Below are 57,537 nucleotides of genomic sequence, written 5' to 3'. Positions count from 1 at the left end.
CAACCGCACGGCACGGGTGGCCTTCGAGAGCGTCGAGGAGCGAAGCAGCGGCCACTTTCCGCTCAGCCCGGGCGGGCTCGTGCGCGCAGGCGTGAACCTGCGGGGGCTGCCTGGAACGCCGGTGCGCGCGCCCGTGCGGGGCACGATCGTGGCGGCGCGCTTTGGGCGGCACGGGCGCTCGTCCACGTCCTTCGTGCTCATCAAGCACGAGCTGCAGATGCCGCGTGGCCCGATGACGTTTTTTTCATTGCTGGCGCATCTCGAGCCTGGATTGATGGAAGATCCTGAGCGTTCGGGCGTGCCCTGGCTCGAGACGCTGGTTCGGGAGCGCAACCGGCGGGCGCTGTCGACCCTGAAGCTGGGCAACGTGGCGCTGCTCGAAGAGCCGGTGGAGTCGGGCGAGATCGTGGGGACGGTGGGCTTCGTCAAGCGGGGCTCCGAGGTGGGTCCCGAAACCCGGTTCGACATCTTCAGCGCCGAGCGGTTGCCGGTCGATACGGGACGCTTCCTCAAGCACGTGGACGCCGTGCAGGACGGACCTTGGGTGCGGCGGGGCATGGTGCTCGACTTGCTCACGCGGACCGGGGCCAAGCGGCTCGACCCGGCGGCGCTGGCGAACTTCTTCCGCAGCGACAACCTGGACGCTCGGCAGGCGCTGCGCCGCATGGTGCTGCACCACGCGCACGAGTGGGGGGACAAGCTCGGCCCCGCCGCGTTCTTGGCGTCACCCGAACTCGAAGGCCTTTCCGAGGCCGACAAGCGGCACGTCTTCGACGAAGCCATCAGGCCCTACGTTTTCTGGAACGCCGCGCTCTCGGAGCACGCCGACCTGCCCGCGGATCAGGTGGTGTACTCCTATAACCCGATCACCTTTTTGGCCCTGCTTGCAGCACAACAGGCCAACACGCGCCTGCGTTGGCCGGCGGCCGACATCGCCGATCGCGACGTGGTGCCTTTGGCCCGGGCGGCGGACCTTGCGGTGTGGACGACCCCCCCAGCCTTCATCCCGCTCGAGGCGCCCCTCTTCGGGCCGCTGGTCGAGCTCGAGATCGTGCCGCGCAAGCGCGAGGAGATCCCCCTCATCGAGCTGCCGACCCTCGAGCGGTAGACGAGGGCCGCGGGGTCCCGTGGTCGACGCCCGAGGCGTGCGGAGAGTAAAGTCCCCGGGGCATGGTCCCTCGCCTGGCGACTTGGTCAATCCTCGGTTCGTTGCTCCTTGGCTGTGAGGACACGCGCCTGGTCGCCGAGCGGGGGGGGGCGCTGCCGCTCCGTTGCGATCCTGGCCCCGTGGACGACGTGGTCGCGCGCTACAGCTTCGATGAGGCCCCGGGTGCCGAGGGCTTTGCGGACGAAACCGGAGCACACCCCGCGCAAGTCACCGGTAACGCCGCGCGGGTGGAGGGCCCCGAGGGGTGCGGGCAGGCGGTGGTCTTTCCCCAGGGCGATCCCCGCGGTTACCTCGTGGTGGCGCCCTCGTCCGCCTTCGCGTTGCCGAGCGGCTCACTTTCGTTCTGGGTGTGGCTGCCGCCTCCCCCGGGGCCCGTGTTCCGGGTGGGGATCTTGTCCCGCGACGCCACGCTGGAGAGGACGAAGGGGCACTTCACCGTGTACTGGACGGGGCCCGGGTATCTCTCCGTGCGCCTGCAAGGCGCCAACGCCGCGGGATCGCGGTGCACCGCCCGGGTGATGCCCACCGAGACCTGGACGCACGTGGGCATCAACTTTGGAAGCGGCCCGCTCGAGCTCTACATCAACGGTATCGAAGAGAACAGCCGCAACGAGGCGATCTTCGTGCCCACCGCACCGTGCGGCGCGGACACGAACGATGGGCTCGAGGGCAACGCCAATCCCTGGGTGTTCGGCGCCAACAACGATGGTTCCATGGATGGGCTCGCGGACGCGCCCTCTGACTTCGCGGCCTCCGTGCGCCTCGACGAGATCCTGTTGTCGAGCCAGCGGCGCGTGTTTCGACGCCAGGCCGTCGTCACAACGCAAAGCCCACGCTGAACTCGGGCCGGACGGTGGCGGCATCCACTACGGTGCGCTGGGCACCGTCCTCGCGGAGCGCCAGCGCAAGGTCGGACAGCTCGAGCCCGAGCCCCGCCTCTGCAAAGACGTTCAGGTCCCGAAAGACCGCCCAGGTGGCCCGCAGGCGGGGCCGCAGCAGAAACGAGGGGCCAAAGCGCGCATCGCGGGCCGTGTAGGGGGAGCCGGGTGAGAGCCTGGCCGACGCCCGCACGAGGTCGGCGCCCAGATCCACACCCAGCTCCGCCCGCCACCCGGAAAAGCGTCGTGCCAGGGCAGGCCCCACGCGCAGGGACCAGATGTCGACGCGGGCGTCGAGGGTGGGGGCCAGCGCCACCGCAGGCGGCAGGGTGTAGGCGCCGCTGGCCCGTACACCCCATCGCCAGGCGCCTTCGCCTCGCAAGAGGGCGGCCCCGAGGCCGAAGCCGTGTTGCAAGGGAAAGGGCGTGCCAAGCCACGCCGTGCCGTAGTGGGCCGCCAGCTCGGCGTCCCACCTGGGGGGCCCGCCCGACGTGAGGCGCGGGGCGGAGACTGAGGTCGCGATGACCGGGGCGCTCCTGGGCACGGGCGCCGGAGCCGGCGGGGGTGCCTGCGCGGCGGGTAGGCCCAGGTCCCTTCGGACAAGGTCGGCGTCGTCGCCGATGTCGCCGCCGGCCTCGAGGGCGTCGAGCACCGTGCGAAAGGCCTGGGCCAGCTGTTCGACCCGATAGGTCGCAGAATCAGGGGCCAAGAAGCTTCGGGTGACGGCACGTGCGTTCGCGACGTCGAGAACGTGAAGGCGGCTGGTCGTGGCATCCCGCAGGTCGAACCAGGCCACGGCCGCAAAGCCCTTTGCCAGGGAGGGGGCGAGCACGTCTTCATCCGCGAAGGGCTCGAGGCGAGCGACGACTCTAAAGGCGCTGTCCCGGGTGAGCGCCTGCAGCGTGGTCATCAGGGCCTCGGCCGTGGCTTCGTCGGCGGCGGCCAGCAAGGCCAGGGCGCTCGGGCGGGGGGCCGGGGGGGCGGCCAGCGTGGCGGCGGCGAGCAACGTGAGCAGCGCGAGCGGCATGAGCGAGGCGTCAGGGGCTGGGCGCGAGCACGCGCAACCGCGCCTTGGCCCTGGCCTGGAACAAAGACTCGGGGTGGCTCTCGAGCAGTGTGCGCCACGCCCGGGCTTCGTCCTCGGGGCGCGCGAGCTTTTCGAGCGCGAGCGCCCGACCGGCCAGCGCTTCGTGCTGCATGGGGCCCGCAGCCGCCCGGGCCAGATAGGCGTCGAAGGCCGCGAGGGCCTGCAGGGGGCGCCCCGCATCCAGCCGCAACCGTCCCAGGCTGACGAGCGACAGCTCTGCCTCGGACGAGCGTGGAAACCGGGTTTGCAGGCGCAGGTAGAGGCGCTCGGCCTGGTCCGTGAGCCTTTGATCCCGGGCCCGGTTGGCCGTGCCGAAGAGTTCCGCGGCCAGGGCGGGGCGCGCGTCCTCCTCGGGCATGGTCATGGGACGCGGCACGGGGGCGGGGGGCACGGCCAGCGCCATGTCGGGCCTTCTTGGCACGGCAGGGGGCGGTGCGAGCCAGATGGCTTTGGCGGGAGGGGCCAGCTCGACCGGCTCGAGATCGTTCATCGAGTCGATGATGCGGGCCGACGCAAAGCCCGTGGCCACGAGGCAAGCGGAGGCGGCCGCGGCCCACGTGAGCGGCAGCGGCACCCGGCGGCGGCTCGTTCGCGACGGGCTCACCTCTGCCAAGAAGGCGGTGCCTGCGAGCAGCTTGGCCGCCATCACCCGGTCCGCGGCCGACACCCGGGAATCCTTGCGCAGGGCCTGCTCGAAACGTGTGCTCGTCACGAGCGGCGTGACCTTGCCTCCCCAAAACTCGGATGAGTCACTCATGCTCTCCCCCAAAAAGCTCTTTGCTAGCAGGATCGGATTCTATCTTCAGGCGGACTGCCCGGCGGGCCAAACGGAGCCGCGAACGAACGGTTTCGGTAGGAACGCTCATGACCTGGGCGATCTCCTGCACCGAGTGGCCAAGCGCCACGTAGAGCAGCGTTTCCGCCTGGGCTTCGGACAGCGTTTCCAGGAGAAAGCGCAGGCGGGAGCGGTGCGCGAGCGACTCGCCCGGGCGCGGCATCTCCTGCAGATCGTCTTGCCGGGGCGCCGCTGCCGCCTCGTACTTGCGCCGGGCGATCTTGCGCCGAAGGAAATCGGTCGTGGTGTTCACCGCCACGCGGGTCGCGAAATACATCACGGAGCACTCGCCGCGGTAGTTCGGTAGCGCCCGGTTGAGGCGGATCAAGGCTTCCTGGGCCACGTCCTCCACGTCGGAGGTTCCCCCCGGCGCCAGCGTGCTTCGCACCACGGCGACGACCCTCGGGGCCACGGCCGCGAACAGCTCGTTTCTGGCATCCGACGACCCACGCAGGGCGCGTTCGAGGAGCCGGCGCAGGGGCGCGTCCGGGGCCCCCTCGGCCGGATCCCCGTCGTCCTCCGGCCCGGCGAGCGAGAGCCAACTGTTGTCGTCGATTGCCAACTCCACGTCCCCTGGGTCGTTTGTCGAACGCCGGGTGGGTCATTCGGGGGACCGTCTCGATGACGATTCCGGCGCGCGGGCACAAAAGTACCCCGTACGAGCTCATCGGCAGATCTTTCCCAGCACGTAAAGGGCGGCCCACACCTTCGGCGCGTCCGACGGCACGCGCCGTTCGCGGCGGGCGAAGACGCCTTCGCGTGTGGCGCGGATCCGAAACTCACGGACCCTCGCCGTTGTTGCTTTCGACGGGCCCTACCGAGATCGTCGCCTGAGGGTCGCGCATGTTCGCGAACACTGCTTTCAGATACGCGTCGCTGCGCATGACCCGCGACAGACGGATCTCGTCGAGCACACCGTCGAAATAGCCGTACTGTCCTCCGGCACTGGCGCCGATGTGGGTCGACTTCGCCTTGTGATCGGCTGGGAAGGCGTCGAGTTCGAGATCGCCCATCGACAACCAGGCGCTGGCGGCTTCGCCATTGATGAAGAGGCGCCCCTGTTTGCTCTTCATGTCGACCACCCCTGCGACGTGCGTCCACTGGTTTTGGGGTACGGCGCCTTCCGAGGTCACGGTTTCCATGTCTCCCCTGGGCCGAGCACCCACGACCACCTTGCCGCCGGCGTCGTTGCTCTTGGCGAGCCCGATGGCCAGTACGCCCGAGGCATGGTTGTAGTTCGAGTCGGTGGCGTCGGTGCCCACCGAGAGGATTGCGCGGTCGAATGGTTTGTCGCCCAGCAACGCGAGGTCGGTCGCCTTCACCCAGGCCGAGATCGTAAAGCCCTTGACCCCCGAGAGCAGGCGCCCATCGGCGGCCTCGCCGCGCGCGAGGCCGAGGTTGGCTTTCTTTGACGAATCTCCGACGAAGCCGTTTCCGATGAAGCCTTCGGCGAACGCAACACCCGGTCCCTCGGGATCGGCAAGGCCGTCATGCGCACGAGGTCCCGACTCGAGCCCGGACGCCTCGAGGTGCCACACGCTGTCTTCGTCGCCCCAGACGTCCGCCGGGTCGGGCGCCGCGGGCGCCGCCGCGGTGGGGGCCGTGTAAATCCACACCGCAGTGTCCGGGGTCGGGAAGCGAATCCAGACCAGAGCCTTGCCGTTTCTCACGCTGTCGAGCTCGTAGGGGACGGGCTGTCCGTTTTTGTCGAGCACGCGGAGCTTGCCCGCATCCGCCGGCGCTTGAATGCCCTCGGAGCCTTCGACGGCAACACTGACGAGCAGCGGCAATCCGCCCTCCCAGGCGTTCGCCAGGGCGTCGAGGGTGGGCTTTGCGCTGCGCCGCTTCGACCACCCCGTGGGCCACGCCCCGGCGGAGACAGGGGCGCTTCCTGCGTTCCCGCCCGAACCGGTGCCCGCGCTGCCGCCGGTGGTGCCCCCGGACGAGGCACCGCCCGAAGATGCGCCGGTGGCACCCCCGGCGCGACCGCCTGAGGAGGTCCCGCCCCCCGCCCCGGCCTGCGCGTCCCCGGGTCCGCCTTCGTCGCTCCCCTCGCTTGTCGAGGTGCAGGCCGCAGGCGGCAGCAGCCCCCCCAGCACCAAGGCCGCTGCAAGCGGGAGCGAACTCGTGAATGAAGAACCACGCGTGCCGTACACGGATGACATCGCTCGTGAGGTCGCACGGGGCGGGCACAAGGGGTCAATTCGGTGATTCTTGGGTCGGCCCGCGGTAGGGTGCCGCGATGCCCGGTTTGCCCCCACCCGCGTACGAAGACATCGCCCAGCTCATCGATCACGCGTTGCTCACGCCCACTCTGTCCCGCGGGGCGCTGGTCGAGGGGTGCGAAAGCGCGCGCGCCTATGGCGTGGCCAGCGTGTGCATCCTGCCCTATGCCGTAAAACTGGCTGCCGGTGTTTTGGCGGGCAGCCCCACGCGCGTCAGCACCACGGTGGGCTTTCCTCACGGCGGCCATTGCACCTCCACCAAAGTGGCGGAGGCCGCGCGGGCCCTCGAGGACGGCGCCGTGGAGCTGGACATGGTGGTGAACCTGAGCGCCGTCAAAGGGGGCGACTTCGCCACCGTGAGCGCTGACGTTGGGGCCGTGCTGCAGGTGTGCCGCGCCCACCGAGCCAAGCTGAAGGTGATCTTCGAGACCGCTTCCCTGACCGAATCCGAGACGCGGATCCTTTGCGAACTATGCGGGACCCTGGGTGTGGACTGGGTGAAGACGTCCACCGGCTTCGGGCCGGCGGGGGCCAGCGACGCCGCGCTCGTGCTGATGCGCACCCACAGCCCGCCCTCCGTCCAGGTGAAGGCCAGCGGCGGCATCCGCGACTACGACCGCGTCCTGGCCGTGCGTGCCCTGGGCGTCACCCGCGTGGGCACGAGCCACACGGCCGTGATCTTGGACGAGTGTCGCAGGCGCATGGGCCTTCCGCCGATCGGGGCAGGGATCGCGTCCCCGTCGGCGGGCTACTGAGACCCGCTGTGCGGGCGCGGGCCCTCACAGCGGCTTGCCGCCGGTCACCCCGATGATGGCGCCGCTCACGAAGCGGGCGTCGTCGCTGGCCAAGAAGACGAAGACGGGCGCCACCTCGGCCGGCTGGCCCGCCCGGCCAAGCGGCGTGTTCTCGCCGAACGACGCCACCCGGTCCGCGTCGAACGATTGCACGACGAGTGGGGTCCACACCGGCCCCGGGGCCACCGCGTTGACCCGTATGCCCTTCGGGCCAAGCTCTTGCGCCAGAGCCAGGGTGAAGTTCGTGATGGCGCCCTTGGTGGCCGCGTAATCGATGAGGGCGGGCGATGGATTCGTGGCTTGAATCGAGCTCACGTTGATGACGGACGCCCCGGGTTTGAGGTGAGGGAGAGCCGCCCGCACGATGTGAAACATCGCCAAAATGTTCGTGCGGAACGTGCGTTCGAGGCGCGCGGGCTCGATTTCGGACACGCTCTGGACGCTTTCGCCCTGAAAGGCAGCGTTGTTGATCACCACGTCGAGGCGCCCGAAGGTCTGGGCGACCTTCGCCACGATCCGCTCGCAGTGCTCGGGATCCCCTACATCACCGGGGTAAAGCTCGGCTTTTCGCCCCTCGGCTTCCACCAGGGCGCGGGTCTTTTGGGCGTCGTCGTGGTTTTGTAGATATGCGATCGCCACGTGTGCTCCTTCCCGGGCGAACGCGAGCGCCACGGCGCGACCGATGCCGCTGTCTCCGCCTGTGATGAGCGCCACACGATCCGTGAGCCGTCCGTGGCCCTTGTAGGAGCGCGCGCCGTAGTCGGGCGCGGGCGTCATCTCGTGTTCCTTGCCGGTCGCCGCCTGCTCCTGGGCGGTGAACCCATGTGGGCCCGCCGTGCGCGGGTCTTGATTCTGTGTGTCTTGGCTCGCCATGGTTTATCGCTCCTTTGGTGCGTGTGGTGAGCAAGCGTGTGCAGATCCGGGGCCAACGGTACCTGCGTTCGGGCACGGACGTTGCACGCGTTCTGGCGAGGAGGTGCACGTGGCGGGATCGCTCGATTGGATCGTCTTTGGTGCGGTGTTGTCCGTCTTGTTGATCCTGGATCTGTTCGCACACCGCAAAGGGCGTGAACAGACGCGACGGGCGGCGATCGCGTGGAGCGTGGTGTGGATTGGCGCGGGGCTGCTGTTTTCCTTCTACGTGTTCGCGCAGCTTGGCGGTCGGGCCACGGAGGAGTACCTCGCCGCTTACCTCATCGAAAAGAGCTTGAGCGTGGACAACCTGTTCGTGTTCCTGCTCGTGTTTCAAAGCCTTCAGGTGCCGGACGAGCAGCAACATACGGTTTTGCTGTGGGGCATTTTGGGAGCCCTCGTGTTCCGGGGCATCGCCATCTTTGCCGGCATCGCGGCCATCGAACGTTTTTCGTGGGTGGTCTACGTGTTCGGCGGCATTTTGATCTTGGCGGCGCTTCACGCCTTTCGGGAGGACCTGACCGAGAAAGAAGAAAGCGCTCTGGTGACCTGGCTCTCCCGACGTTTACCGCTCACGAACGGCATCCGCGGCGGCAAGTTCATCGTCAACGAAAACGGCAGACGGATGGTGACACCCTTGCTGCTGGCGCTGCTCACGATTGAACTGTCCGACATCGTGTTCGCCATCGATTCGGTGCCGGCGGCGTTGTCGGTGACGCGGCAGGAATACATCGTTTACAGCTCGAACGCGTTTGCGATCCTGGGGCTTCGCTCGCTTTACCTCGTGCTCGCGCGCACCATTGCGAGCTTGCGCTATCTGCACTACGGCCTGGCCTTCGTGCTCGCGTTCGCTGGCGTGAAGATGATGATTCACGAGTGGGTCACGATCCCGCCGCTTGCGTCCATCTCGATCGTTACGGGCGCCATCACCTTGGCGGTGATCGCGAGCCTGACACTCGCGGGGGGGCGTTCGCGGTTGCGCAAACAGCCCCCAGCGGGCGCGATGCCGCGCAAGCCCGCGGATGCCCCGTCGTGACGCTCCGGGGACCCGGCCGTCAGGGGCGCTCGAGCGTGGCTTCCACGGTCACCGTGGCCGTGATCTCCACCGCGCCGGGCTCGACGGGGGTCGAGGCCTGCATGTCCATGCGCGCCATCTTGACGAGGGGCATGGGCGGGGGGGCGCCTGAGCTCGAGCCCACCGCGATGGTCTTGACGGTCCCCAGGGAACGTCCGGCGGCGCGGGCGGCGGCCGTGGCCTCCCGCATCGCGGCTTCGGTGGCCTTGCGAATGGCCTCGGCGCGGGCCGCCCCGCTGTCCTCGAGCCCGAAGCTGACCGATGCGATCTCGGTGGCGCCGGCTTGCACGGCGGCGTCGATGACGGCGCCCACCTTGCTGGGATCGCGGAGCTCGGCGGTGAGGGCGTTCCGCACTTGGTACCCCCGCAACGTTTGGCGGCCCTCGTTGTAGTCGTAAACGGGGCTGAGAGAGTACCCGCTCGTTTGCACCTGGCCTTGGCCTGCCAGCTCACCTTTGACGGCGGCGATGACGGCGCTTTGGCGCAGGGCGGCCTCGGACGTGGCGCTGGTGGCGGTCTTGGCTTCCACGACCACGGCCACGGTGACGGTGGCCAGGTTGGGCTTGCCCGAGGCTTTGCCTTCCCCGGTGGCCGTGACGGAGGGGCCCGTGCTCCGGAGCCCGTGGTGCGCACAGGCCGCAGTCGTGGTGGCGAGCAGGGCCAAAAGCGGGGCAACGGGAAGCGGACGAGGGCTGATGAAGACGCGGCTGCGCGCAGAGGAGGGCTTCGGCATCATGGTGCGCGTAGCTTGGCAGAAGGCCTCTTTGCGGCCAGCGGTGCGCGGAGGAGCCTGGCCTTGCAACGCGCCGCGCGCCGGTGCGCTTCGGTGGTGGGGCAGGGCTGTGTTAGGATTGAGGGACGCTCAGACGCGCCGTGTGATACGGCGCAGCAAGTCACAGCGAGCCAACTTCGTGAACGCCGCGGAAACCCTGACCGAGCTCGAGACCGTTGGCGAACCCAAGGTCAACGACGAGCTCTCGTGCGCCCTTTTCCTCGTGCTCTGCGGGCCGAACCCCCTGCTCGAGATGCCCCCGGTGATTCTGGAAGAGGGCGTTGCGCTGACGCTGCGGCGGGGCTCTACCTTTGCGCTGCACGGCGAGGCGCCGCACCTGCAGCTGTCCGTCGCCGACCCGCACGTCTCCGATCCTCACTGCCGCATCACGGTGAGGGACGGGGAGCTGCGGGTCGAGGATCTGGGGTCGCGCAATGGCACCCAGGTTGAGGGGCAGCCGGTGCGGTCCCAGACCGTGGCGCCCGGCAGCTGCCTGATGGTGGGCCGCACGGCCTTCGTGCTTCGCCTGGAGCGCTCGGACCTGCTGGCGGGCGTATCGCAAACGCACGATTTGCCAGCCGAGCTGCGCACGCAATGCTTGACGTTGAAGGTGGCCTTTTCGCGGCTCACCCACATCGCCAACACCACCTTGCCCGTGTTCCTCTCCGGGGAAACGGGGACCGGCAAGGAGATCTCGGCCCGGAGCCTGCACGAGCTGTCGGGTCGCACGGGGGCCTTCGTGGCGATCAACTGCGGCGCGCTGCCCGAGCACCTGGTGGAAAGCGAGCTCTTCGGCTACAAGCGCGGTGCTTTCTCGGGAGCCCAGGCGGACCGCAAGGGGTTGGTGCGGGCCGCCCACGGGGGCACTCTGTTTCTCGACGAAATCGGCGATCTGCCGCCCGAGGCGCAGGTCAAGCTGCTGCGGGTGCTGCAGGAGCGGGTAGTCAGCCCCCTGGGTTCGGCCGCGCCGGAGCCCATAGACTTCCGCCTGGTGGCGGCCACCCATCACGATTTGCCGGCCCGCGTGGCCAGTGGTGACTTTCGTTCGGATCTCTGGGCGCGCTTGCGGGGCTTCGAGCTGCGGATGCCGGGCTTGCGGGAGCGCCGTGAGGATCTGGGCCTGCTGGTGGCGGCGCTGCTGCGCCGGCACGCAGGTGCCAGGGCCTCCCAGCTTCGCTTCGACCGCAGAGCCGTTGAGCTCTTGCTGGCGCACGAGTGGCCGCTCAACGTGCGCGAGCTCGACCGCCTGGTTGAGGTGGTCGTGAACTTGGTGCTGGACGAGCGCGAGATTCGCGGAGATCTCATCGACTCGCTCTTGGCCAAGCCCGTGGCGGTGGCGCCCACAAAGCGCAAGGCCGACCCGGAGCAGGTGCGGGCGCAGCTCGACGAGCTTTTGAGGGCGCACGAAGGCAACGTGACGGCGGTGGCCCGCGAGCTGGGACATACGCGGATGCAGATTCACCGCTGGATGAAGCGCTTCGGGATCTCGCCCGAGGTTTATCGGCCCTCCCTCAAGTAAGCGCGGCGGCGCCGAAGCGGGCGCCGGCCGCACCTGCGAGGGGGGGTCAGTCGTGTCGGCCACCGCCCTTGATGGGACGATCGCTTTCGGTGTCCGTCTCGCCGAGCTTGCCCACGCCGTGTTGCAAGAAGGTCTCGAGCACCTGCAGGCGCTTGGGGAGGAAGACGTTCTTGAGGGCGTCGGAGATGCGGTGGCGGGTGGGGTCGTCAGGCTCGAACTCGCGCTCGCTCACGTGCACGAAGCCCAAGGAGGGCGCCCAGGTGAGGCCGTTGCCAAGATCGTTGTTGGGAGCGGCGTCGTTCAAGCGGTGGCAGCCGGCGCAGGAAATGGTCATGGCCCTGCGGACGACCTGGAGCGGCGTGACGGGGCTGCCGAGCGTGTCGAGCCGGGACTGAATCGCCGCATGGAACGCCGTGGGCACGTCGCCAAACTGCCGCTCGTAGCGATCGATCTGGGTGGACGAGGAGAGGCTTTGGGCCGCGTTGAACCTGGGCGGGACGTCGACGGAGATCTCCGTGGGATCCGAAGCGAGCAGGCTCTCGACGGCGACTTCGGGAAAGCGGTCCTGGAAGGTGGTGGCCCGCTCGACGAACGCGGGCGCCAGTTCGGCCTTTTCCACGGGGTTGAAGAGGGCCCCGAAGGCGTTGTTCTTCACGGTGGTCGGCACGAAGCGCATGGCCTCACACGACGTGCGGTCTTCATTGCAGCCGCTGCGGATCAGCTTGAACTCCCGCAGGCTCCAAGGCACCTGGGCCGATTGCGCGCCGGGCGGGTTGATGAAGGAATTGACCCGCACCTGGCCAAAGTCGCGGGCGTTGTCTCCGAAGGCCCTGACGTCCACGGCGGCGTTGAAGTTCTCGTTGCCTTGGAAGTAAAACTTTTCGAGTGCCGCCAAGCGCTTGTTGGCTTTTTTCTCCTTGCTGAGCTCGGCCCAGAACTTCGCCACTTTTCGGCAGCCTGCGAGCTTGTCCAGCGGATGAGGGTTGCGCAGGGCCCCCTCGAAGATGATCAAGTTGCGCTGAAACTCGTTCGTGATGCCCGAGCGCTTGGCGAACACGATCCGGTACTCACCGCAAAAGCTGCCGTTCTTCGCGGCCAGGTCGAAGCGGTTGAAGAGGCCGATCGGCACGTAGGCGTCGGGGTTGGTCCCGGGATTCGAGAACGGATCGCTTTGGGCCTGGGCGCCTTCGAGGGGACGGCAGGGGTAGGGGTAGCCGTTGAGCACGGGCGCTCCGCTGGCGTCGAGTTCATCATCGCAGTGGGGACCAAGGCCCAGGCCCGGGCCGGGGTTTTGTGTGTCCCACCATTGCCGAAAGAGCTGCAGCGGCGTGAGCCCAGGCACGTTGCTTTGGGCCACGAGCTGGGTGAGGACCCGCTCGAAGGTGAAGGGCGCGAGCATGGCCACGTCGGTGATGGCCAGTGACACCCGCGGATCCAGGACGTCGGCCGCCTTCACGGCGGCGATCTGCGGTGGGGGCGCGTCGGATGTGGGGGGCTCACCACAGGCGGGCACCCAGGGGGTGGCGAGGCAGAGGCAGAGCAGGGCTTTTTTCATCAGTGTCCTTCCATGACGGGGTGAGGGAGAGCGGGCGCGAGACCCGCAGGCGCAAAAGCAAAAGCCACGGCCTCTCGGGAGGCCGCGAACCGGGAGAGGTCACGAGCTCAGCGTGTCGAGGGGTCGAGCGGCACCATCAAGAACACGTCGGTCGCGGTGGTGGGAGTGATGCGGGCGGGCGCATGGCCCGGGAGGCGCAGCTCCCACGTGACCTCGGGGGCGTCGCGGGCGCGCTCGAGCACGAGCGGGGTGACGCCCACGGCTTCGCCCTGCGCATCCAGCACCGTGGCGCCTGCGGGCTGCGAGTGCAGCTCCAGGCGCGTGGTTGCGAGGGTGGGGGCCCCCGCGCGATCGGCGGGGTTCACGAGCGCGGGCCAAAGCCACTGGGAGCCGGCAAGGCCAAGCGCGGCCAGCCCGATGGCGGTGATGGCGAGGCCTCGCCCTGCCCCGGCGCGCGGCGCGGGCCCTGGGCGGGAGGGGGGGCGCAGGCGGGGCAAGCTGGTGGGCGTGACGGCCACCGGGGGGGAAGCCTCGAAAGGTTGCGGGCGGGTTGGGTCGACGAGCGGCACGATCTTCGCGGGCCTGCCCCAGGGCAATTCGTGGGGGGGCGCGGGCAGCGCCTCGGGCGCCCCGGCCTGCGCGGCCAGCATCTCGTCCCTTACGATCGGGATCACTTGACTGCTGTGTTCCCCGTAAAGCTCACCCAGGTAGACGGCAATGTCTTCGTCGGTGGCAGGGGTCTGCCGCAGGCATTCACCGAGTTCGGCCGAGAGCTGCTTGGCCGAGGCGGGGCGCGCTTCGCGGGCTCTCTCGAGACACGCCATGACGACACCGTCGAGCCGGGGGGACACGTGAGGGTTTATGCTCGACGGCGGCATGATCGGGAGGTTCAGAACGTTTTTGACCGTCTCGTACTCCGTCTGCGCCCGGAAGAGACGCTTGCCCGTCAGCGCCTCCCAGAGCGTGACGCCCAGGGAAAAGATGTCGGAGCGGCCGTCGAGCGCCTCACAGCGGGCTTGCTCGGGCGAAAGATAGCCCATCTTGCCCTTCACGAACCCTGCCTGGGTCTGCTGCCGCGCCAAGCTGGGCGACTTGGCAATGCCGAAGTCGAGCACCTTCACGCCGCCTCGTTTGAGCAACATGATGTTTGCGGGGCTGACGTCGCGGTGGACCAAGTGAAGCGAGGCCCCGTCCGGGCCGCGCAGCTCGTGCACATAGCCCAGCGCCGAGGCGACCTTTTGGCCGATGAACGTGACCAGGCTCGTGGGGATCATGGCCCTGCGTGCGTCGTTCGAGCGCATGACGCTCAAGAGGTCGCGGCCCCGCAGGTACTCCATCGCCAAAAAGTACGTGCCCTCGGCCTTGCCGAACTCGTACACCTGCACGATGTTTGGATGCGACAGCATCGCGCTGATCCGCGCTTCCTCGCAGAACATCTGCACGAAGGATTCCGAATGCGCGTACGCGGGGCTGATGCGCTTGAGCGCCACCGTCCGCAAAAAGCCCTGTTCGCCCGGGCGCACGGCGCGAAAGATCTCGGCCATGCCCCCCTTGCCGATGGAATCGACCAGGTAGTAGCCGCCGAACCACGCGCGGGGGCTCTTGGGGCCTGGGGCGTCCGCGTGGGGATCGAGGTGAGGGGAAGACGTCATGGGCGCCTCGCAACTTGGGGGGTGAGCGCAGGGATCTCGTGCGAATCGGTCAGGGTTCCGGTGCCCGGGGGCAAAGCCGCGCTCGAACGAAAGGTTTGGCTGTTCTCTTTGAGCCCTTCGCGCAACAGCTCTTGTTCGGAAAGGATCTCGTCGTCGAAGAGCTCGCTGACGATCTGGCGCAGCAGCACGTCGCCCCCTGCGGACAGGGGCTTACACGCCTCGGCGAACTCGCGGGCCGTTTGAAACCGATCGTCGAGCCGGGGCGCCAGCGCCTTGCACAAAAGGGGCACGAACGCGGCGGGAAGGCAGCGGAGCCGGGCGTCCTCTTCAGGGCCCACGCCGGCCCCTGCCTTCACGAGGATCTGGTAGCTGGCGGTGCCCTCGAAAAGGGCGCGGCCTGTGAGGCAGAAGTACATGACCAGGGCCAGCGAATAAAGATCGGCGCGGGCGTCGACCTCCACGCAGCGGGCTTGTTCGGGTGACATGAAGCTCACGCTGCCCTTGAGGGCCCCCATCTCGGTTTTGGTCGAGCGGCCCTCGCTGGACTTGAGGACGCCGAAGTCGAGCAGCTTCACCTCGCCTTGCAGCGAGACCATGATGTTTTCGGGTGTCACGTCACGGTGAACGAGCGCGAGCGGACGCCCCTCCACGCTGCACTTGTTGTGCGCATAGTCGAGCGCGCTCAACACGGCGCAGGCCATGTGCGCCACCGCCGCAGGGGGCAGGGGGGGGCGGTGTTGGGCTTCGAGCCGGGCGCTGAGCTTGCCGAGATCGCGGCCCGCCACGTACTCCTGCACGATGAAGTAGTGGTCGCCCAGACGGCCGAAGTCGAAGATCGGCACGATGTGGGAATGGACCAGCGAGGACGCCAACGTGGCTTCGTCGGTGAACTGAGCCACCACCTGCGCATCGGAGGCCAGTTCGGCGCGCAGGCGCTTGACCACGCAAGGGCGGCGGAAGCCTTGCTCGCCGCGGGCCACGGCCAAATACACGTCGGCCATGCCCCCACCCCCGATCTTGTTCAACAAGGCATACCGGCCCACGGCGTCGTCGATGGGCGCCGTCGTTGGCACGAGGGGTTCGGGGCGGCGGCGAAAGAGGATCCACAGGGCGAGCAGCGTCGCGAGCAAGCAAAGGCCCGCCCGCGCGCCCGCCATCCCCAAAGTCCAGCGCCGGTCGGGTGCCACCTCGTTGGGGGTGACCACGAGGGCCAGCAAGCCATCGAGCGGAAGCCTCGACGTGACCGTGGGGAACGCGTTTGGGGAGGTGCGCGCGGGGGCGGCGCTGCGGCCCGCGGCGGCACGGAGCCGCTCGCCTTCGTAGAGGGCCACCGTGGCGTTCGCAGCCCGCGCGAGCACCTCGAGGCTTTGCAGAGCAAACGGGCGGGCCAGAAGCAGGACGGGGATGGTGGCCGCGTCGGTGAGCAGCATGGGCGCCGCCACGACTTGAAAGGCACGCGACCCGATGTCGATGAGCCCTCCTGCGGGCTTGCGGTCGCGGCGCGCACGGGCCACGAGACGATCGAGGGCGGGCCCTTCGAGCTTCGTCCCCATGAGCGTGTTGGCCGTGCCCTCGCGCTCCGCAAGCCCTTGGCTTGGAAACGCCTCGCGGTAGGGCTGCCACCAGGATTCGGTCTCGAAGATGTCGCGCAGCGTGGACGGCGAGACGTTGGCGCGCACGGCCGCCACCAGGCGGGGGCTGCTGGCAGCGTTGTGTCCCGCGAGCTCGAGGCCCAAGACCTCGCGGTCGAGCGCCTCCTGCACGCTCTGTCGGGCCCGCTCGGCCTGTGCGTGGGCGCGGCTGTGCGCGGCCCCCCGTTCGAGGTCGGCGAGGCCAACGTACCCTGCCGCTGCGAACGCCGCGACGGCGAGGGCGCCTGCGACACGTTTCGAGAGGGAGGAGTTCCCAAAGAGCGCCATCACGAGCTCCTAGTAGCCAATGTGTTCTTGGCGGGGTCGGCCGTACTTGTCGGGGGCTGGGCCTCGAGACCCTTTGTCGCCCGCCATGCTCACCACCACGGCAGGTGCGCCGCTTGGCCCCACCTGGATCTTTTGTGAGACAGTCCCCGAAGAGCCTTCGTTCCAGGCCTCGAGCTGGTACCGGCCCGGAGGAACGTTGGGGATGCGGAACGCCCCGGAGCCGTTGGCCACCGCGTAGTACGGGCTTTCGACCACGTAAACGTAGGCGTTCATGCTCGCGTGGATGTTGCACAGGATCTCGACGGGCCCTGCCTTGTCGAACACCTGGCCGAAGGCCCCTCCCTTGCCGTAAAGGCCGCTGTCGAAGTCGTTGGGTTTCGTGGATGAGAAGACGTTGTGATGAATTTCGTCGTCGTTGACGAAGGCCACGCGGCTGCCCACGGGAACGGCCACGACGTGAGGCAAAAAGCGCTTGTTCTTCTGCTTGATCACCTTCTTCACGGCGGGCAGAGGGGGCATGGGCCGATCGAGCGGCTTGAGCCACACCACCGTGTTGCCGGGCCCCCGGGAGCCGCCGCCCATCACGCGGCCGCTCACCAGCGTGGCGGCCGTGGTTCGACGTCTGGGGGCGACGTCGATCTCGACGGGCAGCGCCCCGTCCCTGTGTGTGGCTACCTCGGGCGCGGCGTGGTCTTGCTCCGCACGGCCGAGCGCCAGATTCACCTCGTGCGCCACGTCGGGCGGCAGGTCGGGGATGCGTGCCAGGGCTTCCCACTTGGCCATCGCGGTGGCGTGGTCGTGCCGTTGCGTGGCAGCGCGGGCCGCCGTGAGCAGGTTGACCATGAGATAGTGGCGTTCGACGAGCGCCTTGAAGGCGAGATCGTCGGGGGTCTTGGCCTCGAGGGGCAGCGGGGTGACTTCACCCGTGCAGGAACATTTGGTGTCCCCGGCGTGCGCGGCAGCCGGCGCCAGCAGCAAAGACGCCGCGGCGAGCGTGAGGGAGCCATAGGTCGCTTTTGCCATTCGTGTACCTTTCACCAGGAAAACACCACCGACGACGTGAGCACGTCGTTGTTGACGGGAAGCGCTCCCGCCAACTCGCGGTTGCGCAGAAACTCGACCTTCACCAGCAGGGACTCCCAAAAGTCGAGCCGCAGCCCGGCGGTGAGGCGGTCCACCGTGAGGCTGCCGAAGCCCTCGAAGGCGGCCCGCCGGCGCTCGTAGCGGCCGTAGGGAACGATGTTGGACAACGCCCGCCAGCCCACCCGCAGCACGTAGGCGGCCTGCGCGTAAAACCCGCGCGCCTCGAAACCCGAGGCCAGAGGATAAACGCCAAGGCCGGTGTACTTGCCCGTGTCGGCGCCGAGGCCCTTGCGCACGTCGAGGTACTCGCCGGACAGCGCCAGACCCAGCAGGAACACACGGGCGTCGACGCCGAACATGCGTTGCTCGGCCTCCGCCGAGGTCTGATCGTTGCGCGGGCCGTAAAGGCCGCTGGCACCCAGTTTCACGCCCACGCGGGGGTGATTGAACTCATACCCCAGGCGGGCCGCCAGCACCGGCGTGCCCGTCAAGCTGCGGCTCGTGGGCTGTAGCGCTTCGACGAACGTGCCGCTGTTGGTGGCCGACGCGTTGAGGCTCAAGGCGGACCACAGCGCGGGGATCTGCTGGCGAAAGAACACCTTGGCGCCCACAGAGCGGCCCGTGGTGTAGCGAGCAAAGAGCGAGGGTGTCACTCCGGTGCGGAAGTTCGACTGGTTTTCGAGGTATTCGATGCCGAAGACCGAATCCAGCTTGCCCAAGGTGATCGTGAACTCTTTCGAGGCAAAAGGCTGAAGACGTCCAAAGGCTTGTTCCACCCACAGGCGGCTTTGCTCCTGGCCGTCGAGATACCTGGGAAACAGCTGCACGCGCGCAAAAATCGTGAGCGGCGAGCCTTCGGGTTCATAGCGGGTGTCGAGGCTCAAGACGTTGAGCAGGAACGAGCCCTTGCCACCCTGGCCGGTCGTGGTGGGCAAAAAGCCATTGACGAAGCGATTGCCTGCGTCCGTGGCGGCCACGTCCCCGAAGCTGTTGACGGCGGGGGCAAACGTGTCCACGCGGTAGTCGGCAGGCAAGCGGGTGTCGTTGGGCGCGTAGCTCGTGCCGTTGCCCTGGGCCTTGGCGTACCCCACGTCGACGTAGCCGCGGAACGTGAGGGGCTCGCGGTTGGGCACGGGCTCACCATCGTCGAGCGTTTCGTCTTCCGCTGCGTCGTCGAACGCGTCGTCGTTGGGCACAGCGTGCGGCGCGGGGGCGGCGTACGCGTGCGAACCGGGGGCCAGCAGCCCCACGATCGCGAGCACGAACGGCAACCCGCGCAAAGCGCGCGCCCTCATTTGACGGCCTTTGCAGCGTAGGTCACGAAGGGGCAGGTCATCAGGATCTCCGTGCGGGTGATGGCGGCGTCGCCCAGGCGGTCCTCCACGGCGGCTTGGCTGTCGAGCCAGGTGCAGCTTCCGGGAAACCCGGGATCGTCGAAGCAGGCCTTGTCGTTCATGGCGACCTTCTTGGCGTTCAGCGCCACGCGTCCGCGGTAGGCGGCGGGGTCGAGGTTGGCGGCCGTGAGCAGCGCCGAGGCCGCGGGTGAGGCGTCGGGCTCGAAGGGGGCGGCCGTCACGGGAACGGCCGCGAGGTAAAGCCGGCACAAACCGCCGAAGCGCGGGCGGTTTCCCACCACCTGGGCAGGCGCGCGCGCGCCGAAGGGCCCCGTGCCCACGACGCCGGGCCACGCCGCCGCGGACTCGGGCAGCGTCCCCCGAGGGTGCATCCAAAACAGGGCCACCTCGTGCACGACGTCGGTCTTGTCGTAGGTGAAGTTGTTGCCGCCCAGGTTCATCGAAGGTTTGAGGTCGCCTTCGACCCAGGCGTCGGGCCCCAAGGCCACGGCGCCCACCTCGCTGCCGAGCAGCGGGTGTTTGGGCTTGCCTTCACCCAAGTTCAGGGACGCCGTACGCATCGAGTAGATCCAGGCGGGCCCCGGGTACATGGGCAAACCGGCGGCGAGCAAGGCGCGGCTATCGGTGTAGGTGCTGGGCGTGGTCTCCGGGGGCACCACGACCCAGAACACACGCCAAAAGGGGCTGTAGAACGTGCTCTCGACATCCACGTCGTAGATCGCGGGCGCCACCTTGCCGTCGGCATCTTTCAGTCGGTACGTGGAAGGCGCTTTTTCGTCCCAGGCGGTGACCAGCGAATACCAGGGCTGCAGCCAGATCTCGTCGTAGCCGGTCCACATCTCTGCCGCGACGTAGGCGGCGGGCATACCTTCGGAAAATGCGGGCAGCACGCGAAGACGGCTCGTGCCGTCGGCATTCGGCTCGAAGAACGTGGCCGCACGAATGCCGCCCGGGAAGGTTTTTCCCTGCAGCACCGACAGCCCCGACATGAAATGCCTGTTCGAGCGCGGGCAGCGACCACACCTTGGGGGCGTTGGGTGCGTCGCGAGGCTCACACGCGGCCAACACGAACAAGGTGCAGGCGCAGGCCCACTGTCTCATCGAACGACTGCTGCGTGCGTACGTGCCCATCGGTGCCGGGGGGCACTGCAAGGCACGTGCGCAGGCGATGGGCTTGGCAACCTCTCGTTATGCTTGGCGACGCCGCTGCCGCAGGGGGCACGAGGGGCCTGGGTGAGACGTTCATGAGACGTCTCAGGGTCAGGCGCCGATACACCGCCGGTGTAGGGGTAGGCCGCCGCTCATCGATCGGGCACGAGCGGAATGCGTGCGCGCGTGACGAGGGGAGCGTGGGGCGTGCGCGCCGCGAAGGTGACGAGCTCGACCTCATCGAAGCACCGCTGCCGTGGGGGCGGCTCATCGGGTCGGGCCAACGCGGGCAAAAGATCGCGTGTGGGAAAACGTCCGGCATAGCGACCCACGGTCAGGTGGGGCAGGTAGCGTGTAGGGGCCAGGGGGCATCCCGGTGCGGTGAGAGCCCCGTGGAGCCGCGCCAGGCTGCCCGTCACGTCTTCGATGGCCAGGAAGGGCGCGCCCAGGAACGAGTGCAAGCCCCCGATCCGATAAACGAAGGGGCCCCCGACGGTCCGCGCGAGGGCCGCTTGCTGCGCGAGGGCGGTGGGCGTGACGTCGTCATTGGCCGTAGCCCGCGGCGCCACGAAGCCGGCCACGGCCAACGTGATGTGCAGATCCTCGGCGCCCAGCGGCTCGATCCACGCGGACAGGGTGCGCTGGGCGGCCGCCACACGCGCATGCACCTCGGGGTCGTCCACCCGCACGATCCACACGGCATAGCGCGAGCGCCCCCTGTGCCAGGCCTGCCGCACCCCCGCTGACTCCACCAGAGTGTCAGGACCGGCGGCGAAGACGCGCCTCGTGTCGTCGAGCGGCTGGGGAGGGGAGGAGCGGGGCGCCATGGCGAGCCGCACGCTAGCGCAGGCCCGCCCGACAAGGCCAGCCCTCGGCGGGTCGAGGCCTGCCCGCGAGGATTCGCCTGCTAGATTTGGCCGTTCCCATGACCCGCCTGCCCGCGTCCGACGTTCTTCCCGAAGTTGCCCGCACGACCGAAGGCGCCCCGGCGCCCCGGCCCTGGACCCCTGCGTCATGGAAGAGCCGTCCGCTGGCCCAGGAGGTGGCCTACCCCGACCCCGACAAGCTCGCGCAGGTGACCGAGAAGCTCAGTTCCTTGCCTCCGCTCGTCACGTCATGGGAGATCGAGCGCCTGCGCAGCCTCATGGCCGATGCCGAGGAAGGCAAGCGCTTCCTGCTGCAAGGCGGAGATTGCGCCGAGACGCTGGCTGACTGTCGCCCCGACGTCATCGCCAACAAGCTCAAGATCTTGCTGCAGATGTCCGTGGTGCTCATCCACGGCTCGAAGCGCCCCATCATCCGCGTGGGCCGCTTCGCCGGCCAATACGCCAAGCCCCGCTCGAAACCTTCGGAGCTGCGGGGCGACGTGGAGCTTCCGAGCTACTTCGGGGATCTGGTGAACCGGCAAGACTTCACCGTCGAGGCCCGCACCCCCGATCCCGAGCTCTTGCTGCAGGCCTACTTGCACGCCGCCGCCACGATCAACTTTGTGCGCTCGCTCTCGATGGGCGGTTTCGCTGACCTGCATCACCCGGAGTTTTGGGACCTGAGCCAGCTGTCGCGCGCCGAGCTTCCCGCGGGGCTGCGTGAGGACTACACGCGCATGACCCGCGAGATCGGCGAAGCCATCCGCTTCATGGAGGCCCTTGGTGAGGCCAAGGTGGACGATCTCACCCGGGTCGAGTTCTTCACGAGCCACGAAGGGCTCTCCTTGCATTACGAGGCCGCACAGACCCGCAAAGTGCCCCGGCGCGAGGGGCACTACGACCTCACCACCCACCTGCCCTGGATCGGGGAACGCACGCGCGACTTGCAAGGGGCCCACGTCGAGTTCTTCCGCGGCATCCGCAACCCGGTGGGGGTCAAGGTGGGCCCCAAGGCCACGGCGGACGAAGTGGTGAGGTTGGTCGAGGCTTTGAACCCGAGCAACGAGGCCGGCAAGCTCTTGCTCATCACCCGCATGGGCGCCGACAACGTCGAAAGCGTGCTGCCGAAGCTGATCCAGGCCGTCAAGCAAGCGGGCCGCCGGGTGTCGTGGGTGAGCGATCCCATGCACGGCAATGGGCGCGTGCTGGGCAGCGGAGTTAAAACCCGCAGCTTCGACGACATCCAGGCCGAGGTCGAGCGCACCTTCGCGGTGCACGCCGCCTTGGGCTCGGTGCTGGCGGGCGTGCACTTCGAGCTCACGGGAGACGACGTCACCGAGTGCATCGGGGGCGGTCTCTCCGAGGCTGATCTCGATCGCAACTACGCAAGCGCCTGCGATCCGCGGCTCAACTACCGTCAAGCGCTGGAGATGGCCTTCGGTATGGCCAAGTTGATGAACGGGGCACCTGGCGCCGCAACGGACGGGAGGCGATGATCGTGAAGCGTCTTGGAACACACCTTGGCCTCTGCGCGTTGGGCCTGTCTCTGTTGTCCTGGACGGCGGGGTGTCTGGGTGACGACTGCGATGACGTGTGGAAGCCTGACATCAGGCGCGGCCCTATCTGCGCCGATTCGGCCAACCGCTGTGCCCAGCTGGCGAACCAGCCCGACCGCACCTTGGGGTTCGTGATCAACCTCGCGCCCGCGAACGCCGATGGCAAGCCGGTGAGCGCAGACGCGCTCGCACATCGTGCGTCCTGCGTGCGGGATCTGCTCTTTGAGCGCGGCGTGCCCCGGGTGACCGTGGCGCCTGACAATTCGAACGTGGTGGCCACGGGCAGCTTGCGCCGCGTGGGTCCCGCGTTGGAGCTCGTCTCGGTCGCGAACTTCGTGATGAGTTGTGCGACCGAGGCGGCCTGCGCAGACTGTGAGGCCAAGCCCGTGGCCGCGTGCCAAACGGATGCGTTTTGCGAGACGCTGGCTGGCGCGCCGCTGGATCTCGCGCGGCAGTGCCTGCTACCCGAGGTGCCGCTTTCGTGCGCGAAATCGGGACAGGCTTGCGATACGGCGCTCACCTGGGCCGCAAGCCCGAGTGGCGCCTGCCACCTGTTTTCCTCGGGCTGCCTGCCGCCGGGCTTTGCGGCGGCCGCGTCGTGTATGCCGCCCACGTTGCCGCCCGCCTGCACACCCTAGCGCGCCCCCTCAGCTTTGCGAGCTGGGGGGCTGGCAGGCTAACTGGCCGCGAACCGGCGCGGGGCCGGTGGGCTTTCCACTTCGGGCAGCACCACGTTGAGCTCGAGCACCTCGCAGTCGTCCCGGCGATCGAGACTGACCGAGACGTTCTGCAGATCGATGACCTCGTATTTGGCCAGTACAGCCAGCAGCTCTTGCTGAAGCTGCGGAAGATAGTCGGGGCCCCCGCGCGTGGCGGCCCGCTCGCGCGCGACGATGATGGACAAGCGCTCCTTGGCCAGGCTCGCGGGCCTGGGCTGGCGCCGAAAAAAGTCGATCAATGACATCTCAGCTCCCCCGGTTGTTCGGTTAGCCGAAGAGGCGCGCCAAGATGCCGCGCTTTTCTTCGTTGATGAACCGCTGCTCGCGCTCTTCACCGAGAAACCGGTAGACGACGTCGAGGTAGGCCTGCGCCGCATCGCTTTCCTCGTCGAGGATGGCCGGGGTGCCCTTGTTCGACGAGAGCAACACGACCTTGGATTCGGGGATGACGCCCAAAAGAGGAATGCCGAGCAGCTCCAGGATGTCCTCGACGCTCAGCATCTCCCCCTTCTTGACGCGCGCGGGGTTGTAGCGCGTGAGCAGAAGGTGGCTCTTGATCGATTGGCCCCCCGAGGCGGCGCGGGTCTTCGCGGCAAGCAGGCCCAACACGCGGTCGGAGTCACGCACCGAAGACACCTCGGGGTTTGCCACCACGATGGCTTCATCGGCGAAGAACATGGCCATCTGGGCGCCCTTTTCGATGCCGGCGGGCGAGTCGCAGATGATGTACTCGAAGCCCATCGTCTTGAGCTCCTCGAGCACGCGGCCCACACCTTCTTCCTCGAGCGCGTCTTTGTCGCGGGTCTGCGACGCGGCCAGCACGTAGAGGTTCTCGATGCGCTTGTCTTTGATCAAGGCTTGCTGAAGCTTGGCTTCGTTCTTGATGACGTTGACGAAGTCGTACACCACGCGACGCTCGCAGCCGAGGACGAGATCCAGGTTGCGCAGGCCCACGTCGAAGTCGATGGCCACCGTTTTGTGGCCACGCATGGCGAGCCCTGCGGCGAGATTGGCGCTGGTGGTGGTCTTTCCGACCCCACCCTTACCCGAGGTGACAACGATGACTTTGGACACGATATGGGCCTCCCTGATTCAATTCGCGAGTCGTGGTCCCATAAAACATTGAGAGGCGAAGTCCGTAAAATTTTTGGAGAAAACGGCGCCACGGGTAGCACCTGTGACTACATCGAAGTGCGCAAAGAAAAGCGCCCTCCGGGGGGCGCCTGGGGTGGGGCAGAGGACCCCGTCACAGCGGGATGATGTGGCACTCGCCGTGTTCGATGAACACCTGCACGGCGCGGCCCACGCGATCGGCGGGCAGGTCGTCGGCCAACATGTATGCCCCCGCGATGCAGATGAGCTCGGCCTCGAGCTTCTGGCAGAAGATGCGTGCTTCGGGGTAACCGGCTGCGCCTGCAATCGCGCGTCCGCGCAGGGGGGCGTAGACGTGCACGTGGCCATCGGCAATGACCTGGGCGCCGGGGTTCACGGGGCCCAGCACGATGAGGTCCGTTTGCCGCGCGTAGATCTCCTGACCGCTGCGCACGGGGGTGCGAATCACCATGGGCGGCCTGTGCGCGAAGACGGGACGCGCGGGTTCGGGCGCGGGCACGCTGGCCATGGGAACCGTGGGCCCCTCGTTGACCGAGGCGGTGGGCACGGGACCTGCGGCGGGGCGCACGTCGGCGGCGTCTCCCAGGCCGTCGGGGCCGAGGCGCAAGCCTGCGGGGCCGGTGGGCTTGATAATGCCCAGCCCGGCCGCGATCGCCTCTTCGTGGAAGGCCTCGTCGAGGTTGGTGACCCCCACAGGCACGACGCCACGGGCGCGCAACATGCGCGCGAGAGCCGCAAGCGCGATGCCGTCGGAGCGGCCTTGCAGCGGCGTAAAGTCCACCACCATGGGCGCATGTTCGAAAAACTGCGGGAACTGCGTGACCCGGTTGCGCAGCTGCCGCTCGATGAGCCCCAGATCGCGGCTTTTGAGCCGCATGACGGTGGTCGACGACATGACGCCTTTGAGATCGAAGGCGGCGTGGGCCTTCGTGGCGGCGGCAACGCCTTCATGGGCCACGGGGGGACGGCGGGCTGACAGTGCTTCCATGGGCTTCGCCCCATGCTTGGCCCTGTGGCCCGCGGGGTCAAATTAGTGAATGTTGCACGCTGACGCGTCAGCGCGTCTGCGGCGGGGCGTCCGCAGGGGCCGTGGTGATGAGCGCCACGGCGCCAACGATGATCGCCGCCGACACCAGCGTGCGGGTGCCAAGCGGCTCTCCCGCGAGCGCGGTGCCAAGAAACACGGCCACGACGGGGTTGACGAAGGCATAAGTGGCCACGCGGGCCGGGGGCACCACCTGCAAAAGCCAGATGTACGCCGAGTAGGCCAAAAGCGAGCCGAACACCACCAAATACGCGAGCGCGAGGAGCGCAGCGCTCGTCACCTGCGCGGGAGAAAACGTGGTCATTTCGCCCCGGACGGCCGACAGCAAGAACAACGCAGCGCCGCCCGCCAGCATCTGCATGCCCGTGGGCAAGAGCGGCGCCTCGGGCACCCGGGCGCGTCGCGACCACAGCGAGCCCATCGCCCAGGACAGCGACGCAAAGAGCACGGCGAGCACACCCAGCGCGTGGGCGCGCGCCGGGGTGCCCGGGGCTTGGTCGTGCGCAAAGGCCGTCACGACATCGGGGCCCAGCAACACGGCGATGCCCACGAGCCCGAGGCCAAGACCCGACACCAAACGCCCCGAAGGACGGCGCGCCCCGGTGGCCCACGCCAGCGCCACCACCCACAGCGGCACGGTGCCCACGATCAACGCCGCCAGCCCCGAGGGAATGTGCTGCACCGCCCACACCACCCCGCCGTTGCCGCCCACCAAAAGCAACAGCCCCGCGATCGTGGTGTTCCTCCAGTGTCCGCGGGCAAGGTGGGTTTTCCCCTTGGCCGCGTGGTAGCCCCACATGGCGCACCCTGCGAGAAAAAACCGGATGGCGCCCAGAAGAAACGGAGGCAGGCTGCCCACGCCGATGCGCATGGCCAGGTAGGTCGAGCCCCAGACCACGTACACCGCGGCGAACGCCAGAGCGATGGCCAGTCGAGACGGAGGGGGCGGCGGGGTCATGGGGGGGCCGAGCGTACCAGCCGCTCGGGCGCGGCGCCGCGGGCAGGCTCTTCGGGAGAGGTTCGGGCGGCCTCCCATGCCAGCATCGCGCGCTTGCGCAGAGGGCCCCAACGGTACTGCCCCGTGTGTCCCTCGCTGCGGATCACGCGGTGGCAGGGGATGAGCCAGGCGATCGGGTTGCGCCCCACGGCCGTGCCCACAGCGCGCGTGGCGCCGGGGTTGCCAATGGCCCGCGCAATCGCCTGGTACGTGGTGACCGCGCCCTCGGGGATGGCCAAGAGCGCACGCCAGACCTGGAGCTGAAATGGGCTTGCCGAGACGAAGAGGGGCAAAAGCGGGCGATCCCCGCCAAGGCCGCGCGGAGGCGGCGCCCGGAACACACGCGCCACGAGGGGCGCCGTGGCTCCCGCGTCCTCGGCGAGCTGTGCCTGCGGAAACGTGCGGGCCAGCGTCGCGCGCAGCTCTTCGAAAGAAGTGCCGCCGGGATCTTCGGAGACGAAGCCCAGCTGGCAAAGGCCCCGCGGTGTGGTGGCCACGAAGCAGCGGCCGAAGGGGCTCTCGTGGACACCCCAGCGGATCGGCAAAGAGGCGCCGCCCGAACGCATCTGCCCGGGCGTGACGGCTTCGAGCCGCAAGGCCAGATCGTGCAGCCGCGACGCGCCCGAAAGCCCGCCCTCAAAGGCCGCCTGCAGCACGGGCACATCTTGCTGCAGGCGCGCCCGCGCGAACGACCACGTGAGGTGCTGCATGAAGCGATGGGGCGTGATGCCTGCCCACCGGTGGAACAGGCGCTGAAAATGAAAGGGCGAAAGACCAATGTGCTTCGCCACGTCGTCGAGCGAGGGGTGCTCCGGCCAGCGTTCTTCGAGATAGCGAAGCGCCGCTTCGACGCGGTGGTAATCGGCGGTCATGTGCCAAGCAGCCTATCCCCGCCCGTGCGCGGCTTCGACCCGATTCTTGCGCTGCAGGTGCCTGGGGCGCGCCCCTCGCTTCACGGCGAGGTCTCCACGTAGTCTGCCGTGATCATCGAAAATTCGCGGAAGGGCTTGTGCAGCCAGAAAAGATGGGTTGGACGGACTGGTCGAGGGTCAGACACGCTCCGGGCGTGCGAGCGAGAACGCGATTTTGAGGCGTTGGGGGGACGGGCAAGCTCCCCGGTCTCGGGCCGTAACCTGCCCGGATGTTCTAGACACGCGAAGTTGCCGAAAATGGACAACGAAGACCCTAGAAGCGTTGTACGAACGCGCGTTTCTCTGGCCCGACGTGAAGCGGCAAGTTTTTTGTGGCGACACAAGCCGCGGTGGAGCCGACTTTGGTAGCTACCACGATGCAGGCGGTTCCACTTTTCGGCGCCACTATCGTTGGTCATACGAGGCCGCCGTTGACAGCCTTCGGAAGGAGGCGTGTCGGGCGCCGCATCGTGACTCGGCGCGATCCTCGATGAGATCCACTACGTCGACCCCTACGCCGACGGTTTTCGCTACGCCTTGAGCTAGGACGGTGCAACCAAAAACCTCTCGACATTGCTATCGACCATCAACTTCGATGCTTTGAACGAATCGTTGCGAGGGACATTCAATTTCCTTTCGGTAGCATTCACTGAAATCCAGTGTCTCGACACTTCTTCAGTGACTACGAAGTAGCGATGGCGCGCGAATGCGGTTGGCCACGGCGTGAGGAACTTGGACGAGCGCGGCAAGAGTACCTCGAACGCAACTCTGCGAAGCGGGATGATGCTCGGCAATAACGGACTTTGACCGCCTGAGCGATTCCATTGCGCACTGAGCCTCGAGCGGATAGGCGGACTCCGAAACGAACGCCACTTGCCGCCGAGCGGGCTCGCTAAATTTAGGACTGAAAAGGGGCGCCCGCCCAGTTGACTAGCCAAGCCGTTTGCAACTAGTATAGCCATTGGGCATCGCCCACTGGGTCGCCGTGAGGCAGCCGTCCTGAAGCTCGCTTCTAGCGAGCTTCAGCTTTTTTGAGTGCTTCGAAGCAACTGTATTTAACGACCAGATGTGGGACGTCCTCTGGGCGCAGCTGCGCATCGAGGAGTGTACCCGCACGTCTCAAGGCGGCGTAGGGTACGTTTCCGGAGTCGTAGCCGCCAAGGCACAGTGGCCATAAGCATAGATCGGCAAGTTGCATCAACGGAGACGACTTACTCTTCTTGCGGAACTCGTGCAGCGTCGCGGCCAGCGCGGCTGGGTGAAGTGGCTCGTATTTGGCAGCTCTAGTGGGATCGAAAGGCTGACCCACGTTCCGCATATCCGAATAGTAGTTCTGGAGTTGACCGTCTTCACGTTTGCCAGCGCTCTCGATGAGGATCCGGAGCTTGCAATCCTTGGCTATCGCGTATTTGGCGGCACGCTCGACCACGATATAGAACGCAGTCTTGCAAAGCTGCCAGCGTTTTCTTCCGTACTGGTCGCGATACCGACGGTTGTAGCCGGGCCGATCAACGACGCAAGCGAGCGCGGTAAGTTCGCGCGTCGTCACTAGTTGTTCGATATCGGTGTAGAACTTTTCCCGCCTTTCGGCGGATGCGCCGCGGAGCCATGTGAAGGGGCCTTTGCTGGCGCGAATTTCTGACGAGTGGAGAGGCTGGCCATGCAGCTTCCATTCAGAGACCAGTGCCTCGTGCTTCGCGCGCACGAACGCTTCATCACGCTCGCGAACAAGAACCCCGCCCAATCCGAAAAAGTCATGGCCATGCCCTGGCAAAGCATCCTTGGGATGGCGGTCGGGACTTCGGGAACCGGAGTCATCGATATAGAAGTTCATGACATCGGCCATGGCGAACGCTACCTGATCTGCGCGAAACGCACAAACCAGTAGTCTCACCTTGGTGACGCCTGGAGAAGAGGACCGACTCTGTGGCCACTTGCTCGCCTTTGTTCGGAATGAGTGGCCCAGCTAGCAAGAACTCACTGGAGGTGTCTCTTTGGCTCCGGCCGTCCAACCGATAGATCTCGCAGAAAGTCAGGCGGCGACTAAATCAGAAAGAACGGGGGACGCTGGTCACACGAAAGCGTTGTGGCGGTTGTGAGAGGCCTCGCGAAAGGGCTTCGCAGATGAAGCCAGGAAGCCAGAGACGTTCGTCAGGGATCTTCATTGGGCGCGCGCAGGTCGACCTCGCGTGTGAAGGTCACGGGCTTGACGGGCGGCGGTTCGAGGCGCCACGATTGAACCTCGTCCTTCACACAGAACAACACGTCCGTGTCGAGCGGCTCGAGCGCCACCACGGCGGCCTGCCGCGGTTGCCCCGACGTGTCCACCACGAAGCGGACCAGCACGCGCCCCGGCGGAATCGCGGCCGGCGCCACCTTCTGCGCGAAGGCGACCTTGTGCCTGCATCGCCACAGGGTGCGGGTTTCGTCGGCGAAGAGCTCGTTGCTGGCGGTCTGCGTCTCCATCTCCGCCGGCGCAAGGGCCCGTTCCTCGTCGCCGCGTCCGAGGCTGCCGAGCTCTTGCGCGGGGGCGATGCCCACGCCCGGGTTGTCGACGGTCACGTCGCGCACCTCCTGGGGCGTACCGGGCGTCGTCTCTTGCGCCCTCGTCACCGCCGCCGTCGTCGCCACCGCGAGCCCCAGGAGCCACACAGACCAAGGTTGCTTCCACACGCGCATCGCTGTCCCTCCCCCACGACTTGGAAGTGTGCAAAGCACATTCCAGCGCGATCGGGCGCCTTGTGCCTGGGGCGGACGCGAGGCTCGTTACCTCGCGGTGACCTGCGGCGTGCCGGGCCGGTTGTGTCCGAACGCAGGCAGGCCTATAACGGGGGTGTGGTCATCGTCGATCGCACCTCCCTGACGGCTGGCATCGCGAACAACCTTCGCGGGATGCCGATCCTGAGCCGCTTCGGTACGCGGCGCCCCTTGACCGCCATCAACGCCGTGGTGCTGCACCAGATGGGCTTCGATCGAGGGGACCGGCCCGATCAATACGATACGGTGATCGCCCACTTCGCCGTGCTTCGCGACGGCACCGTGCTGCAGCTGCGGCCCGTCGAAGCTCTGCTGGACGACGCGCACGCGCGGGCCAGCCTTCACATCGAATTCGCCTCGTTCGGCGCCGAGGGACTGGCCACGTCGGAGGAGATCGCGGACGGAACGGCGGGATCCCGAGTGCCCACCTGGGCCGAAGTGGAAGCCGGACGGCAGCTGGTGCGCCACCTCTGGAGCCGCCATGCGCTTCGCTACGTCTACGCGCACAGGCAGTTCAATCTGCATGGCCGCCCCAACTGCCCGGGCCCACATATCTGGTACAACGTGGGCCACTGGGCGGCGGTGTCTCTAGGTCTTTCGAGTGAGGGGGCCCCGCGCCCCATCCCCGACGCGTGGCTGGATCCCGCGGCGCGCGTGTAGGCGCTCTTCACCCGCCGAGCAGGCCCACCACCGCGCCGGTGGACAACGTGGCCAGCGTTCCGCCCACCACGCTCTTGGCGCCGAGCCGCGCGATCTCCGCGCGCCGTTCGGGCACCATGGCCGACAGCCCCCCGAGCATGATGCCCAGGCTTCCGAAGTTGGCGAAGCCACATAGCGCATACGCCATGATGAGCCGGCTGCGCGGGCTGAGCGCCTCGGGAGGCAGCTGCGACATTTGCAAGTACGCGAGAAACTCGTTGAGCACCGTCTTCGTGCCCATCAGCGCCCCCGCCACGGGCGCTTCGCGCCACGGAATGCCCATGAGCCAGGTCACGGGCGCCATGAGCCATCCCAGCACCCGTTCGAGGGACAGCGGCGCGCCGGCAACCGCAGGCAGGACACCCAACCCAGCGTTCACGAGGTGCACGAGCGCCACCAGCACGATCAGCATGGCCGTCACGGTGAGGAGAATCTGAAGGCCCGCGGTGGTCCCCGCCGTCACGGCATCCATCACGCTCTTGGTCTCGGGCGCAGGGGCGGCGCCGCCCGTGAGCGTGGCTTCCGTCTCAGGCACCATGAGCAGGGCGATCGTCACGGCGGCGGGCGCGCTGATCACCGAGGCCGTCAGCAGGTGACCCGCAGCGTCTGCCAGCACGGGCGAGATGAGTTGGGCGTAAAGCACCAGCACGGTGCCCGCGATCGTGGCCATGCCCGCCACCATGAGGACAAACAGCTCCGAGCGCGTGAGCTTTGCCAGGAAGGGGCGCACGAAGAGAGGGCCTTCCACCATGCCCACGAAGACGTTGGCCGCCGTGCCAAGCCCCACCGCGCCCCCGATGCCCAACGTGCGTTCGAGCACCCGCGAAAACTGCCTCACGAAGAACGGCAGGATGCGAAAGTGCGTCAGCAGCGACGTGAGCGCGCTGATGACGACGATGAGCGGGAGCGCGCGGAACGCGAAGATGTACGGGGAGGCGCCTGGCTGTGGCGCAAAGGGAAGCGACCCTCCTCCCAGGTAGCCGAACACCAGCGAGGTGCCCGCTTCCGTGGCGTTCTGCACGGCCAACACGGCCGCGTTCAGCGCGCCAAAGCCCGCGCGCACGAGCGGCACCTTGAGGATGAGCGCGGCCAGGCCTATTTGTAAGGCCATGCCCGCCGCGGCCACTTTCACACGGGCCGCCCGGCGGTTTTCGCCGAGCAGCCACGCGAAAAGGGTGAAGCAGACAAGGCCCAAAGCGGAATGCAAGGTGTCGAGCATGGTGCGTGAGGTGGCGATGGAAACGCAGCAAAGGGGGGGGCCGTCGTGCGGCTTACTCGTCCGTGCGCGAAGCGTAGCGACGAGCTTCGGCGTCGTAGGCATCGAAGCCCACCACACGCCTGAGCTCGGCGAAGGGCAGGAGACCTTTGGGCGTTTCCCCACGCGCCAGCGCCGTGAGGGCCTTTTGCATGGCGGCCACGGCGCTGTTGACGAGGGTGAGCGGGTAGGCCGCAATCTTGAACCCCAGCGCTTCGAGGCGGGCGGGCGGCAAGATGGGCGTGTCACCGTCTTCCAGCATGTTGGCGAGCAAGGGGACCGTGACGGCGCGCCCGATCTCTTCCATCTCGCGCTCGTCACGGGGCGCTTCGACGAAGACGATGTCGGCCCCCTCGTCCACGAACGCCTGCGCCCGCCACAGAGCTTCCGCGAGTCCATGCGTGGCGCGCGCGTCGGTGCGGGCCAGGATCGCGATCTGCGCGCCTTCGTCGCGCGCGTCGGTGGCGGCGCGGATGCGGGCCACCGCCTCACTGCGTCCCACGACCTGCTTGCCCTGTGTGTGCCCACAGCGCTTTGGCGCCACTTGATCTTCCAGCATCACCGCCGCGAACCCTGCTTGCGCGTAGCCGAACACCGTGCGCTTGACGTTGACGGCGTTGCCATAGCCGGTGTCGCCATCGCCCAGCACGGGCAGATCGACGGCGCTGCACACATTGCGCCCTTGATCGAGCATCTCGCCGTACGAGATGAGCCCCGTGTCGGGTGCGCCGAGCCGTGCCGCTGAAACGGCGAAGCCGCTCATGAACGTCAGGCGGAAGCCGGCCAGCTCGATGAGCCGCGCCGAAAGGCCGTCGAAGCAACAGGGCATCAGCAAAAGACCGGGCTCAGCGAGCATCGCGCGCAGGCGTGCGAGGGGAGTCAGGCGCTTCGCGGGAGGGGCAGAGGCTTTCGTCACCCGCTCGAGTGTCGCGCAGGTCGTGGCGTTTGTCGCGGGGGTCGCGCGGCGAGGGGGGCAGCGCCTTACGAAGGTTTAGCTTCGTGGAAAGGATGCGGAAACGAAACCCAGGTACCTTAGTGAGTGTGAGGTGAGGACAACAGGTGAGGGACGCACCGATGAACCAGCGGGCGTCCGGTGGACGAAAAGGAGGACAAACGGGGATCTCACGCAAGGTCTCCGTGCCGAGAACACGCAGCCAGAGGAAGCCGTAGAACGAGGGACGGCCCGGATCTCCCACGCTGTGGGGGGTCCGGGCCACTTATTTTCCTCGCGACAGTGCTCAGGCCGGCTCGTTCGGGCGTGCGCGATCGAGGCGCGAGAATTGACGGCCGAAGCGGTTGGCGATGAGATGCTCGATGCACAAGTTGGCGCCCCGGATGCGTTTGCGTTCGCAGGTCACCTTCGCGCACTTGGTCTTCTCTTCCTTGATCTCGCCGAGGTGCTCGGCCAAGCGGGCCAGGCAGTAGCCACGAATCGTCTCCACGCGGTCGATGTCGCGCAGGCGCGTGGCGGTGGCGGGCACGGGGCGGCACAGGATGGCCCAGCCCTCGAGTTCTTCAGGCCAGGCCTGCAGCCAGAACCGGCCACAGTCCGGGCACTGACGCAGCTCTTCCCAGTCGCCGCTCTCCACCACGGCCCAGCCGAGGACCCTGTCGTCGTTGATCGGGGACCAGGCCGGTCGGGCCTGGCACGCACACTCCACCGTAGATTCCGGCACGTCTCAGACACTACCTGCCCCCGGGGGCCCCCGCAAAGGTGGCCTGCACGCGTCGCCGGGCCCTTTCCGGCCTGCCGGGGCCGTCTATACTGGCCGTTTCCATGTCCAGCTCCCTTTCCGACCCGAATGTGTTTGCCACTCTGCGTGGACGAGGCTTCGTCCAGCAGGTCACCGACGAGGCCGAGATGGTGGCCGCCTTGGGCGCGGGGCCGGTCACGTTCTACGCAGGCTTCGATCCCACGGCGGACAGCCTCCACGTGGGGCACTTCGTGCCGCTCATGGCCATGGCCCACATGGCAAAGGCGGGACACCGGCCGATCGGCGTTTTGGGGGGCGGGACCGCCATGGTGGGGGATCCCAGCGGCAAAACGGAGATGCGCCAGCTTCTCACCCTCGAGACCATCCAGGAAAACCGCCGAGGCATCGAGCGGCAGGTCAAGCGCTTCGTGGAGGGCAGCGCGGCGGGGGCGCTGGTGGTCGACAACGCCGAGTGGCTGGCCGACCTGCGCTACCTGGATTTTTTGCGCGAGATCGGGCGACATTTTTCAGTGAACCGCATGTTGTCGGCCGAGGCGTACAAGATGCGCTTCGAGCGGGGGCTGTCGTTCATCGAGTTCAACTACCAGCTGCTCCAGGCCTACGACTTCCTGGTTCTCAACCGGCGCTTCGGCTGCACGCTTCAGATCGGGGGCGATGATCAGTGGTCGAACATTCTCGCCGGCACCGACCTCATTCGGCGGCTCGAGCAGAAAAACGCGTTCGGGCTCACGTTTCCGCTGCTCACCACGGCCGCGGGCGCAAAAATGGGCAAAACCGCCGCGGGCGCCGTGTGGCTGTCGTCCGAGCGCACGAGCGTGTTCGACTTTTACCAGTACTTCGTGAACACGGACGACCGCGACGTCGTCCGCTTCTTGAAGCTGTTCACCTTTTTGCCGCTCGAGGAGATCGCGCGCTACGAGAAGCTCGAAGGCGCCGAGATTCGCGCGGGCAAGCAGGCGCTGGCCTACGAGGTGACCCGCATCGTTCATGGGCAGGACGCGGCCGACGACGCCCGCCGGGGTGCGGAGGCCGCCTTCGGGGGACAAGGCTCGAGCGCGCTCGTGCCCACGCACGCCGTGTCCGCGGCCGAGCTGGCAGCGGGCCTCAAGGTCGTGGATCTGCTGGCGGCGGCGGGGCTTGCCCCTTCGAAGAGCGCCGCGCGCCGCCTGGTCATGCAAGGAGGCGTTCGTCTCGGCGATACCAAGGTGGACGACGTGGAGCAGGTGGTGCGTGCGGCGGACGTGCCGGCCGATGGGGTGGTGCTGCACGCGGGGAAAAAGCATCTGCGCCGGATCGTGCCTGGGGCGGACGCGTCCTGACCTGGTTCGTCGGCGCCCTGCCTGTGCACGCGGGGCGCGACGAGCTTCCTCCATGATTCCATGGAGACTTGGGCGGGGGGCTGCTACCATCGGCCCGTGTCCGAGTCCGAGACGAAACGCGTGTTGGTGGCGGACGATGAGGCCAACATCCGCCGCGTGCTGGAAGCCATCTTGCGGCGCGAGGGCTACGACGTGGTGACGGCCGCCAACGGCAACGAAGCGCTCGAGCGCATGAACCGCGAGATCAACACGGTGATCACGGACTTGAAAATGCCGGGCCTCGACGGCATGAGCCTGCTCAAGAAGCTTTCCGCAGAGCATCCGGACGTGCCGGTGGTGATGATCACCGCGCACGGCTCCGTGGAAAACGCGGTGGAGGCGGTGAAGCTCGGCGCGTTCGACTATCTGGAAAAACCCTTCGAGCAGGAGCAGATTCGGCAGCTGGTGGCGAAGGCCATCAGCACGAACGCCCTGGCCCGGCGGGATGTGGCCCCCGAGCCTGCGGGTGCGGCGGGGCGCTTTCGTCTGGTGGGCCAATCGACCGCCATCAAGCAGGTTTACGCCGTCATCGACAAGGTCGCTGACACCCCGTCGACGGTGCTGGTCACGGGTGAATCAGGCACGGGCAAAGAGCTCATTGCTCGCGCTCTGCACGAAAACTCGTCCCGTCGGGGCGGGCCGTTCATCAAGATCAACTGCGCCGCCATCCCGAAGACGTTGATGGAGTCCGAGCTCTTCGGCTACGAAAAGGGCGCCTTCACCGGCGCCGTGGGGGCCAAGCCGGGACGCTTCGAGCTGGCGCACGAGGGAACGTTGTTCCTGGACGAGATCGGGGAGATCCCCGTCGAGATGCAGGTCAAGCTGCTGCGCGTTTTACAGGAGTCGGAGTTCGAGCGGGTGGGTGGCATCAAGACGATCAAGGTCGACGTGCGCGTGGTGGCCGCCACGAACCGCGATTTGCAGGCAGAGCTGCTCACGGGCTCGTTTCGCGAAGATCTGTACTATCGGCTCAACGTCGTGCCGATTCAGCTGCCTCCCTTGCGCGAGCGCACGGAAGATATCCCCGCGCTCGTGGACCACTTCGTGGCGAAGTTCAATGATCGGCTCAAAAAGCGCTTCGTTGGCGTCGAGCCCGAGGCCGTCGAGCGTCTGGTGGCCTACGGCTGGCCCGGCAACATCCGGGAGTTGGAGAACGTGATCGAACGTACGATGCTCTTCAGCGAAGGGCCCCTGATTCGGCTCGCCGATCTGCCGGCGGAGTTGCAGGGGCCAAAGTCCCACACCGATCGCCTTGAAGGGCGTACCCCGCCTGAACGTGAAAACCGGATCACGGGCTCGCGCCCCGCCGTGGGCGCCGACAAAATCGGCACCGCCGACGAACGTGCGGCCGGCGAGGGCACGCTGCCCCCGGGCGCCGAGGTGAGCTCGCTCAAGGAGGCCGTGCGGGCCGAGACCGAGCGGGTGGAACGGGAGCTCATCCAGCGGGCGCTCGATGAAACCGGCGGCAACGTCACGCAAGCCGCGCGCAAGCTGCAAATCTCGCGCAAGAGCCTGCAAACCAAGATGAAGGAGCTCGGTCTGCGCGACCGCGAAGGGGGCTGACCCTCCCCCCGCCACGCAGGCTTGGAGGGTGTTGGACCGGTTCGCACGCCGCGCGGCCGCTTTGTGTTATCGTGCCCGGGTCGCCGTGGCTTTCCCTGCTCTTTTGTCGCGTCCCCTGCTGCCGCGCCGTCTGCACGGGCGTGGCGTTCTTCTGGTTTGCGCCTTAGGTTGGCTGGCGGTGGGCCCGGAGCCCGCGCAGGCCGCCGAGGTGACCCGTGTGGTCTCGGCCGGCGATGAAGACAACCCCTACGACTTGCACATCTCGCTCTCGTTCCTGCGCGAGGCGCGCAAGGCCGCCCTGCGGCGCGAGTCGATCTCGCCTGCGGGCCAAGGGGTGCGCCAGCGGGACCTGATTTTTCGCGAAAGCCGCAACCTGCTCAACGTGCGCATGGATGTCGGGCTGCTGCCGGACGTGGGCGCGTACCTCTATCTGCCCTTCGTGATAGGGGCCACGAGCTCGCTCTCGTTCGACGAGGGGGTGGACGCCAGCTCGTCCTCACTTCTGCGCGACGGTGTTTTGCCGGGCTTTGGCCAAAACACCTTCGGCCTCGACGCGCCGAACGGCCGCCCTTTCACCAGCCCCTCCGACAAGCTCTTCGAGGCCCCCACGCGCCAGGGGCTCGAGGTCCTCGCGTTCGGTTTCAATTGGGCCATGTTCAACCAGCGGCGGGTGCCTTCGGAGCCCACCTGGCTCGTGGGGGCCGAGGCGCGCGTGGATGTCTCGAAGACCATGCGCTTCGATCCGGCGCGGCCCACCGCCAACACCGCCGTGGGGCCGGGCTACCACCAGCTGCTCGTCACCACCATGGCGTCTCGCCGTTTCGGGGCGCTCGAGCCTTACGTGGGCGGGCACTACATGTTCCCCATCAAAACGGCGTCGAGCCCTTTCGAGCGGCAGGGTCAGGGGGGCGACGCCTTCAGCGACCCACAACAGCGCGCGCGGGTGGAAGCGGGCCTCGAGGCCACCGTGTGGGCCCGGCCCGAGGCCGCCCAAAGCATCAGCCTCGAGCTGCGCCTGCATCTGGAGACGCGCTTTCGGGGCCTGGCGCGCAGTGAGCTGTGGCAGCCCCTTTCGGGCTCGTCGGCGTGCCCCACCGACATGGCGCGGTGCCGGCCCGGGCTCGACGACGTCGACCTTGATCGCGATGGCGAAGGGGATCGCAACCCGGGCATTACCCGCAGCCCCACCTACGGGATCTTCGGGGGCGACCTGGGCCTGAACGTGCGGACCGGTGAGCACGTGCGTTTCCGGGGCCTCTTTGGCCTCACGGCCGAGCAGGCGCGTCACCTCTCGGACGGCCGCTCGGGGTATGCGCTCTTCGACGCGCCGGGGCGTCGCGTCTACGTGCAGGACGCCTTCGGGTACGCGCTTTTTCTCGACGGCGCGCTGCTGTTCTGAGTCAGGGGGCGGGGCGGGTGCGCGCTTCCTGGCAAGCGAGCACGCACGCGTAGGCTTGCCGCTTGGGCACGCCGCTTTCGAAGGCCAGGCGGGCGGCGGCGTCTTTGGGAGAATGGCCTTCGGACAAAAGCGCCAGGGCCCGCGCATGCAGATCGGCGTCGGCTGCGACGGCGGGGTGTTCGGGCGCGCCCGCCACCACCAGCGTGATCTCGCCGAGCGGGCGTTCGTTTTCGTAGCGCGCGGCGAGGGTCTCGAGCGCGCCGCGCACGAACTCCTCGTGGGTCTTGGTGAGCTCGCGGGCCACCACGGCCTCGCGGGGGCCAAACACCTCGGCCATGTCGTGCAGGGTCTCGGCGGTGCGCATCGGTGACTCGAAGAACACCAGCGTGGCCGGCAGCGTTTTGAGCTGCGCCAGGGCCTCACGTCGGGGGCCGGGTTTGCGGGGCAAAAAGCCGCCAAAATAGAAGCGATCGGTGGCGAGACCCGAACCCACGAGTGCCGCCAGCACAGCCGAGGGTCCGGGCACCGGCACCACCGGCACCCCGGCCGCGATGGCTGCCCGCACCATCCGGTACCCCGGGTCTGAAACGCCGGGCGTGCCGGCCTCGCTGCACAACGCGACCGTTCGGCCTGCGGCGAAGTGCTGTGCCACTTCGTCGGCCCGTTGGGCCTCGTTGGCGTCGAAGCAGGAGTGCAAAGGACGCCCGAGCCCCAGATCCGAGAGCAAGCGGGCCGCGGTGCGGGTGTCCTCGGCGTAAAGCACGTCGGCCACGCGCAAGAGCTCCGCCGCCCGGGGAGACAGATCCTGCAGGTTTCCGAGCGGCGTGGCCACGAGGTAAAGGGCGGCGCCAGGCATGCCGGGAAGATAACAGGCAGGCTGCCTTTGGGCCGGCTGCGGCCCCAAAAGTCGCAAGTTCACAGCCGTGTTTGGGTTATCCTTAGCCTCTCGTGATGGCGTTTCGCGTCCTGCCGGTTCGTTCGATGTGCCGGGCGCTCCTCGCCTTTGCGTACCTGGCCTGTGCGTACCTGGCGGGAGGCGGTTGTCAGGTGGACAACCCCGCCTACGACCCCCCGGTGACCGCAGGAGCAGACGCCGTATCCGATGCCAGCGACCCAGGCGCCGATGCCTCCTCACCGGGCACGTTGCCTCGGGACGCAGAGCCGCCAGGCGGTAAGGATGCGGCCGCACCCGATGGAGGGGGGCCTGCCGTGCGGATTCGGGGCTGCCCCGCGGATCCAGACTTGGCCCTGTGCCTGCTTTTCGAGGACGCGCTCATCGATGGGTCCCCCCACGGGCACGCGCTCAGCGGCTTGGGGGTATTCGGCGATGGTCCTGAAGACCGGGTCCTGGATGTGGCGGGGGGAGGCTTCGTGACGACCGGCGCTGAGGCCACGTTCGTCAGCACGAAGCTCACCGTGGAAGCCTGGGTACGGCTGGCATCGTTTCCGTTGGCCGGCAGTGAGACCCTGGTGGCCGTGCCGGGGGTGATGTCTATGGAGGTGACGGGCCAGGGTGACTTCGTCTGCACCGTGGGGGAAGAGCGGAGTGAGGCGCGTGGGGTGTTGAAGCTCGGCGAGTGGACTGCGCTGGCCTGCACCTACGACGGCTTCGATCTGCGCCTCTTCCAAGACGGCTTCACGCGGGGTTCACGTAACGTGCGTGATGTCGTGCCGGCCGTCACTTCCGCCCGCGCGTTCGTGGGCCTCGGCACCCCCGGTGGGCGTCTGTCCGGGGTCATCGATAACGTGCGCATCTGGCGCCGACGCGTCGTGCCGTCCGCGCTCTGCGCGTCGGCGCTGGCTTGTGCCAGCCCGTAGTACTTCCGATCCGAAGTTTGTTCCTGGCTTTCAGATTAATTCTCGTTGCACGACAAGGTGGCCCTTCGGGCCCTCGTACTAGCCACCATTGCAGGCCACCTGAATGGTATACGGGGCCCCGCTTTTGGCAACACGGTGGCGAGCGTGGAATGGCTTTTCGCCATGGTCAAAGGAGTTGATGGTGCCAGTTGCCATCTGGGACAACGACGAACCTTCACCACGCAGCACGCGGTATCTCAAGAGCGCCGATACGCATCCACACGCGCCGATGTTTTTTCGGACGATGAGCGAGAGGCTTATGTTCAGGTTGCGGGCGTCAGCAGCTGCGGCTTCCACTGTCACATCTACGCAGTCGGAGACGGTGTTTGAGATTTCAGAATCCTCCGTTTTTGCTTCTTTCAACGCTTCTGCGTCGGCGACCGTGGCGAGGTCCGCGTCCACCGCTTCTGATTGAGGGGCCGCCTGTACCTGGGATTGAGCCGGGGAGGGCGCGGGCCTTGGCTGCTTTTCACAGGCACCGAGGCAAAGCAGGATGTAGCCCAGGATGAACGGGCGAGGTTTCACCTTGCCTCTCTTGTTGACTCTTGCCGCGCCGCAGGTGACGGCCACGGGCCTGAACGTTATCGGATCGAGGCGGTCAAAGGTTGCGTGTCTTTTTGAGCTGGGTCCAAATCCTATTCCCTCGGAAATTGTGCGCGTCCACCGCAGTGGGAGTCGACGCCGGCTGTCTAAACCGCACCAATTCTGGCCCATCGTACGAGGTCACCCGGGCGCGCTGGGGCTCTGTGACCCGGTCAGATCGATGCTGCGCCAGGCGCCGCTGCGGAAGCGCCATGCGAACACGAAGGCCAGGAGCAACACGTACCCGAGCAAACAGTACATGGCGGCCACGTGCCCCGCGTCGCGTACGCCCACCACGTAGTACGCCACGGGCATGAACACCGCCCACGCCAGCACGAGCCGCGCCCACAAGCACCAGGTGGTGTCGCCGGCGGCGCGCAGGATCTCCCCCAGGCTGATGACGGCCGCGTCGAAGAGCTGCCACCCCCGCCGACAGCGCCAGCATGGTGCGTCCCACGGCGATCATGGTGGCCTGGCTACCCGCCGTTTCGTTGCCCGGCGCGAAGAGGCTGATGAGTAGGCGCGGCATCAGCAGATAAAGCAGCCCCACCGAGCCCTGCCACAGCGCCGTGATGATCAACGTACGACGGAGCACCCGCGGCACGTCGTCGCGCTGGCCTTCGCCGATGGCCTGCCCGGCCAAAATGGCTCCCGCCGAGCTCAGGCCGAATGCGGGCATGAACGACACCGAGTTGATCTGAAGCACCACCATGAAAGCGGCCAACACCACGGTGCCAAGCTTGGCGACGATGACGGTGATGAAGATCCAGAAGGCCGAAAACTCGAGGAACCAATTGAACCCGTGGGGCACGCCAAAACGCAGCATGCGCAGAAATTCTTTGGCGTTCAGGTTCAATGCGCCTTCCACGCGGCCTATCACCTTGTGCGTGACGAAGGCCCACAACAGCACCGCCAGGCCCGCCCAGGTGGCAATCACGCTGGCCCACGCGGCGCCCGTGATGCCGAGCGCCGGTGCACCCCAGTGTCCGCCGATGAGCGCGTAGTTCAAGAGCACGTTGAACACCATGGCCACCACGCCCGCGATCATCTGCAGGCGCGTGTTGCCAAGGCCTCCGAACCAATTGCCCAGCACCTCCGTGGCCACCACGGCGCCAAGCGCCGTGAAGCGCACGGCCAGGTAGGCGCGCATGGGGGCCCGCACCTCGGGGGTGTAGGGAAACAAGGCGAGGAACTCATCCACCACAGCCACGGCGCCGATGCCGATCACGAAGAACAGCGCTGCCAGAAAGAGCCCGTAATGTGCGTAACGCCGGGCTGCAGGCAGATCGCCACGGCCCTTGAACTGGGCAGCGAAGCTTTGCACGATGTACGCGAGGCCCATCGGAAAGATCACGAAGGCGAAGAAGTTGAGCGAGCCCGTGGTCACCGCGGCGAGTGCCGATTCACCGAGCGGCGCCGTCATCAGCGCATCGGAAAACCCGATCACGGATTGCGCCGACCGTGCCAGCACGATGGGCCACGCCAAACGCAAGAGCGTGCGCGTGAGCCCGCCCGGGTCAGAGGTTGCAGAGTCGAGGGGCTGCATGGAAAGCGCCCCAGCATAGCAGGGCCTCGCACGTGCCGGCGGGGCGCCGCCCGACGTTCAGAACGCTCTGTCGGGCGGAAGATCCAGCTGGTTTTTGGGTATGCCGGTCCACCAAATGATGTCGAGGCCCGCGAACACGGCCAAGCCATCGAGCGCGTCACCGGGGATGTAGTGCACACGCAGCGTGGGGCTGAGGGACAGGCCTCCCGAAAGCGCTTTGCGGTAAGGGAAAAAATCGTAGGACACGCCCAGCGTGTACATGGCCCCTCCCACACCTTCGGACGCGTCGTCGGGGTTGATGGGGTTTTTCTCCGTGAGCTGAACGAAGCCAAGCCCCGTGGCCGCGTGCACGGCCAGATTGCGCCACACCCGGGCCTGCCCTTCGAGTGACAGGCCTCCCATGAAGGCCGTGTCCTCTGCGGTGTCTGCGTTCGTAAAGCCGATCAAGAGACCAAGCCCGAAGCGGGATGTGAGCATCTCGCCAAGGCGCAAGGTGTTGCCGATCGACGTGCGGGCGCCCTGGGCGTCACTGTCTTTCCAGATGAACTGCGACGCCGCATGCAGACCCGCGGACAGGTAGTAGCCCTGGCGGGGCGAGGGCATTTCGAGGGCCGTCGTGGTCTGGGCGTGCGCGGGGCGGATGGGCATGAGCGCCACCAGGCCAAGGAACAAGGCGGCAAGCGTACTGGGAAGGACGTTATGACGATTCATGTCGGATGCCCCTCAAAACTCGGCCCGGATACCCAGGATCGTCAAGATTGGTAGCCCTTGCTGGGGCCGTGAGCGCCGGTAATCGTAGTTGTACTGCTGCCCCTCGGGGTTGGAGCGGTTGTAGACGTTTTGCACGTCGAGGTACACGTTCAGCATCCACCGGTCGTACACCCAGCGTTTGTCCACGCGCAGATCCAGCTGATGGAACGCGCCGTTGCGGCCCGAGTTGACGGGCCCAAAGATCGGGTCGTAGCGGTCTGAGACCGCGTTGAAGGTGGCGCCTCGGATCGGCGTGAGGGGGTTGCCGCTGACCAACCTGAAGCGGCTGCCAACCTGCCAGTTACGGGGCAAAAGATACGAAGCGATCATCGTGAGGATGTGCGGCTGATCGAAGTCGAAGCGGCGCGACTCGCCAGAGCCCGAGTCCGTGCGCTCGGCGCGTGAGAGCGTATAGGCCAGCCAGCCGGTGAAGTTGTTCGAGAACTCGTGACGAATCACGGCTTCCAGACCATAGACGCGCCCCGTGCCGCCATTGTCGTAAACAAGGGGGATGCGCTCGCCGGATGCCCCGATACGGAAGGCATCCGTACCGGACACCTGGTCCCAGAGGTCTTTGTAGAAGCCGGTGAGGTCGAAGGTGAGGTGACGCAGCGGCCGGTACTCGGCGCCGGCGGAGTAGTGGGCCGCCTTTTCGCCTTTGAGGTTCGGATTTCCGAAGTCCTTCGAGGTTTCGTCGGGCTGGGGAGGCTGGGCGAACAAGCCCACGCCGCCCTTGAGCGTGACCGTATCGGTCAGGCTGTAGCGCACGGTGACCCGCGGCTGCACCACGGCTTCTTTGACCTGTGAGAAGTAGTCGGCGCGCACGCCCGGCAGCGCGAGCAGTTTGTCCGTGAGGCGTAGCTCGGCCTCGGCGAACAGGGCCGGCTCGTAAAAATCGTTGTTGGTGAAGTCCGCCGTGCGGGTCTCGGACAGGTCGAAGTTGCCTACCGGCTCGCCTTCTTTCGGAGGCAGTGGCAGCCGGATGAGGCCATTGGCCCGCGAAAACAAAAAGTCGACGCCGTAGCGGAGCGACAAGCGATCATTGATTCTTTGCTCGACCGTGTCGCGAATTTGGCTGACGTACACGTTGAGGTCGAAGACCAGGTTGCCCACCGAGAAGTTGAACCAGTTGCGCCCCTGAGAGATGCGCAGCGTGTTCGAGAAGTTCGGGCTCGGCACGTAGCGGTAGGTCGTGGCCGAGCGGTAGAACGTGGTGGAGGCCGACAGGCTGTTGCCGGTGACGGCCGTGTCGAGATCGGCCGGGTTGGTGAAGAGCAGCTCGAGCCGGTCATCGGAGCCGAAGAAAAAGAACCGGATGTCGTGCGCAGGCGCCGGGCGGTAGGTCGCGAGCAGCTGGTAGTCGTAGTAGCGCGGCGCCGCCACCAGGTTCACGTCGGCGTCTTCGGGGACCACGGCGTTGAGGATGAAGTCGATGTAGCTGCGCCGCCCGGACAGCGACAGTGAGCCCTTGGTCCCGAGGGGAATCTCGAGGAACACGCCCGTGTCGAGCAGGCTCACGTCGGCGTAGCCGCGCAGCTGCTTGGCCTCGGGCTTCTTCGTACGCACGTCGATGACGCCGCCGGTGGCGCGGCCGTAGCTGGGGGCGAAGTTGCCCGGGTAAAAATCGATCCCATCCAGCATGCCGATCGGGAGCACGCTGCGCAGCCCCCCGAAGTGGTAGATGATCGGAACCTCGACGCCGTCCACGAACACCCGGGTGTCTTCGGGGGCCGAGCCGCGCACGATGATCTGGCCGCTGCCCACCGGCGTGCGGGCCACGCCTGCGAAGTTTTGGATGACGGCCAAGGGATCGCCGGCCGTGCCGGGAATTTTGTCGATCTCCTTCGCCGAGATCACGGTGCGGCTCACCTCTTTGCGGGGCCGATCGGCCGTGACCGTCACGTCGTAGGGGTTATACGATTGCCGCTCTTCGTAGTAGGTCGCGTCGATCGCCTCGTTCTCTGCCAACTCCTCCGTGGTTCGGAAGGGGTAAAAGCCGGGCGCCTCGATGAGGACCTTCCAGGGGCCCGCGGGCAGATCGAAGAACTCAAAACGTCCCTGTTCGCTGGTAGTGGCTTCGTAGCCCACGGGAGCGTCTCCGTCGTCGCGGAACACCGTGACGATCACGCCCGGCAAGGGGGAACGGGTGCCTCGTTCGAGCAGCAGCCCGGTGAAGTTGGCCACGGGAGCCTTGGCAGGCTTGGGGGCGGCGGCCGGGGCGTCGTTTGGCCCGGGTGACTCAGGTCCCGGGGGGGGCGCGCTGGCGGGCGCTTCGGGTTCGAGGGTAAAGCGGTACCTGTATGACAGCTGAACGGCGATGGGCTTTCCCTCCACCTCGGCCGGCTCGAACTCGAAGCCTTGGGCCGCGATCGACGCGGCCTCCTCGAAGCCCACGTCCGGTGGGGTGGCCTCGACCACGCTCACGGCGTCGATGGTGCCCTCGGCGTTGATGTCGAGCAGCAAGGTCACTTCGCCCTCGAGCCCCTGCGCCTTGGCTTCGGGCGGATAGTCCGCTTTCACGAAGGTCTTTTGCTTGGGGACTTTGCTGAGCTTCGAGGCCTCGAGCGTCTCACGCCCCGCATCGGCCCCGTCGCCGCCGGGGGCCGTTGCGGCACCGCTCTTTGCGGACACGCCCTGGGCCCGCGCCCCGGTGGGAACGCTGGCGAAGAGACCCAGGAGCAGCGCCACGCTGCCGTGCAGACTGCGCTTCATGGTTCCGCTCCCAAGGTGGCAAGGCCCGAAAGCCAGCTCACGCCGCCTCGGTTGTCGCGCACCACCACGTAGATGCGCGAGGTGGCGGGGGCATAGTCCTCAACGGAGGCGGGGCGCCACCCGTTGATCGTTGCCTCCAGAAGATTGGTGAGCCCGGGCAAAAAGCTGGTTCGTTCGTCGTCCGTGCTGCCCGACTCGACGAACCAGGTCAAAAACAAGCGCTCGTTGGCCGGAATGTCTTCATTCCGTTCGTTTTTGTCCACGAAAGGCTCGGAGCTCGTGGGATCCACCGTGACCTGGATCGTCGTCTCCACCCTGCGCGGCAACACCACGGTGCCAACGGCGTCGAAGGGTGCTGTGGTCCTGCGTTCCGGGAAACCGGGGACCGGCAACAGGGCGACCAAATTCGTCATGCGCGGGTTTGTGTTGGGTGGCGTGCTGGGATCCAGGCGCAGGTCGAGGCTGCGCACGGAGGTGATGGTATCGGTGGGTGTGCTGACCACGAGCTTGATCGAGATGGGGAACCCCTCCTTGCAGTCGAGCGAGAGGGGAAAGGGCGCCAACCCCGGCGGCAGGGTGGCGGCGCACAGCGGAGCCAGCGCGGCGGGGTCGAGCGTGTGCGTGAAGCTGGCGGTGGGGCCCGTGCCGAGATCGAAGGGGGGCAGGTTGGCGCCAGCGGCACCCAGCTGGGCCCGGAGCTGCTCTTCGGAAACCAGACAGGGATAGCCGTCGTTGGCGCCGCCGGCGAAGGGGCACCACGACCAGGCGTACGTCACGGCTTCGCCTGCGGCGGTGTGAACGAGCGGGGTCAGGGTGGTGGTTTCACCAAAGGCCGGGGCCACCGGTTCACTCTGGATGGCCAGCACGCGCAAGGCTTCGAGGCGGTTGTAAGGAGGGAAGTCTTCGGTGCAGGCCGCGCCTCCGAGCGCGAGCGCCGCGAGACAGAGGCCTTCGAGGGCTGTCATCCTGATCGTGCGTATCATGCGAAAAGCTCGTGGGTCGCAAGGCCCGAATGGGCCGGGCCGGCGCTGGGCCGGAAACCGTTCAAGATTCTTCCAAGCGAAAACGGTACGTGAAGGTGATGGTGGCGGGAACGGCCGCCCCGTTTTTTTGGGCGGGCTCGAACTCTTCCGCAAGCGCGGTCTTGCGCGCCGACTCGTTGAACTCGGCATAGGCCGCCTCTTTGACGACCTTGACGTTGCTCACCTTTCCCGTGGCGTCGATGGTCACCATCACGGTGACGTCGCCCTCGATGCCTTGGGCCTTGAGGGCTTCGGGGTAGGGGGGCTTGATGACCTGCTTGCGTTTGGCGGGCGTGTATTGAAGGCCCACGGTGGGGATGCGCGAGGCCGCCCGGTTCGGCGATTCCGTGGGCTGCTCCACGATGGGGCCCACGCCCACGGGCGCCACTTTGTTGGGGTCCGCGGCGCGTTTGCCGGTCTCGCCCTCGCGCGTGTTGCCCACGGCGAAGGAGGGGCCACTGCCGCCTTCGGTCGTGGAGTCGAGGCTCAAGCCCACCACGCGCGGTGGAGGCTTGGCTTCCGGCGGCGGGGGGGGTGTTTCGGCCTTGGGAGGCGGCGGCGCCGGTGCCCGCTCGACCTTCGGCTGAGGTTTCGGGGGTGGTGTTTGGGGGGGCGTTTCCACCGGCTCGGGCTCGGGTTCGGGTTCGGGCGGGGGCGGTGGTGGGGGGGGCGGCTCCCGCACCTCGATCTTCACCTGCTGCTCGTCGCGGACGAACTCGTGGGCGCCGTCACCCAGCCAGACGCCAAGCCCCACCACCAGCGCGTGGAGGGCCAGCGCCGCGGCAAAGAACCCGATGGCCCTGGCGGCAGGCGCGCGGGATTCGTGCGTGAGCGGATCGAGTGCCAGCTGCTCCCGTGTGACGGGCCGGGTGGCAGCCACCGCGATGCGCTCCCGCGCGGCCCGACGCGCCTCTGCGCGCCTGACGGGCAGAGGCGCGCGCCGCAGAGGTTGCGGGCGGGCGCGGGCGCGGCTTTCGAGGTCCATCATCGGTGCGGGGCGGGTTCAGGGGGTGGCGGCCGCGGTGGGGGCGTTGCCCTTCTCGATGTCGAGGGCGAAGGCCTTGATGCCGTTTTGCTTCACCACGTCGATCATCTCCACCACCCGACCGTACTCCGCTCCCTTGTCGCCCGCGATCACGGCTTGAGTCTTCGGATCGGCTGCCGCCGCCGCTTTCACCAGGCGGCCCACGGCCTCGAGGTTCGCGGCAGGCTCTCCGTTGACCAAAAACGGGCCTTCCTTCGGCACCACCAGATTCAACGTGGATTCCACGCGGGCACCGCCCGAGGCCGCACGGGGCAGCTCGACCTTCAAGCTGGCCCGCACGATCGTGGCGGAGGTCAGCATGAAGATGACCAGCAGCACCAGCACGATGTCCACGAAGGGAATGATGTTGATCGAAGCGAGAGGTCCGTCTTCGTCAGCGCCATCGTCGAGAGAGGCCATGGAGGGTCTCCGAGGAAACGTCGAAGGTCAGTCGGCTTTGCCGAGATCGGTGGACTTGAGCTGTGCCAGCACCACGCGTGACAACATCTGGCAGTCGGTCACGGATTCTTTCACGCGGCCCTTGAACACGTTGTAGGCGATGACGGCCGGTATCGCGACCAAAAGGCCCACCGCCGTGGCGATCAGCGCTTCGGCGATGCCGGCCATCACCGAGGTGCTGGCATCCGCCATGTTGGCGGCCAGATCGCGGAAGGCGCGGATGATGCCGAGCACGGTGCCGAAGAGCCCGATGTAGGGCGCGTTGCTGGCCAGCGTGGCCAGGAAGCTGAGGCGCTTTTCGTAGCGGGTCTTTTCACGCCCGAGGGCGCCCGAGATGAGATCCTCCACGGACTCGGGCCCCTTGGCCGACGCTTGCAAACCCACGAGCACCACGTTCGTCTCCAGCGAATCCTGCTTTTGCATCTCGCCGAGGGCGCCGGCGTAGTCGCCCTTCGCAAGGCGCTCCGAGAGCATTTTGCGCAGGCCATCGGTGTCGACGCGCCGGCTGCGGTAAAACGCCGCCCGCTCGATCATCACGGCGATGGAGGCCGCGGACAGCAGGATCAGCAAATAGAGCACCCATTCGGACTCGAAGATGGGCAACTCGAGGAGAGTTTGAACGAAGCGAGAGTTCTGATTCATGACCATCCAGGCGGCCGTCGTGGCCGGGGCGGCCAGACGTTAGCATTTGGGTCGGATGTCGGCCAAAGCCAAACGTGACGTTCACACGACTTTACGTGTCAGCCGTGTTGATCGCCCTCGCGGGAGGCGAACACTTCCACCTCGTTCTGGTTGTTGTGCAGGTGCTTGACCCGCGCAACCCTGAAGCCCGCCGTGGTCAGCACGGACACGATCGGAGACACGGCGAGATGATTGCCGGTGGCGCCCTTGAACTTCACCGTTACCACCAGGTGACGGCACCAGCCCTCGCGCGCCCAGCGGGTGATGAGCGCCAGCGAGCGCGCGGGCTCGCAGATGACGTCGCAGAGCAACCAGTCGACGGGGGCCGGGGGCGAAAACGCAAAGGCATCGCCCTGCACTTGCACGAGGGCCGGGTGCCCCGCCGCGGGCGGAGACAGCGGCGCGCGATCGATCGCGGTCACCTGGGCGCCGCGCTTGAGCGCCGTCCACGCCCACCCCCCGGGAGCGCCGCCGAGATCCACCACGGTTTCGTGAGCCCTGGGAGCGCGGCCGAGCCACGCGAAGGTTTCCTCGAGCTTCTTGTACGCCCGGGACGGGGCTTGCCGATCCTGAGCCACGGGGGCCAGACCCGCGGGCCAGGGCGAGATGTCGAAGCCGCCGCCAACGCACGCGCGGGGCACGCTGCACGATACGAGGGCGGACGTGTGTCCGACCAAAGCCACTTGCAGCACCTGCCGGCCCTGCCGAAACGCCGCCCGCAGCGCTTGTGGATTGGGGGGAAGCCCTTTGTGCCCCGCCGCTTTCAAACCCGCTTTGAGGCGCTGCGTGCAGGGCCCCACGGCGGCCGCGAGCGCCCGGTACCGTGAGGCGTCGGGGGTGAACACGAAAGGCCCCGCCACCGCGCCCTGCACCCGCGCGAGGCTCGCCTCGAGGACCTGCTCGACGAGCGCTTCCGGCGCAGGCGCCTTGATGAGCTGCGCCTCGGGCAACACCTGGCGCGCGAACATCGGATCCTCGGGCCCGTCGTGACCGCGGGGGCGCGTGAGCACGGCCGGCCACCGGGGGCTGCGGCCCGGCGCGCTCCCCAGCTCCGCTTCGAGCGCCGCCTCGAACGCGGGCTCGACCAGATAGGCCGTGAAGGTGCCAGAGGCGCTCATGGGAAAGGCAGCGGCTATCAAGTTTGCCGGGGGACCGCAAGGGCGGGCTCGGTGGGGGCGGTGGGCCCCGTCAGAACTCGATCACCAGGCTCACGCGCTCGGGCACGGCCGGGGCCTGCCCGCGCCGCAGGTCGTAAGCCGGGTGGCGGAGCACGTCCACGAGGCAGCGGCTTTGGTCGCGGCTCGGGCCGCCCCCAGAGGCCACCTCGATCTCGGCATCGGAGACGATCCCCGCGTTGCGATCGACCGTGGCAGAAAAACGCAGACGTCCGGGAAGCGCAGCGCCCGTGAGGCAGCGGGCGAGGCGCGGGCTGCGGGCGCCCACCTGCAGCCTGAACTCATCGATCCAATCAGGCGTCGGGGCGCTGGCCACACGCAGCCGGGGGCGGGGAGGCAGGGGGGCCGAGCGGGGGGGGGACGCGGCCGGGGCCGGGGGCTGCGGGGCGCTGACGGGCGCGGCGTCTTGCGGCGGGGGCGGGGGCGAGGGCGGGGGCGCCTCCGCGAGGCAGCGGGCCAGGGCGACGAGCGCGAGGAGCAGGGCGATGGCGAGGGCACGGGCGCCTCGCCGCCGCCGAGGCTGCGGCAAGCGGCTGTGCGCCCGCTGCCGTGCGGCCGTCAGGGCGTGCCGGAGGGCGGCCCGGCGTGCGGCGAATTGGCGGCGGCGCAGGGGATCGCTCAATCGCTCACACTCCAGCCGAAGATCAGGGCTCCGGTCTCATCCCGCCACTCGAGCGGCTGCAGACGCAGCGGAACGAACACCGACGTGGGCTTCGGGTCGGGTGCGGGGAAGGGCCAGGGCAAAGGATCGCTCGGTGCCACGCGTATGTTGCCTGCAAACGTCTCTGCCCGTGGGGACAGCGCGTGCGCGGCGTCGTCGGCCAGGGGCGCCCGCAGGCCCTCGAGCAGGGCGCGGCTGCGTGCCCCGAGCTCTTCGGCCCTGCGCTTCTGAGCGCCGGCGCTCGTCGTGCGCGCGGCGATCTCGTCGAAAAGGCTTAGCAGGCCGCGCAGCGTGGGCAGGTGGCTACGACGAACGTCCGTGGCCTCTGCCTCCAGGTTGTCGAGCAGGCGCGCGCACAGGCGCAACGTGAGGTGGGGTTCGGCTTGGCTTCGCTGCGCGAGCGCGCTCAGCATCTCGGGGATGCGGCCGTGGGCCAGCTTGCGCAGATCCGCTGCGTCGGTGTCGAAGGCGCTCCCGCGCGGCAGTGTGGCCATGAGCGCCTCGAACGAGGCGGCATCCCGCCTCAGGGCCGCCCGCCATACCAGGTCGGCGGCCACGATCCGATAATCCGGCTTCGGCAGCACGGTCTCGAGAATGCGGATGACCTCGGCGTCGGCCTGAAACTGCGCGAGCACGTAGGCCAGCCAGCGACGGCACAGCGCCGAGAGGGCGGCGGCTTCCCGCGAGGTCTCGGCCTCCGCCAGCGCGTAGGCAAACGCGCGGAGGGCGTCTTTGAGCTGGCCGGCTTCGAGGAAGGCCACGGCCCGATGAAGCGCCACCGCGCTCCGCTCGCGAAAGCCAGAGGCGTTGTCCAAGGTGAGAAGGCGCAGGCCCCGCTCACCCTGCGTGAGGGCGTCACGAAAACGCGGTGACGTCCCTGTGGCGCCCACCCACTGCTGCACCTCCGCGCCGAGGCCCCGCACGACGAGCGCGTCGATGACCGCGAGGGCCACCCTTTCGGCCGCGGCGTCATCCGGGGCGTACGCGCGCGCCAGCGAAAACAAAAACACACGCCGCTCGCGCTCGAGCGTCAGCCACGCGTCGGCACGCCAGGTCAGCGTTCTGCGGAGAAAACGCCCCTCGGCCGACGTGGGCGGCCACGCCGTGTCCGCGACCCGCGCGCGCAACACCGCCTCCGGCGACAGCCCTAGCTCACGCGCCCTCGTGCGCGCTTCCACTCCCGCGAGGCGCAGGCGGCGCGTTTCGGCGTCGATGAGGGCCAGGTCGAGATCGAAAAGCCGCGCCTCGACGGCCTCCATGCCCCGGGTTTTGCCCGGCGTCACCGTTTCGAGCGCTGTCGACAGGGTGTGCCGCAGGTAGCGCATCATCTCGATGCGATCACCCATGCGGCCGCGATCGCGGCCCATGAAGCCCCCTGGCAAGCCCGGCAGCGTGCATGCCGTGGGGTGAAAGCGGACAGAACGAAGCTCTTCGGCGTCGAGCACATCGTGCAGCGAGAATGTGCGGGCCTGGCGTGCCATCTGGAAGGCGGCGAACGGCGGCGCGCGCGGGGGAGGCTCGGGCGCAAAGGCGGCGCGCACCACGTAGTTGTGCAACGCCAGGGGCCACAGGCCCGCGCCCTGGTCTTGATCGCGCGGGAACGTCTGTTGGCAAAGGCCAAGCTCTCCCAGCGCGGCCCACACGACCGACGAAAAATCACCTTCTTCTGCCGCAGGCTGCCCCGCCTGGCGCAGGCCATTGTGAAGCATCCACAGCTTGAGGGCGTCGGTGGGGCGGCCCTCGCGCAAGGCGAGCCGCGCGTTCCAGAATACGAGCGTTTGTGGCGGAACGCGGGGCGCCTTCGGCTCGGCCTGTGCCGCCGAGGCCAGCGCCACGCTGACGCCCAGACAGAGCAGACGCACGTTCAAAACATCCACCCGGCCGCGAACGCCAGATCCCACCACCACCCCAGGGCCGCGCTGCCAAACGGAGCCATCATCACGCGCGGGGAGACAAATCCGCCCTTTGCGAAATAGATGTCGAAGGTAAAGCCCACGAGAAGGCCGTAACGGCCGCGGTCCACGTCCATGGCGGGCAAACGGTCGTCCTCGAGGTTGCGCATTTCGCGCGCCGACAGCCGCGGTGACAGGGCCGCGCGGGCCACTTGCCCGAAGGTGGCGCCGCTGAGCGCGCCGGGATAGTAAAGGTAGCGGAGCTCCGCGTTCACCGAGAACACGAGCTCGGTGGCCGGGAAAAACCCAGGGCGCGCCGTGGCCACACCCTCGGCCAAAGGATAGCCCACGTTCAGCCCCAGCTCGAACCGGCTCGGCCGTCCGGCTTGCCGGTAGGGCGTGAGCGACAAGCGCGTGGCGCTCGTGCTGCCCCAGGTCTCGACGCGGGCAAGCGAAAGCTCCGTCATCAGACTGCCCCAGGGGCGGCGGGCCAGGAGCCCGAAGCGCGCGCTCCCGAAGTTGTTGAGCTCGAGCACCTGGCTGCCGAACGCGCCCACGCCGATGGCTTTGCTTCGCCAATCGAAACGCACGGCCCGGGAGGTGCTGCCCAACGTGCGCTCGATGAGCGCATCGAGCGGCAGACGGTAAGGTGCGAGCGCAGCGCCATCGGCTGCACGCAGAGGGGATGATACGGGCGGTGTGACCACAGCAGACGTTTGCCCTCGTGCTCCCGCGGGCAACGCCAGGGCGAGCGCCAGCGCGAAACCCACCGATCCTGGCCTACGGATCAAGGGGAAACGCCTCCTCCGGCAGGACGGACGGATACCGCGGCCGGTAGCACTCTTGCTTGTATGTCGAAGCGAACGTTGCCAGCACGTTGTAGACCCCCGCGGAATCAAAGGTGGGATGATCGCAGAAGCGCTCACACTGCAGAAGCGCTTCGCGCAGGGGAAATTCCCCCGTGCGCCACAGCTCGGTGCCGAAGTACGAGGTGTTGGTGCCCGAAATGCCGAAGGGGACCGACAACGAAAAGGCGCTCACGGCGCCCGCCACGGTCACTTGGTAGTCGAGCCGTGTGAGGTAAGGGAAATCCCACGCGATGCCAAGCGCGTAGCTCGGTTGCGGCGCCGTCTCGTGAACGAGCGGCAGCTCCGCGAGGAGCCGCGTCGTGGCCTCGGCTTCGTCGAAAAACACCACGGCGGCCGTGCGTGGATCTTCGGTGGGGCAGTGGGAGAACACATCACCCGGCAAGGCCGAGATCGCCTCGTCGTTGAAGAACGTGGCCACCCCGAAGTCGCCCACCTGCACGTTCCGGGACAGCGGGGTGCGTTCGGGCGCCAAGAAGGTGAGCGCACGCATGCGCCCCGCTTGCGCTTCGCCGTAGGTCTCGAGAAACCGCAGGTACTGCGCGCGCGTGGGCAGGATCGGCAGCACGCTCGCCCGCAACGCACCGAAGGTCAGCTGCGGCAAGTCGGGCAAAAGAGGGCACGCCCGGGGGGCCCCTTCGGGGAGCTCATCCAGGACGCTGCCGGCCCGGGCGGGGCACCACAGCACCATCTGTCGCACGGGCTCTCGCGTGATGCCATGCCCGAAGCTGTCGAACACGAACGCGCCCGTCAGCCGGGGCGTCGTCTTTTCCCGCTCGGGGGCCAGCGCGATCGACAAAGCGTCTTCCACCCTGTCCGCCAGGGCCCCCGTGGGATCGTCGTGATGGAGCGCCAAGGTCAGCACCATGTCCTCTCCCCTCGTGCGTTCTTCGTCGATGCGCGTACGGATACGCGCCGCGAGCTGCTCGGCGAAGCCGGGCATCATCCAGTCATCGATGCACACCTCGGGGGCGTCCACGAAGAGCAGCCGTTGACTTTGCATGGCGGCGTGCACGTCGGAGATCACACGGGTGCAGGGCCGAAGCACGTAGCCCAGCGCCCGGTTCGGGCGAATGGGGCTACGCAACGCGGGGAACGCCGGCCGGGTCTGAGGGTTCTTCCGTGCGAGCGCCGTGGCGGCAAAGCGGCCTTTTGCATCGTCCACGGTCGCGGTGGCGCACACGAGCGGGGCCGCAGCGGCCTCGGCAGGCAGCGGCTCTCGGTCGAGCGCCGACCGGGCGCGCGTCTCGAGTTCGTTGGCGTCGAGCGCCTGCAGCGACGGGGGACAGGTGTCGAAGGCTCCGTAGCCGTAGGGATTGTCGTCGGGGAGGGCCCCTGGGTCACCGAAACGACGGCCGGCAATGCTGACCCGGCGCCTGAGTCCCAGCGCCTCGACCTCTTGGTTGCGCAAATTCGGGAACTGGTGGCGCGCCCGCCAGAACACGCGCGTGTTGGTTTCATCGAACACGCCGTAGACGATGAGGCTGCGGTGGTTGTAGCGCTGGCCTGCGCCCACGATGGTGAGCAGCGTGTCCGTTGCCAAAAACACATTGCCCTCTCGATGATAGCGGAGCCGCAGCGTCACCTGCCGGGGTCGCTCTGCCAGCCTGAGGCTGGTGCTTCCGCAGCGCGCGTTCTGCCCACAATCCACGGCCACGTGTTGATGCACGGTGGGGAAACTGCTGACGGAGGCGAAGGCCTGCGTGAGCTCATCGGTGCGAAATCCCAGCTCGACCTGGCTCTCGGCCCCCAGGCCCTGCGCTGCCTGCAACTTGTAAAATACGAAGAGCGTGTGCTCGTCCTCGAACCACACGGCGTCGGCCAGCTCGAAGCCGGCGTCGACGTTGGTGAGCGGCACCTTGCTGCACGCGGTGGTCGCTGCCCACAGGCACAAGCCAAAAAGCGCGAGGCGCGGCATGGGGTCTCAAGCCCAGAGCGTCTCGAAGCTGAGCTTGCCGGCTGCGGCCGCGCGCTGCACAGCCGCGGCCAGTGCGCTTCGCCCCCGCGCCGCCAGCGCGACCTGTTCGGCGCGCGATCCAAAATCGGTGTGGGCGCGCAGGGCGTTCTGCAGCGCCGTCGGCAGTGTGTCGACCAGCGGTTGCCGTGCCGCTGCGGGAAACGTCCACAGCCACGCCGCCAGCTCCCGCACGTCCACCTCCAGCAGCAGCTCAGCCTGCGTGTGGGCGGGCAGGTTTAGCAACAGGGCGGGCGCCACGATGGTTTGGCACCACGGGGGCAGGCCGCCGCGCCAGCGCGCGACCGCCTCGGCAAACAAGCGCCGGCGCTCGTCGGGCGTGAGCTCCTGCAGCAGCAGCGCCATCGGCCCTGCCGCGTCGATCTCACGGCCACGATCCAGCACGCCTTCGGGGGGGGCCGCGGGCAAGGTGCCGCCGGCGCGCGCCGCCGCCAACGCGGCAAACAGATACGTCTGCTCCTCGGGCGCCATGCGGTTCGAAAGGAGCAGCTGCCCCGCCACCAGCGCGCGCGCGGCGGGCGCCAAGGCGCGCGCCAGGTCTTGATGGAACTCGGTGGGTGAAAGCGCAAAGAGCAGCGCTGCGAAGCGAGGTGGCAGGCGTGCCATGAGCGCCGCCACGCCGGCCATCCCGAACTCGTCGCGCAGGCTATGGTAAACGGCGGCATCGGTCTGTGACAGCAAGGTCGATGACACCGCGTGATGGCCGAGCTTACGGAAAAACTCCGCGTCCGAGGGCAAGGTGGTCTCATCCAGCTGGCGCAGGTAGTCCGCGAACTCGACCTTGCGCACCGCCAGGTCGCCATCGGCCGGGAACGCCAGCGACAGGCGATCGCCGAACACCACGATGGCCTTGGCCAGCAAGGCAAAGTTTCCTTGCTTGAGCCACTGTCGGAGCAGCTCGACGATGACGCCGTTGTCCTTGCCCAGCTGGATCTGGGCGATGCGGTCGCTCCACAAGCCGTGGGCAGCGGCCACGAAGGCGGGGTCGTCTCGCAGAGGCGTTTTGTCCTCTGCCTCCGTGTCGGCCTCCGTCGAGTTTTTGCTGTCGTGCGACGCTTGGGCGCCGAGTTCGGCCAGGAGGGCGCGCTCCTCGAGACTCTCGCGACCGAGCCGCCGCAGCGACCAGATCAGCGTCATGGCCGACGCCGTCACCAGAACGAGCGCGATCATCCACGCAAAGTGTGGGAGCAAGGTGAGCCACAACTCGCGCGCAGGCGCTTCCTGTTCCCGCGGGGGCGTCGCCGCCGTGGGGGAAGGCGTGCTCTGTGTCTCGGGTGTCTGCGCCGCGCCCTCGTCGTCCGCGGGCGGCTGGGCCAGCGCGCTCGAGAGGGGCTCTAAGGCCTGGCGGGCGATGCTGACCTTCAGCCAGCCCCGCGAGAGCTTCTGTTCGAGCCGCCGCGCCAGCGCCTGAAGGTCACGTGCATTCACGTTCTTTTCGTGCACGAACTCGCACTGTGCGCTGGTGAGGTACTCCTGCAGCGGCACGCTGCCGGGACCTTCCTCTTCGTCGAAACCCGGCAACGACCGGGCCCGCGGCAGATCCACCACCGTATGGTCTCGGTAGATGCAGCCCTTGGGCAGGCAGCGCTCGGGCGCACAGTCGCGCGCCAAGGCCGCCTCGAACTGCGCCTCCACAGCCCGCAGTTGCTCCAGGACCGCAGCGGGAACGTGCTTTTGGGGCACGAGTGTTTGTGCCGCCGCAGGCGCCGCACACAGGAGGGTTACGAAGGCAAGCCAGATGCGCATCAGAATATCCTCACGACCACGCGCCGGTGGCGCGCCAGGGTTTCTTCGACACTGAGACCGGCAAGCTCGTCTGCGGCAAGCGGCTTGGTGTCCGCATAGCCTTCGACGCGGATGCGGTCGCGGGGAATGCCCACGGCTTCCAGCCGATGCCGCACCACGATCGCGCGCGCGCTCGACAGCTCCCAGTTGCTGGCGAACGCGCCGCCGGTGATGGGGGTGGCGTCGGTGTGGCCCTCGACGGCGAAGCCGTACTTTCGGGCATAGGGTTCGAGCACTTGCAACATGGCCATCAGCGTGTTCTCCAGGTCAGGCCGGATCACGGCTTTGCCCGAATCGAACACCAGCCCTGAGTTCATCGAGATCTCGAGCCCCGCCTCGGACATGCTGGTGCGAACCATGTTTTCGAGCTGCTTGCTTGCGATCTGCGCCTCTATCTCTTTTTGAATCGAGGCCAGGCTGGCCGGGCTTTCGCTGCCCGAGATGCTCTTGGCGATCTGCTGCATTTTGCCGCGGCTCAGGTTCGCCGCCGTCAGCAGCACCACGAAGAACAGCAGCAAGTTGGTGATGAGGTCGGCGTAGCTGAGCAGCCAGCTCTCTTCGTGCTGCAGGGGGCGCCGCTGCATGGCTCAGCCTACCCTCGCTTCGAGCGCCGCCACGG

The 57,537-nt window shown here is 67.6% G+C and carries 52 protein-coding genes (2 of these 52 running past the window's edge); 12 read left to right on the top strand and 40 right to left on the bottom strand.

Annotated features, from left to right (window positions below; genetic code table 11):
• Together KA712_24070 and KA712_24065 are read left to right on the top strand one after the other, a co-directional pair.
• Positions 1-1,108: the 3' portion of an N-acetylmuramoyl-L-alanine amidase gene (locus KA712_24070; protein MCG5056044.1), read on the top strand. It extends 872 nt beyond the left edge of the window; 1,108 of the gene's 1,980 nt are visible here — the last part of the coding sequence; its start codon lies off the left edge, out of view; its stop codon occupies positions 1,106-1,108.
• A gap of 62 nt (positions 1,109-1,170) precedes the next feature.
• Positions 1,171-2,007, top strand: coding sequence for a LamG domain-containing protein (locus KA712_24065; GenBank protein ID MCG5056043.1), 837 nt, complete (start codon positions 1,171-1,173; stop codon positions 2,005-2,007).
• Here the strand turns inward: KA712_24065 and KA712_24060 are convergent.
• The 4 genes from KA712_24060 to KA712_24045 all read right to left on the bottom strand — a co-directional run bounded on the left by KA712_24060 (position 1,985) and on the right by KA712_24045 (position 6,133).
• Complete coding sequence (locus KA712_24060; protein MCG5056042.1) at positions 1,985-3,073, bottom strand: hypothetical protein; 1,089 nt, start codon at positions 3,071-3,073, stop codon at positions 1,985-1,987. The two genes, KA712_24065 and KA712_24060, sit on opposite strands and share 23 nt — an antisense overlap.
• A gap of 10 nt (positions 3,074-3,083) precedes the next feature.
• Positions 3,084-3,890: a hypothetical protein gene (locus KA712_24055; GenBank protein MCG5056041.1), complete on the bottom strand. Its 807-nt coding sequence runs from the start codon at positions 3,888-3,890 to the stop codon at positions 3,084-3,086.
• Positions 3,883-4,536: an RNA polymerase sigma factor gene (locus KA712_24050; GenBank protein ID MCG5056040.1), complete on the bottom strand. Its 654-nt coding sequence runs from the start codon at positions 4,534-4,536 to the stop codon at positions 3,883-3,885. Before KA712_24050 ends, KA712_24055 begins: the two co-directional genes overlap by 8 nt.
• 211 nt (positions 4,537-4,747) lie before the next feature.
• The gene (locus tag KA712_24045) at positions 4,748-6,133 is read right to left on the bottom strand and encodes a LamG domain-containing protein (GenBank protein MCG5056039.1); all 1,386 of its coding nucleotides are present in this window, start codon (positions 6,131-6,133) and stop codon (positions 4,748-4,750) included.
• A 77-nt stretch (positions 6,134-6,210) separates the two neighbouring features.
• Between KA712_24045 and deoC the strand changes: the two genes are divergently transcribed.
• Positions 6,211-6,948, top strand: a complete 738-nt coding sequence (gene deoC, locus KA712_24040; GenBank protein ID MCG5056038.1) for a deoxyribose-phosphate aldolase — start codon at positions 6,211-6,213, stop codon at positions 6,946-6,948.
• Positions 6,949-6,972: 24 nt separating this feature from the next.
• Here deoC and KA712_24035 read toward each other — a convergent pair whose 3' ends face one another.
• The gene (locus tag KA712_24035) at positions 6,973-7,860 is read right to left on the bottom strand and encodes a glucose 1-dehydrogenase (GenBank protein ID MCG5056037.1); all 888 of its coding nucleotides are present in this window, start codon (positions 7,858-7,860) and stop codon (positions 6,973-6,975) included.
• A 109-nt stretch (positions 7,861-7,969) separates the two neighbouring features.
• Here KA712_24035 and KA712_24030 point away from each other — a divergent pair, with 109 nt between their 5' ends.
• Positions 7,970-8,935, top strand: a complete 966-nt coding sequence (locus tag KA712_24030) for a TerC/Alx family metal homeostasis membrane protein (GenBank protein ID MCG5056036.1) — start codon at positions 7,970-7,972, stop codon at positions 8,933-8,935.
• A gap of 19 nt (positions 8,936-8,954) precedes the next feature.
• On the opposite strand, the gene KA712_24025 is transcribed toward KA712_24030, so the two are convergent.
• Positions 8,955-9,710 (bottom strand): SIMPL domain-containing protein, encoded by a 756-nt coding sequence (locus KA712_24025; protein ID MCG5056035.1) that lies wholly within the window; start codon positions 9,708-9,710, stop codon positions 8,955-8,957.
• A gap of 175 nt (positions 9,711-9,885) precedes the next feature.
• Here KA712_24025 and KA712_24020 point away from each other — a divergent pair, with 175 nt between their 5' ends.
• On the top strand, positions 9,886-11,265 hold the full coding sequence (locus KA712_24020; GenBank protein ID MCG5056034.1) for a sigma 54-interacting transcriptional regulator: 1,380 nt from the start codon (positions 9,886-9,888) through the stop codon (positions 11,263-11,265).
• 46 nt (positions 11,266-11,311) lie between these two features.
• Here KA712_24020 and KA712_24015 read toward each other — a convergent pair whose 3' ends face one another.
• From KA712_24015 to KA712_23985, 7 genes are all read right to left on the bottom strand, one after another.
• Positions 11,312-12,820 (bottom strand): hypothetical protein, encoded by a 1,509-nt coding sequence (locus tag KA712_24015; protein MCG5056033.1) that lies wholly within the window; start codon positions 12,818-12,820, stop codon positions 11,312-11,314.
• A gap of 107 nt (positions 12,821-12,927) precedes the next feature.
• Positions 12,928-14,472, bottom strand: coding sequence for a protein kinase (locus KA712_24010; GenBank protein ID MCG5056032.1), 1,545 nt, complete (start codon positions 14,470-14,472; stop codon positions 12,928-12,930).
• Positions 14,469-16,391, bottom strand: coding sequence for a serine/threonine protein kinase (locus KA712_24005; GenBank protein MCG5056031.1), 1,923 nt, complete (start codon positions 16,389-16,391; stop codon positions 14,469-14,471). The genes KA712_24010 and KA712_24005 overlap by 4 nt, the downstream gene beginning before the upstream one ends.
• Before the next feature lie 9 nt (positions 16,392-16,400).
• Positions 16,401-17,414 (bottom strand): hypothetical protein, encoded by a 1,014-nt coding sequence (locus tag KA712_24000; GenBank protein MCG5056030.1) that lies wholly within the window; start codon positions 17,412-17,414, stop codon positions 16,401-16,403.
• Positions 17,415-17,425: 11 nt separating this feature from the next.
• Positions 17,426-18,769 (bottom strand): hypothetical protein, encoded by a 1,344-nt coding sequence (locus tag KA712_23995; protein ID MCG5056029.1) that lies wholly within the window; start codon positions 18,767-18,769, stop codon positions 17,426-17,428.
• Positions 18,766-19,818, bottom strand: a complete 1,053-nt coding sequence (locus KA712_23990) for a hypothetical protein (GenBank protein ID MCG5056028.1) — start codon at positions 19,816-19,818, stop codon at positions 18,766-18,768. The genes KA712_23995 and KA712_23990 overlap by 4 nt, the downstream gene beginning before the upstream one ends.
• Before the next feature lie 312 nt (positions 19,819-20,130).
• Positions 20,131-20,805, bottom strand: a complete 675-nt coding sequence (locus KA712_23985) for a 2'-5' RNA ligase family protein (protein MCG5056027.1) — start codon at positions 20,803-20,805, stop codon at positions 20,131-20,133.
• Between the two features lie 98 nt (positions 20,806-20,903).
• Between KA712_23985 and KA712_23980 the strand changes: the two genes are divergently transcribed.
• Positions 20,904-22,340, top strand: a complete 1,437-nt coding sequence (locus KA712_23980; GenBank protein ID MCG5056026.1) for a 3-deoxy-7-phosphoheptulonate synthase — start codon at positions 20,904-20,906, stop codon at positions 22,338-22,340.
• Positions 22,341-22,342: 2 nt separating this feature from the next.
• The gene (locus KA712_23975; protein MCG5056025.1) at positions 22,343-23,038 is read left to right on the top strand and encodes a hypothetical protein; all 696 of its coding nucleotides are present in this window, start codon (positions 22,343-22,345) and stop codon (positions 23,036-23,038) included.
• Between the two features lie 38 nt (positions 23,039-23,076).
• Here KA712_23975 and minE read toward each other — a convergent pair whose 3' ends face one another.
• From minE to KA712_23940, 7 genes are all read right to left on the bottom strand, one after another.
• Positions 23,077-23,364, bottom strand: coding sequence for a cell division topological specificity factor MinE (gene minE / locus KA712_23970; GenBank protein ID MCG5056024.1), 288 nt, complete (start codon positions 23,362-23,364; stop codon positions 23,077-23,079).
• A 22-nt stretch (positions 23,365-23,386) separates the two neighbouring features.
• Positions 23,387-24,193: a septum site-determining protein MinD gene (gene minD / locus KA712_23965; protein ID MCG5056023.1), complete on the bottom strand. Its 807-nt coding sequence runs from the start codon at positions 24,191-24,193 to the stop codon at positions 23,387-23,389.
• Positions 24,194-24,365: 172 nt separating this feature from the next.
• The gene (gene minC / locus KA712_23960) at positions 24,366-25,220 is read right to left on the bottom strand and encodes a septum site-determining protein MinC (GenBank protein ID MCG5056022.1); all 855 of its coding nucleotides are present in this window, start codon (positions 25,218-25,220) and stop codon (positions 24,366-24,368) included.
• A 67-nt stretch (positions 25,221-25,287) separates the two neighbouring features.
• Entirely contained in the window at positions 25,288-26,235 is a 948-nt protein-coding gene (locus KA712_23955) for an EamA family transporter (protein ID MCG5056021.1), read from the bottom strand.
• Positions 26,232-27,146: a methylated-DNA--[protein]-cysteine S-methyltransferase gene (locus KA712_23950; GenBank protein MCG5056020.1), complete on the bottom strand. Its 915-nt coding sequence runs from the start codon at positions 27,144-27,146 to the stop codon at positions 26,232-26,234. The genes KA712_23955 and KA712_23950 overlap by 4 nt, the downstream gene beginning before the upstream one ends.
• Positions 27,147-28,197: 1,051 nt before the next feature.
• Positions 28,198-29,031 (bottom strand): DUF3800 domain-containing protein, encoded by an 834-nt coding sequence (locus KA712_23945; GenBank protein ID MCG5056019.1) that lies wholly within the window; start codon positions 29,029-29,031, stop codon positions 28,198-28,200.
• A gap of 305 nt (positions 29,032-29,336) precedes the next feature.
• Positions 29,337-29,858 carry a hypothetical protein gene (locus KA712_23940; GenBank protein MCG5056018.1) on the bottom strand — a complete coding sequence of 174 codons (522 nt, stop codon included), beginning with the start codon at positions 29,856-29,858 and terminating at the stop codon, positions 29,337-29,339.
• Between the two features lie 129 nt (positions 29,859-29,987).
• Between KA712_23940 and KA712_23935 the strand changes: the two genes are divergently transcribed.
• Positions 29,988-30,602 (top strand): N-acetylmuramoyl-L-alanine amidase, encoded by a 615-nt coding sequence (locus KA712_23935; protein ID MCG5056017.1) that lies wholly within the window; start codon positions 29,988-29,990, stop codon positions 30,600-30,602.
• Positions 30,603-30,609: 7 nt separating this feature from the next.
• Here KA712_23935 and KA712_23930 read toward each other — a convergent pair whose 3' ends face one another.
• The 3 genes from KA712_23930 to KA712_23920 all read right to left on the bottom strand — a co-directional run bounded on the left by KA712_23930 (position 30,610) and on the right by KA712_23920 (position 33,572).
• Positions 30,610-31,860 (bottom strand): NupC/NupG family nucleoside CNT transporter, encoded by a 1,251-nt coding sequence (locus KA712_23930; protein ID MCG5056016.1) that lies wholly within the window; start codon positions 31,858-31,860, stop codon positions 30,610-30,612.
• A 52-nt stretch (positions 31,861-31,912) separates the two neighbouring features.
• Positions 31,913-32,752, bottom strand: coding sequence for an isocitrate lyase/PEP mutase family protein (locus KA712_23925; protein ID MCG5056015.1), 840 nt, complete (start codon positions 32,750-32,752; stop codon positions 31,913-31,915).
• Between the two features lie 382 nt (positions 32,753-33,134).
• Positions 33,135-33,572: a hypothetical protein gene (locus KA712_23920; GenBank protein MCG5056014.1), complete on the bottom strand. Its 438-nt coding sequence runs from the start codon at positions 33,570-33,572 to the stop codon at positions 33,135-33,137.
• A 101-nt stretch (positions 33,573-33,673) separates the two neighbouring features.
• Between KA712_23920 and tyrS the strand changes: the two genes are divergently transcribed.
• The 3 genes from tyrS (at position 33,674) to KA712_23905 (ending at position 37,931) form a co-directional block, all read left to right on the top strand.
• Complete coding sequence (gene tyrS, locus KA712_23915; GenBank protein ID MCG5056013.1) at positions 33,674-34,930, top strand: tyrosine--tRNA ligase; 1,257 nt, start codon at positions 33,674-33,676, stop codon at positions 34,928-34,930.
• A 60-nt stretch (positions 34,931-34,990) separates the two neighbouring features.
• Positions 34,991-36,532 (top strand): sigma-54 dependent transcriptional regulator, encoded by a 1,542-nt coding sequence (locus tag KA712_23910; GenBank protein ID MCG5056012.1) that lies wholly within the window; start codon positions 34,991-34,993, stop codon positions 36,530-36,532.
• 178 nt (positions 36,533-36,710) lie between these two features.
• Positions 36,711-37,931: a hypothetical protein gene (locus KA712_23905; protein ID MCG5056011.1), complete on the top strand. Its 1,221-nt coding sequence runs from the start codon at positions 36,711-36,713 to the stop codon at positions 37,929-37,931.
• A gap of 1 nt (position 37,932) precedes the next feature.
• Here KA712_23905 and rsmI read toward each other — a convergent pair whose 3' ends face one another.
• A complete protein-coding gene (rsmI, locus tag KA712_23900) occupies positions 37,933-38,787 on the bottom strand; it encodes a 16S rRNA (cytidine(1402)-2'-O)-methyltransferase (protein MCG5056010.1) in 855 nt (284 codons plus the stop codon).
• Between the two features lie 95 nt (positions 38,788-38,882).
• Between rsmI and KA712_23895 the strand changes: the two genes are divergently transcribed.
• Entirely contained in the window at positions 38,883-39,749 is an 867-nt protein-coding gene (locus KA712_23895; protein ID MCG5056009.1) for a LamG domain-containing protein, read from the top strand.
• Between the two features lie 78 nt (positions 39,750-39,827).
• On the opposite strand, the gene KA712_23890 is transcribed toward KA712_23895, so the two are convergent.
• From KA712_23890 to KA712_23815, 16 genes are all read right to left on the bottom strand, one after another.
• Positions 39,828-40,313 (bottom strand): DUF2195 family protein, encoded by a 486-nt coding sequence (locus KA712_23890; GenBank protein ID MCG5056008.1) that lies wholly within the window; start codon positions 40,311-40,313, stop codon positions 39,828-39,830.
• Positions 40,314-40,386: 73 nt separating this feature from the next.
• The gene (locus KA712_23885; GenBank protein ID MCG5056007.1) at positions 40,387-41,916 is read right to left on the bottom strand and encodes an MATE family efflux transporter; all 1,530 of its coding nucleotides are present in this window, start codon (positions 41,914-41,916) and stop codon (positions 40,387-40,389) included.
• 57 nt (positions 41,917-41,973) lie between these two features.
• A complete protein-coding gene (locus KA712_23880) occupies positions 41,974-42,627 on the bottom strand; it encodes a hypothetical protein (protein MCG5056006.1) in 654 nt (217 codons plus the stop codon).
• Positions 42,628-42,639: 12 nt separating this feature from the next.
• Positions 42,640-45,378 (bottom strand): TonB-dependent receptor, encoded by a 2,739-nt coding sequence (locus tag KA712_23875; GenBank protein MCG5056005.1) that lies wholly within the window; start codon positions 45,376-45,378, stop codon positions 42,640-42,642.
• The gene (locus KA712_23870) at positions 45,375-46,361 is read right to left on the bottom strand and encodes a hypothetical protein (GenBank protein MCG5056004.1); all 987 of its coding nucleotides are present in this window, start codon (positions 46,359-46,361) and stop codon (positions 45,375-45,377) included. Before KA712_23870 ends, KA712_23875 begins: the two co-directional genes overlap by 4 nt.
• A 61-nt stretch (positions 46,362-46,422) precedes the next feature.
• Positions 46,423-47,388 (bottom strand): energy transducer TonB, encoded by a 966-nt coding sequence (locus KA712_23865; protein MCG5056003.1) that lies wholly within the window; start codon positions 47,386-47,388, stop codon positions 46,423-46,425.
• 15 nt (positions 47,389-47,403) lie between these two features.
• Positions 47,404-47,844: a biopolymer transporter ExbD gene (locus KA712_23860; GenBank protein MCG5056002.1), complete on the bottom strand. Its 441-nt coding sequence runs from the start codon at positions 47,842-47,844 to the stop codon at positions 47,404-47,406.
• Between the two features lie 27 nt (positions 47,845-47,871).
• Entirely contained in the window at positions 47,872-48,525 is a 654-nt protein-coding gene (locus KA712_23855) for a MotA/TolQ/ExbB proton channel family protein (protein MCG5056001.1), read from the bottom strand.
• Between the two features lie 98 nt (positions 48,526-48,623).
• Positions 48,624-49,682, bottom strand: coding sequence for a hypothetical protein (locus KA712_23850; GenBank protein ID MCG5056000.1), 1,059 nt, complete (start codon positions 49,680-49,682; stop codon positions 48,624-48,626).
• Between the two features lie 70 nt (positions 49,683-49,752).
• Positions 49,753-50,361 carry a hypothetical protein gene (locus tag KA712_23845; protein MCG5055999.1) on the bottom strand — a complete coding sequence of 203 codons (609 nt, stop codon included), beginning with the start codon at positions 50,359-50,361 and terminating at the stop codon, positions 49,753-49,755.
• Positions 50,358-52,262, bottom strand: coding sequence for a hypothetical protein (locus tag KA712_23840; protein ID MCG5055998.1), 1,905 nt, complete (start codon positions 52,260-52,262; stop codon positions 50,358-50,360). Before KA712_23840 ends, KA712_23845 begins: the two co-directional genes overlap by 4 nt.
• A 2-nt stretch (positions 52,263-52,264) precedes the next feature.
• Entirely contained in the window at positions 52,265-53,062 is a 798-nt protein-coding gene (locus KA712_23835; GenBank protein ID MCG5055997.1) for a hypothetical protein, read from the bottom strand.
• 10 nt (positions 53,063-53,072) lie between these two features.
• Positions 53,073-55,076, bottom strand: coding sequence for a hypothetical protein (locus KA712_23830; GenBank protein ID MCG5055996.1), 2,004 nt, complete (start codon positions 55,074-55,076; stop codon positions 53,073-53,075).
• Positions 55,077-55,082: 6 nt separating this feature from the next.
• The gene (locus KA712_23825) at positions 55,083-56,879 is read right to left on the bottom strand and encodes a hypothetical protein (GenBank protein MCG5055995.1); all 1,797 of its coding nucleotides are present in this window, start codon (positions 56,877-56,879) and stop codon (positions 55,083-55,085) included.
• Complete coding sequence (locus KA712_23820; GenBank protein MCG5055994.1) at positions 56,879-57,502, bottom strand: OmpA family protein; 624 nt, start codon at positions 57,500-57,502, stop codon at positions 56,879-56,881. Before KA712_23820 ends, KA712_23825 begins: the two co-directional genes overlap by 1 nt.
• A gap of 3 nt (positions 57,503-57,505) precedes the next feature.
• On the bottom strand, positions 57,506-57,537 hold the 3' end of the coding sequence (locus KA712_23815; GenBank protein MCG5055993.1) for a MotA/TolQ/ExbB proton channel family protein. The gene runs 703 nt beyond the window's last position; only the last 32 of its 735 coding nucleotides appear in the window; its start codon lies off the right edge, out of view; its stop codon occupies positions 57,506-57,508.

Source organism: Myxococcales bacterium, from assembly GCA_022184915.1.
Taxonomy (GTDB): Bacteria; Myxococcota_A; Polyangia; order Fen-1088; family Fen-1088; genus JAGTJU01.
This window is presented reverse-complemented; position numbering and strand designations above follow the sequence as displayed.

Coding starts and splice junctions, on each gene's coding strand:
- KA712_24065 (MCG5056043.1), top strand. CDS start 1,171: ATGGTCCCTCGCCTGGCGACTTGGTCAATCCTCGGTTCGTTGCTCCTT.
- KA712_24060 (MCG5056042.1), bottom strand. CDS start 3,073: ATGCCGCTCGCGCTGCTCACGTTGCTCGCCGCCGCCACGCTGGCCGCC.
- KA712_24055 (MCG5056041.1), bottom strand. CDS start 3,890: ATGAGTGACTCATCCGAGTTTTGGGGAGGCAAGGTCACGCCGCTCGTG.
- KA712_24045 (MCG5056039.1), bottom strand. CDS start 6,133: ATGTCATCCGTGTACGGCACGCGTGGTTCTTCATTCACGAGTTCGCTC.
- deoC (MCG5056038.1), top strand. CDS start 6,211: ATGCCCGGTTTGCCCCCACCCGCGTACGAAGACATCGCCCAGCTCATC.
- KA712_24035 (MCG5056037.1), bottom strand. CDS start 7,860: ATGGCGAGCCAAGACACACAGAATCAAGACCCGCGCACGGCGGGCCCA.
- KA712_24025 (MCG5056035.1), bottom strand. CDS start 9,710: ATGATGCCGAAGCCCTCCTCTGCGCGCAGCCGCGTCTTCATCAGCCCT.
- KA712_24015 (MCG5056033.1), bottom strand. CDS start 12,820: ATGAAAAAAGCCCTGCTCTGCCTCTGCCTCGCCACCCCCTGGGTGCCC.
- KA712_24010 (MCG5056032.1), bottom strand. CDS start 14,472: ATGACGTCTTCCCCTCACCTCGATCCCCACGCGGACGCCCCAGGCCCC.
- KA712_24005 (MCG5056031.1), bottom strand. CDS start 16,391: ATGGCGCTCTTTGGGAACTCCTCCCTCTCGAAACGTGTCGCAGGCGCC.
- KA712_24000 (MCG5056030.1), bottom strand. CDS start 17,414: ATGGCAAAAGCGACCTATGGCTCCCTCACGCTCGCCGCGGCGTCTTTG.
- KA712_23995 (MCG5056029.1), bottom strand. CDS start 18,769: ATGAGGGCGCGCGCTTTGCGCGGGTTGCCGTTCGTGCTCGCGATCGTG.
- KA712_23990 (MCG5056028.1), bottom strand. CDS start 19,818: ATGTCGGGGCTGTCGGTGCTGCAGGGAAAAACCTTCCCGGGCGGCATT.
- KA712_23985 (MCG5056027.1), bottom strand. CDS start 20,805: ATGGCGCCCCGCTCCTCCCCTCCCCAGCCGCTCGACGACACGAGGCGC.
- KA712_23980 (MCG5056026.1), top strand. CDS start 20,904: ATGACCCGCCTGCCCGCGTCCGACGTTCTTCCCGAAGTTGCCCGCACG.
- minE (MCG5056024.1), bottom strand. CDS start 23,364: ATGTCATTGATCGACTTTTTTCGGCGCCAGCCCAGGCCCGCGAGCCTG.
- minC (MCG5056022.1), bottom strand. CDS start 25,220: ATGGAAGCACTGTCAGCCCGCCGTCCCCCCGTGGCCCATGAAGGCGTT.
- KA712_23955 (MCG5056021.1), bottom strand. CDS start 26,235: ATGACCCCGCCGCCCCCTCCGTCTCGACTGGCCATCGCTCTGGCGTTC.
- KA712_23950 (MCG5056020.1), bottom strand. CDS start 27,146: ATGACCGCCGATTACCACCGCGTCGAAGCGGCGCTTCGCTATCTCGAA.
- KA712_23945 (MCG5056019.1), bottom strand. CDS start 29,031: ATGGCCGATGTCATGAACTTCTATATCGATGACTCCGGTTCCCGAAGT.
- KA712_23930 (MCG5056016.1), bottom strand. CDS start 31,860: ATGCTCGACACCTTGCATTCCGCTTTGGGCCTTGTCTGCTTCACCCTT.
- KA712_23925 (MCG5056015.1), bottom strand. CDS start 32,752: ATGCTCGCTGAGCCCGGTCTTTTGCTGATGCCCTGTTGCTTCGACGGC.
- tyrS (MCG5056013.1), top strand. CDS start 33,674: ATGTCCAGCTCCCTTTCCGACCCGAATGTGTTTGCCACTCTGCGTGGA.
- KA712_23910 (MCG5056012.1), top strand. CDS start 34,991: ATGGAGACTTGGGCGGGGGGCTGCTACCATCGGCCCGTGTCCGAGTCC.
- rsmI (MCG5056010.1), bottom strand. CDS start 38,787: ATGCCTGGCGCCGCCCTTTACCTCGTGGCCACGCCGCTCGGAAACCTG.
- KA712_23895 (MCG5056009.1), top strand. CDS start 38,883: ATGGCGTTTCGCGTCCTGCCGGTTCGTTCGATGTGCCGGGCGCTCCTC.
- KA712_23885 (MCG5056007.1), bottom strand. CDS start 41,916: ATGCAGCCCCTCGACTCTGCAACCTCTGACCCGGGCGGGCTCACGCGC.
- KA712_23880 (MCG5056006.1), bottom strand. CDS start 42,627: ATGAATCGTCATAACGTCCTTCCCAGTACGCTTGCCGCCTTGTTCCTT.
- KA712_23875 (MCG5056005.1), bottom strand. CDS start 45,378: ATGAAGCGCAGTCTGCACGGCAGCGTGGCGCTGCTCCTGGGTCTCTTC.
- KA712_23870 (MCG5056004.1), bottom strand. CDS start 46,361: ATGATACGCACGATCAGGATGACAGCCCTCGAAGGCCTCTGTCTCGCG.
- KA712_23865 (MCG5056003.1), bottom strand. CDS start 47,388: ATGATGGACCTCGAAAGCCGCGCCCGCGCCCGCCCGCAACCTCTGCGG.
- KA712_23860 (MCG5056002.1), bottom strand. CDS start 47,844: ATGGCCTCTCTCGACGATGGCGCTGACGAAGACGGACCTCTCGCTTCG.
- KA712_23855 (MCG5056001.1), bottom strand. CDS start 48,525: ATGAATCAGAACTCTCGCTTCGTTCAAACTCTCCTCGAGTTGCCCATC.
- KA712_23850 (MCG5056000.1), bottom strand. CDS start 49,682: ATGAGCGCCTCTGGCACCTTCACGGCCTATCTGGTCGAGCCCGCGTTC.
- KA712_23830 (MCG5055996.1), bottom strand. CDS start 55,076: ATGCCGCGCCTCGCGCTTTTTGGCTTGTGCCTGTGGGCAGCGACCACC.
- KA712_23825 (MCG5055995.1), bottom strand. CDS start 56,879: ATGCGCATCTGGCTTGCCTTCGTAACCCTCCTGTGTGCGGCGCCTGCG.
- KA712_23820 (MCG5055994.1), bottom strand. CDS start 57,502: ATGCAGCGGCGCCCCCTGCAGCACGAAGAGAGCTGGCTGCTCAGCTAC.